General features: G+C 40.8%; 36 protein-coding genes, 1 tRNA gene, 1 other RNA gene and 2 pseudogenes. 17 read left to right on the forward strand and 23 right to left on the reverse strand.

What is annotated here, in order from left to right; translation table 11 throughout:
- Together VB654_RS13155 and VB654_RS13160 are read right to left on the reverse strand one after the other, a co-directional pair.
- A pseudogene (locus tag VB654_RS13155) lies at positions 1–336 on the reverse strand (ABC transporter); the annotation flags it as partial.
- Positions 337–479: 143 nt separating this feature from the next.
- Positions 480–1,688, reverse strand: coding sequence for an ABC exporter membrane fusion protein (locus VB654_RS13160; RefSeq protein WP_323214220.1), 1,209 nt, complete (start codon positions 1,686–1,688; stop codon positions 480–482).
- A 745-nt stretch (positions 1,689–2,433) separates the two neighbouring features.
- On the opposite strand from VB654_RS13160, the gene VB654_RS13165 reads away from it, so the two are divergent.
- From VB654_RS13165 to VB654_RS13200, 8 genes are all read left to right on the forward strand, one after another.
- Complete coding sequence (locus VB654_RS13165; RefSeq protein WP_323214221.1) at positions 2,434–3,762, forward strand: ParB N-terminal domain-containing protein; 1,329 nt, start codon at positions 2,434–2,436, stop codon at positions 3,760–3,762.
- Positions 3,763–4,567: 805 nt separating this feature from the next.
- Positions 4,568–4,846: a hypothetical protein gene (locus VB654_RS13170; RefSeq protein ID WP_323214222.1), complete on the forward strand. Its 279-nt coding sequence runs from the start codon at positions 4,568–4,570 to the stop codon at positions 4,844–4,846.
- A 382-nt stretch (positions 4,847–5,228) separates the two neighbouring features.
- The gene (locus VB654_RS13175) at positions 5,229–10,085 is read left to right on the forward strand and encodes a polyketide synthase (RefSeq protein ID WP_323214223.1); all 4,857 of its coding nucleotides are present in this window, start codon (positions 5,229–5,231) and stop codon (positions 10,083–10,085) included.
- A 158-nt stretch (positions 10,086–10,243) separates the two neighbouring features.
- Positions 10,244–11,962 carry an SDR family NAD(P)-dependent oxidoreductase gene (locus VB654_RS13180; protein ID WP_323214224.1) on the forward strand — a complete coding sequence of 573 codons (1,719 nt, stop codon included), beginning with the start codon at positions 10,244–10,246 and terminating at the stop codon, positions 11,960–11,962.
- Positions 11,963–12,122: 160 nt separating this feature from the next.
- Positions 12,123–16,766, forward strand: a complete 4,644-nt coding sequence (locus VB654_RS13185; protein WP_323214225.1) for a PfaB family protein — start codon at positions 12,123–12,125, stop codon at positions 16,764–16,766.
- A 393-nt stretch (positions 16,767–17,159) separates the two neighbouring features.
- Positions 17,160–18,833 carry a PfaD family polyunsaturated fatty acid/polyketide biosynthesis protein gene (locus VB654_RS13190; RefSeq protein WP_323214226.1) on the forward strand — a complete coding sequence of 558 codons (1,674 nt, stop codon included), beginning with the start codon at positions 17,160–17,162 and terminating at the stop codon, positions 18,831–18,833.
- Between the two features lie 2 nt (positions 18,834–18,835).
- The gene (locus VB654_RS13195) at positions 18,836–20,329 is read left to right on the forward strand and encodes a thioester reductase domain-containing protein (RefSeq protein WP_323214227.1); all 1,494 of its coding nucleotides are present in this window, start codon (positions 18,836–18,838) and stop codon (positions 20,327–20,329) included.
- 574 nt (positions 20,330–20,903) lie between these two features.
- A complete protein-coding gene (locus VB654_RS13200; protein WP_323214228.1) occupies positions 20,904–21,707 on the forward strand; it encodes an SDR family oxidoreductase in 804 nt (267 codons plus the stop codon).
- Positions 21,708–21,712: 5 nt separating this feature from the next.
- Here VB654_RS13200 and hetI read toward each other — a convergent pair whose 3' ends face one another.
- The 3 genes from hetI to yidD all read right to left on the reverse strand — a co-directional run bounded on the left by hetI (position 21,713) and on the right by yidD (position 24,193).
- The gene (gene hetI / locus VB654_RS13205) at positions 21,713–22,432 is read right to left on the reverse strand and encodes a 4'-phosphopantetheinyl transferase HetI (RefSeq protein WP_416235683.1); all 720 of its coding nucleotides are present in this window, start codon (positions 22,430–22,432) and stop codon (positions 21,713–21,715) included.
- 164 nt (positions 22,433–22,596) lie between these two features.
- Positions 22,597–23,613, reverse strand: a complete 1,017-nt coding sequence (locus VB654_RS13210; protein ID WP_323214229.1) for a sulfate/molybdate ABC transporter ATP-binding protein — start codon at positions 23,611–23,613, stop codon at positions 22,597–22,599.
- Between the two features lie 103 nt (positions 23,614–23,716).
- Positions 23,717–24,193, reverse strand: a complete 477-nt coding sequence (gene yidD / locus VB654_RS13215) for a membrane protein insertion efficiency factor YidD (protein ID WP_323214230.1) — start codon at positions 24,191–24,193, stop codon at positions 23,717–23,719.
- Positions 24,194–24,395: 202 nt separating this feature from the next.
- On the opposite strand from yidD, the gene chlP reads away from it, so the two are divergent.
- Positions 24,396–25,616 (forward strand): geranylgeranyl reductase, encoded by a 1,221-nt coding sequence (gene chlP / locus VB654_RS13220; protein ID WP_323214231.1) that lies wholly within the window; start codon positions 24,396–24,398, stop codon positions 25,614–25,616.
- A 470-nt stretch (positions 25,617–26,086) separates the two neighbouring features.
- Here the strand turns inward: chlP and VB654_RS13225 are convergent, their stop codons facing one another.
- Entirely contained in the window at positions 26,087–26,917 is an 831-nt protein-coding gene (locus tag VB654_RS13225; protein WP_323214232.1) for a PEP-CTERM sorting domain-containing protein, read from the reverse strand.
- A 442-nt stretch (positions 26,918–27,359) separates the two neighbouring features.
- Here VB654_RS13225 and VB654_RS25245 point away from each other — a divergent pair.
- Positions 27,360–27,452, forward strand: a pseudogene (locus VB654_RS25245) (IS982 family transposase); the annotation flags it as partial.
- A 132-nt stretch (positions 27,453–27,584) separates the two neighbouring features.
- Here the strand turns inward: VB654_RS25245 and VB654_RS13230 are convergent.
- Positions 27,585–28,262 carry an SDR family oxidoreductase gene (locus VB654_RS13230; RefSeq protein ID WP_323214233.1) on the reverse strand — a complete coding sequence of 226 codons (678 nt, stop codon included), beginning with the start codon at positions 28,260–28,262 and terminating at the stop codon, positions 27,585–27,587.
- Between the two features lie 34 nt (positions 28,263–28,296).
- Positions 28,297–30,507, reverse strand: a complete 2,211-nt coding sequence (locus VB654_RS13235) for a penicillin-binding protein 1A (RefSeq protein WP_323214234.1) — start codon at positions 30,505–30,507, stop codon at positions 28,297–28,299.
- Positions 30,508–30,825: 318 nt separating this feature from the next.
- On the opposite strand from VB654_RS13235, the gene folK reads away from it, so the two are divergent.
- Together folK and VB654_RS13245 are read left to right on the forward strand one after the other, a co-directional pair.
- Positions 30,826–31,359, forward strand: a complete 534-nt coding sequence (gene folK / locus VB654_RS13240) for a 2-amino-4-hydroxy-6-hydroxymethyldihydropteridine diphosphokinase (protein WP_323214235.1) — start codon at positions 30,826–30,828, stop codon at positions 31,357–31,359.
- Between the two features lie 81 nt (positions 31,360–31,440).
- On the forward strand, positions 31,441–31,989 hold the full coding sequence (locus VB654_RS13245; protein WP_323214236.1) for an NUDIX hydrolase: 549 nt from the start codon (positions 31,441–31,443) through the stop codon (positions 31,987–31,989).
- Positions 31,990–32,191: 202 nt separating this feature from the next.
- On the opposite strand, the gene VB654_RS13250 is transcribed toward VB654_RS13245, so the two are convergent.
- The 3 genes from VB654_RS13250 to VB654_RS13260 form a co-directional block, all read right to left on the reverse strand.
- Positions 32,192–32,845: an HAD family hydrolase gene (locus tag VB654_RS13250; RefSeq protein WP_323214237.1), complete on the reverse strand. Its 654-nt coding sequence runs from the start codon at positions 32,843–32,845 to the stop codon at positions 32,192–32,194.
- 56 nt (positions 32,846–32,901) lie between these two features.
- Positions 32,902–34,095, reverse strand: a complete 1,194-nt coding sequence (locus VB654_RS13255) for an NAD(P)/FAD-dependent oxidoreductase (RefSeq protein ID WP_323214238.1) — start codon at positions 34,093–34,095, stop codon at positions 32,902–32,904.
- Between the two features lie 64 nt (positions 34,096–34,159).
- Complete coding sequence (locus VB654_RS13260; protein ID WP_323214239.1) at positions 34,160–34,288, reverse strand: hypothetical protein; 129 nt, start codon at positions 34,286–34,288, stop codon at positions 34,160–34,162.
- Between VB654_RS13260 and VB654_RS13265 the strand changes: the two genes are divergently transcribed.
- Both VB654_RS13265 and VB654_RS13270 read left to right on the forward strand, forming a co-directional pair.
- A complete protein-coding gene (locus tag VB654_RS13265; RefSeq protein WP_323214240.1) occupies positions 34,287–34,472 on the forward strand; it encodes a hypothetical protein in 186 nt (61 codons plus the stop codon). The two genes, VB654_RS13260 and VB654_RS13265, sit on opposite strands and share 2 nt — an antisense overlap.
- A gap of 207 nt (positions 34,473–34,679) precedes the next feature.
- Complete coding sequence (locus VB654_RS13270) at positions 34,680–37,706, forward strand: type ISP restriction/modification enzyme (RefSeq protein WP_323214241.1); 3,027 nt, start codon at positions 34,680–34,682, stop codon at positions 37,704–37,706.
- 114 nt (positions 37,707–37,820) lie between these two features.
- On the opposite strand, the gene VB654_RS13275 is transcribed toward VB654_RS13270, so the two are convergent.
- Positions 37,821–37,892, reverse strand: a tRNA-Gly gene (locus VB654_RS13275).
- A 344-nt stretch (positions 37,893–38,236) separates the two neighbouring features.
- Here VB654_RS13275 and VB654_RS13280 point away from each other — a divergent pair.
- From VB654_RS13280 to VB654_RS13290, 3 genes are all read left to right on the forward strand, one after another.
- Positions 38,237–39,112, forward strand: coding sequence for an Npun_R2479 family HD domain-containing metalloprotein (locus tag VB654_RS13280; protein WP_323214242.1), 876 nt, complete (start codon positions 38,237–38,239; stop codon positions 39,110–39,112).
- Positions 39,113–39,284: 172 nt separating this feature from the next.
- The gene (locus VB654_RS13285; RefSeq protein ID WP_323214243.1) at positions 39,285–40,406 is read left to right on the forward strand and encodes an ABC transporter permease; all 1,122 of its coding nucleotides are present in this window, start codon (positions 39,285–39,287) and stop codon (positions 40,404–40,406) included.
- Positions 40,407–40,806: 400 nt separating this feature from the next.
- Positions 40,807–41,259 carry a cobalamin biosynthesis protein gene (locus VB654_RS13290; protein ID WP_323214244.1) on the forward strand — a complete coding sequence of 151 codons (453 nt, stop codon included), beginning with the start codon at positions 40,807–40,809 and terminating at the stop codon, positions 41,257–41,259.
- Here VB654_RS13290 and VB654_RS13295 read toward each other — a convergent pair.
- From VB654_RS13295 to trxB, 11 genes are all read right to left on the reverse strand, one after another.
- Positions 41,235–41,588, reverse strand: coding sequence for a phage holin family protein (locus VB654_RS13295; protein ID WP_323214245.1), 354 nt, complete (start codon positions 41,586–41,588; stop codon positions 41,235–41,237). The genes VB654_RS13290 and VB654_RS13295 overlap by 25 nt on opposite strands.
- An 18-nt stretch (positions 41,589–41,606) precedes the next feature.
- Positions 41,607–42,365 (reverse strand): peptidoglycan-binding protein, encoded by a 759-nt coding sequence (locus VB654_RS13300; protein ID WP_323214246.1) that lies wholly within the window; start codon positions 42,363–42,365, stop codon positions 41,607–41,609.
- A gap of 105 nt (positions 42,366–42,470) precedes the next feature.
- The gene (locus tag VB654_RS13305; RefSeq protein ID WP_323214247.1) at positions 42,471–43,751 is read right to left on the reverse strand and encodes a pitrilysin family protein; all 1,281 of its coding nucleotides are present in this window, start codon (positions 43,749–43,751) and stop codon (positions 42,471–42,473) included.
- A 76-nt stretch (positions 43,752–43,827) separates the two neighbouring features.
- Entirely contained in the window at positions 43,828–45,069 is a 1,242-nt protein-coding gene (locus tag VB654_RS13310) for a pitrilysin family protein (protein WP_323214270.1), read from the reverse strand.
- Between the two features lie 290 nt (positions 45,070–45,359).
- Positions 45,360–45,543: non-coding RNA, 6S RNA (ssrS, locus tag VB654_RS13315), on the reverse strand.
- Positions 45,544–45,605: 62 nt separating this feature from the next.
- Positions 45,606–46,760 (reverse strand): 5-(carboxyamino)imidazole ribonucleotide synthase, encoded by a 1,155-nt coding sequence (locus tag VB654_RS13320; protein ID WP_323214248.1) that lies wholly within the window; start codon positions 46,758–46,760, stop codon positions 45,606–45,608.
- Complete coding sequence (locus VB654_RS13325; protein WP_323214271.1) at positions 46,757–47,245, reverse strand: pentapeptide repeat-containing protein; 489 nt, start codon at positions 47,243–47,245, stop codon at positions 46,757–46,759. Before VB654_RS13325 ends, VB654_RS13320 begins: the two co-directional genes overlap by 4 nt.
- Positions 47,246–47,315: 70 nt before the next feature.
- On the reverse strand, positions 47,316–48,200 hold the full coding sequence (locus tag VB654_RS13330; RefSeq protein WP_323214249.1) for an ROK family protein: 885 nt from the start codon (positions 48,198–48,200) through the stop codon (positions 47,316–47,318).
- A 71-nt stretch (positions 48,201–48,271) separates the two neighbouring features.
- Positions 48,272–48,469: a hypothetical protein gene (locus VB654_RS13335; RefSeq protein WP_323214250.1), complete on the reverse strand. Its 198-nt coding sequence runs from the start codon at positions 48,467–48,469 to the stop codon at positions 48,272–48,274.
- A 117-nt stretch (positions 48,470–48,586) separates the two neighbouring features.
- Positions 48,587–49,483 (reverse strand): ABC transporter permease, encoded by an 897-nt coding sequence (locus VB654_RS13340; protein ID WP_323214251.1) that lies wholly within the window; start codon positions 49,481–49,483, stop codon positions 48,587–48,589.
- Positions 49,484–49,670: 187 nt separating this feature from the next.
- Positions 49,671–51,041, reverse strand: coding sequence for a thioredoxin-disulfide reductase (gene trxB / locus VB654_RS13345; protein ID WP_323214252.1), 1,371 nt, complete (start codon positions 51,039–51,041; stop codon positions 49,671–49,673).
- Between the last annotated feature and the right edge of the window lie 139 nt (positions 51,042–51,180).

The following is a 51,180-nucleotide window of genomic DNA, read 5'->3' on the forward strand; positions in this document are numbered from 1 at the left end:
TATGGAATATTTCTCTCCAGTTGCGGGATTTTTTAATTTCGCAAATTGCAAATATATGGGGCTAACTGACTCTACACCATCAAAACCCAAGGTTTGGTATAAACGGCTGCGGGAAAAACTTTGAGTTGCGGTTAAAGATTTATATTGTGAACTAACTAAAAATAGATCACCTTGGAGATTTTGATGCAGTGCGGTAGCACTAGAATAAAGCGCATCTTGAAAGCCTAGTTGAATGAAGGTGAGTAGCACAATAAAAGCAATCCCAGCTACAGCCACGAGAAACCTAACTTTTTGTTGGGCTAGCTGTAGCCATGCTAAAGGAATTTTAAAATTCATGGTTTAATACCATTTGGGATTTTGTTTTGTGGGGACGCAATTTATATGAGGAAAGTACCGCATTGGCGTTAGCCTCTCCCTTTGGGAGAAGGACGCAAAGGAAAGAAGGAAATTTAGCGCAACTATGGTTACGCTAGGTATATTTAGAGTTGAATGGCTACGTCTACTTGTAAGTTTGTTAATCGGGCTACCCGTTGGCTATCTGCGGGGTCGCTGATACTGATTTTTACTTCAACTATTCTGCGGTCTGTATCTGCTGCGGGATTAAGGCTGAAGATGCTTTGTCTGTCAATTTGCCAACCTATTTTGCTGACAGTTCCCTCTATTTTTCCGGAAAAGGCGTTGCTAGTAATGGTTGCTTTTTGGCCTATTTTTACTTTTTGAATGTCAGTTTGATACACTTCGGCAATTACATACATTTGAGATATTTTACCTATCTCAGCAAATCCGTTACTGCTAATTACTTCGCCTGTTTTGGCGTGAATTTTTAAAATTTGACCGTTTATAGGAGATTTGAGGTATGTTAATTCTTGGTCTGCTTGTGCTTGTTTGATAGCAGTTACAGCACTTTTGACTTCAGTTTGTGCCAATTCTACATCAACGGTACGGACTTCGCTAATACTGTTAAGTCTGGCTTTGGCTTCTTTGAGTTGGTCTTGAAGTGTGTTTCGAGTTCGGTTGAGACTGGCTTTGGCTTCTGCCAGCTGCTGTTGTACAGTCTTGAGTTGTAACGCCCTAGTATCTGCGACGGAGGCGGAAACAGCACCGTCTTTGTATAACTGCTGATATCGATTGTTTTCGCTTTGGGCGTTATCTACTTCAGCCTGGATACGATTGATTGTCGCTTGTTGAGCCGCAATGTCTCCTTTTAATTGTGACTCTAAACGGGCGATCGCAGCTCTTTGGGCGGCAATATCTCCGGGTTTAGCTCCAGACTGGACTTGTGCTAGTCTAGCCTTGGCAATTTCTAGTTGATCTAAAGCCTGTTGCAAGGCGGCTGTGGAGCGAGCATAATTTTCTAAATATGCCAATACTTGTCCAGCTTTAACTTCTTCTCCTTCCTTCACCAAGGTTTTTTCAACCCGCACACCGTTGACTGAATTGGGTGCAGACAAATTTGTCACTTCACCGTCAGGTTGCAAACGTCCCAAAGCTGTCACCGCAAGTTTAGCAGGGGTAGCAGTAGGCTGGGGCAAATTCGCTGGAGTAGTCTGAACTTGAGTGCTAAATCGATTTTGTGAAAGGCTGTAAAAAGTTACTAATCCAGTCGCTAAAGTGATAGAAGCTGCCAAAATTATCCGCCACCGACCGAGGGGTTTTGTGAGGAACTGGCGTTCTTTGTTTGCTGCCATATTTTTATTCCAATTGTGCTATGCCAGGGGACAACCTAAATGGCTATATCATTTGAATGCAATAGACTCATCTACAAATTAACCAAGAGCATTTTTCTCTGTAGTTTTATTTCAGTAAATTGAGAGGTCTAATTAGTTCTATATAAATTGTTGTACGCCTGTACAGCCGTCGTTATCAGTTATCAGCAGTCAAGAGACATTATTGGGTTGAGTTATTCCACCACAAGCCTTGTTCACTGTTCACTGATTTCATGGTGGTGTGACTGCAAATCTTTCTTAGTTTTATCCTAGTTTGACACCGAATCAAGTAGTGTAAAATACAATCTGACTAGGATGAAAAGCTAAATTTTAAGATAGTCGAAGCGCTGAGAAAGTTAACTATGAAAAATTCGAGTTAGCTTGTCTTTGAGTATTGCAAATATTGCTGTTTTTGTCAATCTGGTGTTGCTTGGTGTCAAAAGAGGCAGGGGAGCAGGGAGCAGGGAGCAAGGGGGAGTTAGAAATTACTTTAAACTTCCTTACTTACATCAGTTTTCATGTATTTGAACTACATTTGTCGTAGGGGCGCAAGGCCTTGCGCCCCTACCACGTGATCTATTTACCTAAAAATACCTGTAATAACCTGTTTTTTTCTCCCCTGCACCCTGCCCCTTGCCCCCCTGCCTCTTCTTTGACTCGCCATTGAGCATAGTGATGCAATATATTGAGATATTCCTTGGACTGACTGCCCTTAAAAATAGTAATTATGCCTATAGTGTCCATAGACCAAATTCGGATTGGTCGCAACCGCCGTCCGGTTAAGGGCGAAAAGGTGAATGAGTTGAAGGAGTCAATTCGGGCTAATGGTTTATTAAACCCGATTACGGTGGATCAAAAGCTGAATCTGATTGCGGGGCTACATCGTTTGACAGCTTGCAAACTTTTAGGGCTGGAGGCTGTTGAGTGCAATATTGTTAACTATGAAAATTCTGACCAATCCCGTTTAGCGGAAATTGATGAGAATTTGATTCGTAATGAGTTGGAACCTTTGGAGCGTTCGGAACTGTGGTTTGAGCGAGACGAAATCTTAGCACGGATGGGTTTAAGGGCAAAGGTTGGCGATAATCAATATACAGCCAAAGGTGGCGAAACGGTTTCACCACCGTTAAAGCGCACTGTGGAGTTAGCGAAAGAGGTTGGGTATTCTGAACGCACCTTTCAGCACGGTAAGCAGATTGCTAAAAGTATTCATGTAGAGGTGAAAGAAATAATTAAGGGTTCGCCCATTGCTGATAGCCCTACTGCACTACTCAAGGTGGCTAGGGCTGGGAGTAAAGAGCGGATTTTGGCAGAAGAGTCTCAAAAGGCTTGGGAATTAGCCGAGGCGAGAGGAGATGCGGCAGAATCGGCAAAGCAAGCTCAATTGATGCTGGAAGCTAGAGCGCAGCAAAAAGATTTACAGATTTTGGCATACAAAAGTGCTATGGCGCAACGGGAAGCTAAGTTGGCGCAAAAGAAAAGTCAACGTCAACCGGAACCACTCGTTAGTGATGAAATTAAAGTTAAAATTGGTGAAGAATGGATGCTGGGAAGGCATTTAGTGTATTGTGATCGTACTGCTAGTTCAGAATTTAGAAACCTGTTACCATCAAATGCAGCTTTAGCGATCGCTACCCTTTCTCAGACTTGGGAGCATAATTACTTAATAGATGAGGCGCGAGTTGTGGCGGTGTTGCGTTCTGAAGGTCATATTTATAATTTTTATCGCCATAACCAAATGCCTTTTCAATATGAATTAGTTCTAGGTAATCTGTATGTAGGAATTTTTTCTCATCAATCAATATCTCAGCCACAGACATCAATTAATGTTGACGGAGTAGAAGGTATTGTCAACTACTTAATTAATTTGTATACCCATCAGAATAATTTTGTAATTGCTCCCTTTATGGGAAATGGTGAAATTCTCATTGCTTGCGAAAGAATGGGGCGAATTTGTTTTATTGGCGATGAAAATCCCCAATTGGTGAACCGGGGAATCATGCGGTGGCAGAAATGGACTAGTAAACTACCCCATAAAATTGGCTTGGGGTCTTAGAGACTTCCAAATAAAAAAATATCCCGTCGTTTTGAGAGCAGGGGCAGGGAGCGGGGAGCAGGGGGAGTGAGAAATTACTTTAAACTTCCTTACTTAACTACCTTTCGTCTTCTTTGATTCACAAAGTTATTTCTAAATCTGTAACTGCTTTGTCAGACATTACTAGATGCGGTCAAAGTTTAGGCAATTCATCACAAATAGGATTTGTTTATTATGCACTATCTTCCAAATTAATATTTGCTTTATAAATTACCATTGGTTTATATAGGTAGTTTTATTTTAAAAGGGAATCATTTTTTTGGCTTTAATTATGATGTTCTTCTGAAAAATAAGTTTAAATGGCTTGGTATTTTGCAAAAGTGTTAATTAAACTATAACTGGTGACATAAGAGATACGTACTGAGATAAAAAAATGAGATTATGAAGGCAATTTAGCTAAATCATGAAAATAAAATCAAGTTAATTAAAATACTTGTATATCGTGTCTTTTACAAAATTGCTACCAGCAAGAATCTAGTTTATTTATAAAATTACCTTAAACAAATGATTTAGTTTCTGTGAATCATGCTATTGTTTTTATTAATTCAACCCTTTCAAAGCGGCAAGGAAAATTAGTTATTTTGTTCAAATTTGAAAAAGAAAAACTAAACCTGACTGCATTTGCATCACCCTATAAGTGTGTGAGTATTTCTTCAGAAAAATGCATGAATTCAGAATATCGAGGAATGTTTTTTCTGTAACGAAGTTGTCAACTTTTCTGGGTCAAATTGCTTAAAATAAATTATCTTGGAAGCTGAAACTGGCTATGGCATTTATCAAGATTCAGAACGTTGTCATTAACACCAGCTACGTTGCTGCGGTTAGGCTAGATACTCAAACTAGTTTGGGAGAAAAAGGCGTTTCTGTCCTAGTAGCTACTCCTCAGTTTTCCTTGATCCAGTGGGATACGCTCACTGAAAATCTCTATCATTACGAATGGATGGAATTCACTGGTCAAGCAGCTAACGTACTCCAAGACTATTTTTCCAGCTTCAACAACGTGATTGACCTATTGCCTCAATATCAAGAATCGAGTCCTGTATAAGATTATTTCACGAATGCTGGATTCCGAAATTGCCTGGAATTGCTCAAAGCAGCCATTAATTAGGGCGGAAAAACAGTATGTATCGTGTGTGGTTGATTTAGAAACAAGCAGTTTCAGTATATTTCCTCCAACTGAGGTACACAATGGCGGGCTTTCCTGCTGACTCCACAAGATTAATAAAATTAAAATGTGTACTTCGTTTCTTTGTCAGGTGCTATAAACTATACCAGTTCTGCCAAATCAGACTAAATCTGAGTTCTTAATTACGTTCGCGTAGCGTTCCGCAGGAAAGGGAGCATTACGAATTACGAATTAGGAATTACCGTAGCGATCGCCACACAAGCTATCACAATCCACAGAACTTAAGAACAGTATATGCCTTATGTCTGCTTATTCAATTGATACGGCTTTGGCAGAGTTAGAGAGCCTTATCAAAAGTGTTGAGAAAACTTTGATTAGGTCAATAGAGGACAAGAAGTTGAGCAAGGAAACACCAATGTCAGTTAACAAAATTAATAGGAAATTAGCACAAAATCCCATAGCTATTGTCGGGATGGCTTCTCTATTACCTCAAGCTAGAAATTTACGGGAATACTGGCAAAATATCGTTAACAAAATTGATTGTATTACTGATGTCCCGTCCACACATTGGAGCGTCGAAGATTATTACGACCCCAACCCCAGAACCCCTGAAGACAAAACCTACTGTAAAAGAGGTGGGTTTATTCCAGAGGTTGATTTTAACCCAATGGAATTTGGTATTCCTCCCAGCATCTTGGAAGTTACAGATATTTCCCAGCTATTAGGTTTGGTAATTGCTAAAGAAGCAATGGAAGATGCTGGTTATGGTGACTCCCGTGAATTTAGCCGTGAGAAGATTGGAGTCATCTTGGGGGTGGCTATGGCCAAGCAATTGGGAATGCCACTTTCAGCTCGGCTAGAGTATCCTGTTTGGGAAAAAGCACTCAAAAGCAGTGGTATTTCTGATGAAGATACTCAAAAAATTATCGAAAAAATTAAAAGCGCCTATATCAAATGGGATGAAAATGCTTTTCCTGGAATGTTGGCGAATGTGGTGGCGGGAAGAATTGCGAACCGCTTGAATTTTGGTGGGACAAATTGTGTCGTGGATGCGGCTTGCGCTAGTTCCTTTGGTGCTTTGAAAATGGCTATCAGCGAACTGGTGGAACATCGGGCTGATATGATGCTCACAGGTGGTGTTGATACTGACAACACTATCATGGCTTACATTTCTTTCAGCAAAACACCAGCCGTTTCTCCTAGCGAAAACACTAAACCTTTCGATGCTAAATCTGATGGGATGTTGCTGGGTGAAGGTGTTTGTATGTATGTCCTCAAGCGTCTGGAAGATGCGGAACGGGACAATGATAAAATTTATGCCGTAATTAAAGGTATTGGTACTTCTAGTGATGGTCGCTACAAGAGTATTTATGCTCCCCGCAAGGAAGGTCAAGTTAGAGCCTTGGAACGTGCTTATGATGATGCTGACTTTTCTCCGGCGACTGTAGGGTTAATGGAAGCCCACGGGACTGGAACAATGGCTGGCGACCCCACCGAGTTCAGTTCTTTAAGAGACTACTTTAGTCAGCATGATTCCCAAAAACAGCATATCGCTTTGGGGAGTGTAAAATCTCAAATTGGACATACCAAAGCGGCGGCTGGTGCTGCAAGTTTGATTAAAACAGCTTTGGCACTGCATCACAAAGTTTTACCCGCAACCATCAATATTACTGAACCAAATCCTAAGCTGGATATCAAAAATTCATCATTTTATTTGAATACCCAAACTAGACCTTGGATTCGGGCGGAAGGTGAAGCACCAAGACGGGCTGGGGTAAGTTCTTTCGGTTTTGGTGGAACAAATTATCACGTGGTTTTAGAAGAATACGAAACTGAAAAAAATCTTCCCTACCGTTTACACAGTACAGCTCGTGAGGTGTTGCTATTTGCGAATAGTCCCGCACAACTGTTGAGTAAATGTGAAGAAACTTTCAATCAGTTACAGTCAGCCGATGGTGAAGGACACTTTGCTGCATTAGTGAAAGAATGTCAATCAGTGGAGATTCCCCAGGTTGCAGCTAGAGTTGGGTTTGTGGCTGAGAATCTCCAAGAAGCTTGTAAGTTGATGCAGGTTAGTATTGACTGGCTGAAACACAAGGCTTCTGCAACATCTTGGGAACATCCTCAAGGTATTTATTATCGTTCCTCTGGGATGGAGTTGGGCGGAAAGGTTGTTTCTCTATTTTCTGGACAGGGTTCGCAATACCTGGAAATGGGGCGAGAATTGGTAATGAACTTTCCTACCATGCGCCGTTTGCATGGCTGTATGGATAGTTTGCTACTCAAAGATAATTTGCAACCAGTTTCAGAAATTGTCTTTCCCCATCCGGTGTTTGATGAGGCAGAAAAAAATGCCCAAATTGCTGCACTGCAACGCACAGAATACGCTCAACCTGCCATTGGGGTATTTAGCGCTGGTTTGTATTCTATATTGCAACAAGCGGGATTTAAATCTGATTTTGTGGCGGGACACAGCTTTGGCGAACTAACAGCTTTATGGGCTGCGGGGGTTTTGAGTGAAGCAGATTATTTGTTTCTAGTGAAGTCTAGAGGTCAAGCGATGGCTGCGCCAGAAGACCCAGACCATGATGCTGGGAGTATGTTGGCGGTGAAGGAAGAAATTAGTAAGGTTGCGGTGGTGTTGCGGAATTATCCCCAAGTTACCATTGCTAACTTTAATTCTCCCACACAAATTGTTTTGGCAGGGCCGACGGCAGAAATCGCTAAGGTGAGACAAGCTTTACAGGAACAAGGTTGTACTGCGGTGGTGTTACCTGTGTCTGCTGCTTTCCACACGCCGTTAATTGCTTTTGCTCAAAAATCCTTTGCGATCGCCACTAAATCTGTTAAATTCAATCAGCCTCAAATTCCTGTCTTCACCAACGTTACAGGTAAACCCTATCCCCAAGAAGCCCAAGCAATTCAGAAAATTCTGGAAACTCACCTGTCTAATTCGGTGATGTTTAAACAGGAAATTGAAAATATCTATGCTGCGGGTGGCTATTGCTTTGTGGAATTTGGTCCCCGGCGGATTTTGACCAACTTGGTAAAAGATATTTTAGGCGATCGCCCACATCTTACCATCTCATTGAACCCCAGCACTCAAAAGAACAGCGATCGTTCCTTGCGAGAAGCGGCTGTACAGTTGCGTGTAGTGGGCTTATCTTTGAAAAACCTCGATCCGTATCAAGTAGAACCTGCACTACCACCAGTGGAGAAGAAGAAGGCGATAAATGTGCGTTTAAACGGCATGAACTATGTGTCCGAAAAAACCAAGAATGCCTTTCCTGAAGCTTTGCGGAACGGACATCAAGTAAGTTTACCAATGACTTCCACACCGGACTTTTCGGAAGTTGTAGCCAGCACACCACCAGTTAAAGAACATACCACTAATGGACGTGTTGCCCATCCTATCGATAGTCTGCCCGAATTTTCACATAAATCTACTAATACTGCACCGCAGCCTCAAATGAATCCTGTGATTCTTCCGACTGCAATAGCCCAGGAGACAAAGATGCAACCAACACCAGAAAAACCTGTAAATTACCAACGGGCGTTAGAAAGTTTAGAATATCTGCTGACACAGTTCCAGCAAAATCAAACCGAAAATCTGCAAGTCCACGGGACTTATCTGCAACATCAGATGGAATACACCAAAGCGTTTTTCCAATTGATGCAGCAACAGAACGCTGTGTTTGCCAACAGCAAATCTAACGATGAATCAGCACAACTTCAGCTAGTTGTCAAAGAAAGTGTAGAACGGGGAATGATGCAGTTTCACAGCCAACAAGGTGAAACCCTACGCATCCATGAGCAATATCTTGTAGAACAGTTAGAATACGCCAAGAAGTTTTTCCAACTTATCCAACAAGAATATTCTCAAATCATTTCCACTCAGGTAACAACTCAGCCCACAGAGACACTAGCACCAGCGCCTGTAGCAGTAACACCAGCCCCTGTAGTTGAAACAGTACCTGAACCTGTAGCAGTAACACCAGCCCCTGTAGTTGAAACAGCACCTGAACCTGTAGCAGTAACACCAGCCCCTGTAGTTGAAACAGCACCAGCACCTGTAGCAGTAACACCAGCCCCTGTAGTTGAAACAGCACCTGAACCTATATCTGCACCTAAAATTGACTTAGCCGACTTAGGTAATAACTTATTAGCCATCACCAGTGATAAAACTGGCTATCCAGTTGAGATGCTGGAAATGGAAATGGATATGGAGGCTGATTTAGGAATTGACTCCATCAAACGGGTAGAAATATTGGGCGCGATGCAAGATAAGTACCCTAATTTACCCCAACCCAATATTGAAGAACTGGGAGACCTCCGCACCATTGGTCAAATAGTTGATTATCTCCAAAAGCTGGCTGCTGGAGGTGAAAAAAAAAAGTCTCAGCGGTCGTTTAGTTACCAGCCAGTCCAGGTAATAGAGGGTGTGACACGGCGACCAGCTAAACTGCAATTCCTCCCACCACCGGATAGTTTAGATTTTGCTTTACCAGAGGGACACGTGAGTGTAATTACTGACGATGGTTCCCTCACCACCTCCAAATTAGCTCAAACTTTAAGCGAACGAGGCGGGAAAGTGGTAATTTTAAGTTTCCCCCCATCTATCGTTCCTCAACAATCGTCTTTACCAGTCGGAGTGAATCGCGTAGTTCTCGCAGATATGACCGAAGAATTACTCCAACATAAATTATCTGCGATCGCGACTCACTTCGGCAACATTGGTGCATTCATTCATATTCATCCAGTATTTCAGAGAAATCAGACACCTGCTTACTTAGAACAAGAAAAAGCCATTGTCAAGCACGTGTTCTTCATAGCCAAACATCTCAAGCAAACTCTCAATGAAGTGGCGGGTTATGAACGCAGTTGTTTCTTAACTGTCAACCGTTTAGATGGTGCTTTTGGCTTAGAACATAACATCAACTTCGGAGTGATTGGTGCTGGATTATTTGGATTAACCAAATCTCTAAAGTGGGAATGGCCAAAAGTCTTTACTCGCGCCATTGACTTAAGTCCAGCTATCAATCCCCAACAGTCAGCAGAACATATTATCGCTGAACTGCACGACCCCAATAATTATATCAGCGAAGTTGCTTACGGTTCCCAAGGACGCGTAACCTTAGTTGCTTCTTTCGAGAAGTAACGTTAATGAGGGAGGTATAACCATATCTCCCTCTGCGTTTCAGGATTATTTTTTGTCTCACGCAAAGGCGCAAAGACGCAAAGAAGAAAGAACACTAAGTCTCATCTCTCTGTGTACTCTGCGTCTCTGTGGTTAGTTCCTCTTTAATCATAAAAAATATGACTACACAAACTCAAGTTCGCCCTTCATCAGTTTTTGTTGTCAGTGGTGGTGCAAAAGGGATTACAGCCCAATGTGCAATTAAAATGGCGCAGCACCAACCTTGTAAATTTATTCTCCTTGGTCGTTCCGAGCTTTTAGAAATTGAACCAGCATTTGCTCAAGATTGTATCGAAGAACCAGCCTTAAAGAAACGCATCATGGAAAATCTTCTGTCTCAAGGAGAAAAACCAACTCCTATGAGTGTACTGAAGATATATAACAAAATCGTTTCCAGTCGAGAAATTAAAAAAACCTTAGCAAGTATCCAAGAAACAGGCGCTCAAGCCGAATATATTAGTGTAGATGTCACAAATGTTGCAGATTTACAGCAAAAATTAGCGGCTGTAGGTGCAATCACTGGGATTATCCACGGGGCGGGAAATTTAGCTGATAAGCTGATTGAAAAGAAGACAGACCAGGATTTTGAAAAGGTTTACACAGCTAAGGTGCAGGGATTAGAAAATCTCTTGACTTGTGTGAACCTTGAGCAACTCCAGCATTTAGTATTGTTCTCCTCCGTAACTGGATTTTACGGCAATATTGGACAATCTGATTATGCGATCGCTAACGAAATTCTCAATAAATCTGCCCATTTAATTAAGCAAAATCATCCTCAGTGTCATGTAGTCGCCATTAACTGGGGTGCTTGGGATAGTGGGATGGTGTCACCAGAACTAAAAAAAGCGCTTGCAGAAAGGGGATTTGATATTATTCCTGTGGATGCGGGTACACAAATGTTAGTTAACGAATTGCACCCAGCCCATAATGACACTGCACAAGTTGTCATTGGTAGTCCATTGGTTCCCCCAACTATAGAATTAGATTCCCAACTCCGGACTCATCGCATCCGTCGCCAGATGAAACTGGAAGCGAATCCCTTTTTATATGACCATGCAATAGCAGGTTCTCCCGTATTACCTGCTACCTGTGCAATGACATGGATAATTAATTGCTGTGAGGAAATGTATCCCGGTTATCGATTATTCAATTACACAGATTTCAAAGTTTTAAAGGGAATTACCTTTAACCATAACTTAGCCAAAGAACATATTCTCGATATAGAAGAAGTTGAAAAAATCAACGCCGAAAAAATTGTCATTAAAGCTAAAATCTGGAGTAAAAACCCAGCCGGAAAAACCCATTATCATTTTAGCGCTCAACTCAACCTGCATAGAGTAATTCCTAACTCTCCTACTTATGCAGCTATCAATCTAAATTCAGATAACATCATTAGCACCACAGGCAAAGATTTCTATCAAAATGGTGGGGCGACATTATTTCACGGCCCTTCATTTCAAGAAGTGCAAAGAGTTTTAAATATTACCCCTGAAAAAATTACCACAGAATGTTTGTGGACAGAAATCAGTCCTCAAAAACAAGGACAATTCCCCGTTAAATGGGTGAATCCTTATACAACAGACTTAAGTATGCACGCCTTATGGATATGGACACAACACTTTCATCAAGAAGGTTGCTTACCAGGAAAAGTAGAGAAATTTGAACAATTTGCCCCTACTCCACACAATGAACCATTTTATGTTTCTTGTGAAATAAAAGCGAAGACTCCGAGTAGTGCGATCGCAGATTTTATTATACACGATAATCAGGGAAAAATATACTCTCAAATGCTAGGCGCTCATGCCATTATTTGGTCAATGAAACAACTGAGAAATTAATTGCACCAGACGCAGAGGCGCAGAGAGAGGAGGTTTATTCTCTTGGCGCTCTTGGCGTACTTGGCGGTTCGTATATTGCATTTCATTCACATTCTCAAATTTGGGGAACAGCGTAAATCCTGCCTTCTTTTAATACCCCAAAACTGTCGAGGATATAACAATGCAAAAAATAGCCATCATCGGATTATCCAGCCTATTTCCCGATGCTAAAAACCCTGACGAATTTTGGCAAAATCTTGTTTCCCAAAAAGATGCCACATCATCAGCAACCATCGCCGAAATTGGCGTAGATCCCACTATTTTTTACAACCCAGTTAAAGGCACACCAGATAAAACATATTCCCTCAAAGGTGGCTACATTCGAGACTTTGAATTTGATGCTTCTGAATACAACCTCCCCTCAGAATTAATTGCAGGTTTAGACGACAGCTTCAAATGGTCATTATATGCAGCCAAACAAGCCATTAAGAATAGTGGCTACTGGGGAAAGCAAAACCTCCTTGCTAAATGTGGTGTAATTCTGGGTAATCTTTCCTTCCCAACCAGACTTTCCCATCAATTATTCTCCCCTATTTATCAGCAAGCGATCGCACCTGCTGTTAAAGAACTTTTGCAGCATGAAAACTTTGATTTAGCTGGTTTACCCATAACAACCAAAGCATCTGTTTACAATGCGATGATTTCCGGCTTACCAGCATCAATAGTTGCTCAAGCCTTATCATTATCTAGAATTAACTTATGTCTAGATGCGGCTTGTTCATCTTCATTTTATGCGATCAAGTTAGCCTCTCATTACCTATCATCCCATAAAGCTGACATGATGTTAGCCGGAGCCATCAGTTGTGCAGACTCATTATTTGTGCGAATGCTCTTTTCTGGTGTCCAAGGCTTTGCAGAAGACGGTACAAGTCGCCCTCTAGATAAGACATCCAGAGGCTTGATTCCCGGTGATGGTGTAGGAATGGTAGTCCTAAAAAGATACACCGATGCTATCAGAGATAATGACAATATTCTCGCCACAATTTGCGGTAATGGACTCTCCAACGATGGTAAAGGTAAGCACTTACTTAGCCCCAATACCAAAGGACAAGTTCTCGCCTTTGAACGAGCTTATAACGAAGCTCAAATCAGTCCTCAAAGCATCGACTATTTAGAATGTCATGCTACCGGGACATTATTAGGCGATACCACCGAACTCAACTCCATAGCTACCTTTTTCGGACAACATCAAGCCTCACCTTTAGTCGGTTCTGCTAAAGCCAACGTCGGGCATTTATTAACTGCTGCTGGGATGGTAGGCTTGACAAAAGTAATTCTGAGTATGTCTCAGAACATCATTCCACCTACCATTAATGTTGATGTCCCCTTAGCCTCAGACAATAATGTTATTTCCAGTGATAATATTGTCAGAAAAGCTACGACTTGGCCTAACAACAATACACCCATTAAACGAGCAGCTATCAGTGCCTTTGGTTTTGGCGGTACTAATTCCCACTTAATTCTTGAACAAGGAAATACAGCCCCAGATATAAACTCAAATGCACCTGTAGAACAGGCTAAAGTCGCTATTGTCGGTATGGATGCCTTTTTCGGTGGTTGTAACGGATTAGATGCCTTTGAGCGCAGTATTTACGAAGGAAAACAGCATTTTATTCCTCTACCCCCTTCCAGATGGCAAGGTATAGACGAGCAAACAGACTTACTGCAAGAGTATGGTTTAGAGGATGGTAAACCACCAATTGGAGCATACATCCAAGACTTTGACATTGATACTTTAGCTTGTAAGGTTCCTCCCAATGAAGTTGAAAAACTCAATCCTCAACAACTATTACTATTAAAAGTTGCTAACCGTGCTGTTGAAGATGCAGGACTAAAAGAAGGTGGAAATGTCGCAGTAATTGTAGCGGCAGAAACCGAACTTTCTGTACATCAGCTACAACAACGATGGGATTTATCTTGGCAGGTAAAAGAAGGCTTATTAGAGGATAATATCTCTTTACCAGATGCAGAACTTTCCCAGCTAGAAAGCATAGTTAAAGATAGCATCCATCATCCTGTTGAAACCAGCGAGTATGTCAGTCACATCGCCAATATTATGGCAGGTAGAATTTCTGCTTTATGGAACTTCACAGGCCCCGCTTTCACAATGACGGCTGGTGAAAACTCTGCTCTTAAAGCCTTAGAAGTAGCACAAATGTTACTAGCATCTGGAGAAGTCGAGGCTGTAGTTTTAGGTGCAATTGATTTGGCTGGAGGTGTAGAAAATGTCTTATTACGCAGTCAATTAGCCAAAATCAATCAAGGCATCAATACCTTAAGTTTTGACGAAAATGCCGATGGTTGGATGGTCGGAGAAGGTGCTGGTGCAGTTGTCCTCAAGCGTCATGACACGGCTCAACAAGAAAACCACAAAATATATGCTGTACTGGATGCCGTCAGTTTTGCAGCAGCCACAAATAATGCTTGTCAGCAAGCTTTTGAAATCGCCAAAATTCAACCCCAAGAAGTTAACTATGTAGAGGTTTTTGGTAGTGGTATTCCTCAACAAGATGAAGCCGAAATCACCGGGTTATTACAGGCTTATCCTCAAACTGGAAATGGTCTGCAATGTGCCATTGGTAGCGTCAAGGCTAATATAGGTCATACATACACAGCATCAGGAATTGCCAGCTTAATCAAAACTGCTCTTTGTCTCTATTACAGATACATTCCCGCGACTCCTAAATGGTCTGGTGCAAAGACTCCACAAAAATGGTCAGGTAGTCCCTTCTATGTCGCTACAGAGTCTAGACCTTGGTTTGTCGATAAAGGTGGTACACGTCGTATAGCCGCTATCAATAGCATAGGTATAGACGAGACTTATGCTCACGTCATCTTATCCGAAGACCCAGACCAAGAAGAACGTGACAGTAGGTATTTACAGCAAATGCCTTTTCATCTGTTCCCCGTAGCAGCTGAAAGTCAAAACAATCTACAAGAGGTTTTAAATAATCTCGAAAAAACTATTGCAGATAGTTCTTGTTTATCAACTACAGCCAGTCAAACCTTTACAACTTTTCAAGAGCATTCTGAAAGTAAATATGCTCTCGCAATTACTGGACGTAACAAAAAAGAACTCCTCAAACAAATTGATGCTGCACGTAAAGGTGTAAATACAGCCTTTGAAAAAAGTACAGACTGGTTAACACCATTAGGTAGTTACTTTACAACCAAACCCCTGGGTAAAACCGCAAATGTTGCTTATGTTTATCCAGCCGCCGTTAATTCCTACATTGGTATTGGTCGGACAGTTTTCCGCTTATTTCCCAAAGTCTTTGAAGACTTAAAGAGTAATAACCTCTATAACCGTGCTGCTGATGTAGAGAAACTGGTTTATCCTCGCAGCTTCCCCAAACTCGCCACTAGACAACTAGAAACCCTCGAAAAAGAATTGTTAGATGATTCCTTGGGGATGTTTGAAAGTGAAATCGCCTTCGCCAGATACATGACAGCGATTTTCCGAGACGATTTTCAAGTTAAACCAAAATGCGTCTTTGGCTATAGCTTAGGTGAAACCAGCATGATGGTAGCCCAAGGAGTTTGGAGTGACTTTGAAGGCGGAAGTAATACCCTCAACTCATCACCTTTATTTGGCGATAAATTATCAGGCGCTAAAAATGCAGTGCGCCAGTATTGGGGCTTAACAAATAACACAGAATCACAAGATGATAACTTCTGGGCGACTTATGTCCTCATGGCGAAACCTTCCCAAGTAGAAGAATGTTTAAAACATGAGTCACAAGTTTATTTAACTCAAATCAACACACCAGAAGAAGTCTTAATTGCTGGAGAAAAAACAGCTTGTCAGAGAATTATTAAAACTTTAGGTTGTAATTCTTTTCCCGCACCCTTCGACCATGTAATTCATTGTGAAGCCATGCGGTCAGAATACGAAGAAATAGCCAAAGTTAATAGCTTACCTACTCAAGACTTACCAGACATCACATTTTACTCAGCCGCCGAGTACCAACCCATCAAACTTGATAGAGAGGTTATAGCTAACAGCATAGCCACCGGACTTTGCCAACAGCTAGATTTTCCCCAATTAGTCAACCGTGTCTATGACGATGGCGTAAAAATATTTGTTGAAGCTGGCGCGGGTGGAGTTTGTTCTCGATGGATTAGCAAAATTCTAGAAAACAAAGAACACATTACCGTATCTCTCAATCGTAGAGGTATGGATGACCACACATCAATGGTCAAAGCCTTAGCAAAACTTGTTAGTCATCGGGTGAAATTAGATTTATCACCTCTGTACAATCTCAGTACAGCCACAACCAAACAACACAAATTAACTCTCAGAACAATCACCTTGGGCGGTAAATCAATTGCAGGTGCAATTTTAAGCGAAGAAAATCGTGAATACTTCCAAAATATCGCCAGCAACCTCAACAATTATCGGGTAGAAAAACTGCATCAAAACATACCATTTACCAGCGAATTAGACAATATTAATTCTCCAATCCAGCCAGCCGAATACCCAACAAAAAATATCATGGGACACGGTTTTGAGTTTCCAGAAGAATTACAATCTTCTGAGTCAACAATTCTGGCATCTCCAGCTACAAATCATCAACTTGATAACACAATTAGAATGCTTGAATTGAACAAAACTCAGTACAAACAACTGAGCGATAACAATTACTTAATAACTCAAAATCACACTGCCTTCCTGCAAGCCAGAAAAGATTTTAGTAAACAGATGAGCGAAATCATTCAATTACAGCTAGTTTGTGCCGAAAACTTATTGAATGAAGAATCATAGATGGTCAGTATGAATTAGTTAAGTAGAGCAGCAGGAATAATTCAATGTTTGTAGTAAGGACTTTAGTCCTTATTTGAGGGCTGTAGCCCTCACTACGAAACAATCTCAATATTTTTACATTACTTAATGTACTTTGATTTATTCTCGCCTACTTACTTATCTCACGCAGAGGCGCAGAGGCGCAGAGAGTAAGAGATGAGAGTAACACTCTAATTCAGCAATGCCAAACATCACTAGCTAAATATACAAATCTCACTCATCACCTAAATTCTTCCTTTCTTCTTTCTTCCTTTGTGTCCTTTGCGTTCTTTGCGGTTCGTTAAAAAAAAAGACCTCTGACAACACAAACAGAATTACTACAACCCCCCATTAACAAACTGAGGTATAACCACCGTGATTCCTGTAGACACACTACCAGATCAACACAATAATAGCCTAAAATTCCCCATTAATTCCCACACTCAAAACCTCACTTGGAAAGGTGCATTAGATAGCATATCTTTCCAGGAATCAGTCATCAAAAACAAACTACTAACATTAGATAAACCCTGCTACATCCTTAAAATTGCCGGAAAAATCGGTGTTACAAACGAAGGCTATTTATGCCCTCCAGAAAATAACACCACAGTACAAACCGAACTTCTTACCTTTGTTCCTCCAATCAATCTACAACAATTAGGAGACTCAAACTTCCTAGCTGCACATGGCGTAAAATATGCCTATGTTACCGGTGCAATGGCTGGCGGAATAGCCTCCGAAGAAATGGTAATTGCATTAGGAAAAGCCAAAATTTTGAGTTCATTTGGTGCAGGTGGCTTACCTCCAGAACGTTTAGAAACAGCCATTAAAACCATTCAAGCAGCATTACCTCATGGCCCCTACGCCTTCAATTTAATTCACAGCCCTAACGACATGGCTATTGAACGCCGTGCTGTGAACTTATACCTCAAATATCAAGTAAGAACCGTAGAAGCTTCAGCATTTTTAGATTTAACCCCCAACATAGTTTATTACCGTGTTGCCGGACTAAGTTTAAATGATGCCAATCAAATTGAAATCAAAAACAAAGTCATTGCCAAAGTTTCGCGGCGAGAAGTAGCGAGTAAATTTCTCCAACCAGCACCAGCCAGAATCCTGAAAGAATTACTGGAACAAGGATTAATTACTGATTTACAAGCCAAACTTGCAACTAAAGTCCCGATGGCTGATGATATCACCGTCGAAGCTGATTCTGGCGGACATACAGATAATCGTCCTTTAGTCTGTTTATTGCCTTCTATTATTAGTTTGCGGAATGAAATTCAAGAACAATTTCGATATCAACAACCAATTAGAATTGGAGTAGCTGGCGGAATTGCTACGCCTCAATCAGCCTTAGCAGCTTTTATGATGGGTGCGGCTTACATCATGACTGGTTCAATTAATCAATCCTGCATTGAATCTGGAGCTTGTAATCATACTAAAAAATTATTAGCTCAAGCTGAAATGGCTGATATGATAATGGCTCCAGCCGCCGATATGTTTGAAATGGGCGTGAAACTGCAAGTCCTCAAACGCGGCACAATGTTTCCCATGCGGGCGCAAAAGTTGTATGAATTGTACCGTAACTATAACTCAATTGAAGAGATTCCCCAGGCAGAAAGAGAGAAATTAGAAAAGCAAATTTTTCGCAAAACTCTAGCCGAAGTCTGGGAAGGAACAGCCAGCTATTTATCCCAGAAAAATCCTGAGAAACTAGGCAAAGCAGTTAATAATCCGAAGCTGAAAATGGCGTTAATTTTTCGCTGGTATTTAGGATTATCTTCTCGTTGGTCTAGTTCGGGGGAAAAAGGTAGAGAAGTTGATTATCAAATTTGGTGTGGCCCCGCAATGGGTAGTTTTAATGATTGGGTGCGCGGTTCTTATTTAGCTGAACCAGATAATCGTCGAGTAGTTGATGTTGCTCATCACATCATGACTGGAGCAGCATTTTTATATCGCATTCAAAGCTTGACAATTCAAGGAATGCAAATACCCGATGATTACAGTCAGTATTGCCCAGATTATGCTCAATTATTGGAGATGTAAAAATGACTATTAAACAAGCTTATAGTGCCGCAGATATTCAAGCATGGTTGGTGAATAACCTAGCTGAGTTAATCGATGTAGAAATTGATGAAATAGACATCAACGAAAATTTAGAAACCTATGGTTTAGATTCCGCGCAAGCGATGACTTTAGTCAGCAAATTAGAAAACCTGTTAGGATTTCAACCAGCTCCGGTTCTATTATGGCACTACCCTAATATTGCATCTCTTTCTCAGCGTTTAGCTGAGGAATTACAAGAAGGTCTACAGGTTCAAGATGGTCAAATCAACTCTTCAGTTGTAAATTTGGCGGCTGAAGTTGTACTTGATGCTACTATTGATCCTAGTAATGCAGTTAGTATGTCTGTGGATGAACCTAAGCATATCTTTTTAACTGGAGGAACGGGTTTCTTAGGTGCTTTCATTATCAGAGAATTACTACAAGAAACCGATGCGGATATCTATTGCTTAGTCCGGGCTGCTAATGTAGAAGAAGGCAAAAGTAAACTACAAAAGAATTTAGAACAGTATGCAATTTGGGATGAGAAATTTAATTCTCGACTGATTGCTATCGTTGGTGATTTAGCCCAACCCCTTTTAGGTATTGATTCTGAACAATTCCAAATTTTAGCGAGCAATATTGATGTCATTTATCATAGTGCGGCTTTGCTAAATTATGTTTATCCCTATTCAGCCCTGAAAACAGCCAATGTTTTAGGAACTCAAGAGGTTTTAAGATTAGCTTGTCAGACCAAAGTTAAGCCTTTGCATTATGTTTCCAGTGTGGCTATTTTTGAATCAAGTGTTTATGCTGGTCATTTAGTGGAAGAACAGGATGATTTTAATCATTGGGAAGGGATTCATCTGGGTTATTCTCAGACTAAATGGGTGGCAGAAAAATTAGTTAAGGTTGCTCGTGATAGAGGCTTACCCGTAACTATTCACAGACCACCGTTAATTTCAGGAGATAGCAAAACAGGTATTTGTAATACCCATGATTTTATCAATTTGATGACTAAAGGCTGTTTACAAATGGGCAGCTTCCCTGATGTAGATTATATGTTGGATATGTCCCCTGTGGATTATGTCAGCAAATCTGTTGTTTACTTATCAAGACAGAAAGAATCCATTGGTAAGGCATTCCATTTACAACATCCGCAACCGATTTCTTTAAAAGATTTAGTTGAATGGGTGCGGTCTTTTGGTTATCCGGTAGAGATGATTCCCTACGAACAATGGCAATCAGAGTTAATCAATAATGTCTCTTCTGTAGAGAATCCTTTGTACACCCTGCGTCCTTTTTTACTAGAACGCTGGTCTGATGAACAAGTAACTATTCCTGATTTATATTTGCAAGCTAGAAGACCAACAATTAGCTGTCAGGCAACCCTGAAAGCCCTCTCAGGTAGTTCTATTGTTTGTCCACCAATTGATTCTAAATTATTGATGACTTACACTTCATACTTGGTTCAAACTGGTTTCTTGACTCTTGCTTAATTTGTTTTCTGGAAAAGAAACCTCAAATCTACCTGATACTATTTATTTCCTTCTTCATTCGTGTTCTGTGCGTATATTTACGTGATTTTGCATAAATAATGAACTAAAAGGAGGAAGTATATTTTGTAGAGACGTTTCATGAAACGTCTCTATTTTATTGTATCTATAAGGTAGTTGAATTGTTTAAATTTACTATACAATTATAGTAATTAGGTAAAATGGTGTTATTAATAAATACATCAATATAAATTAGTTATTAAAACTTAAATATAAACTTTTATTGATGTATAATAATAATTATTATGCATGAATATTTATTTTAAAAGCTACATAAATATAAAGTAGTTATTAAAATTTCAATATCAAGGAATCTCGGTGGTTGTCAATTTCTACAAATGCGTAAGACCTGGCTAAACCCTGTAATTTCTTGAAAAACTGATCATACAAGAATTTACAAGGGTAATAAACAACAAGAAGTTTAGTAGTTTCAACCGAAACTATCAAACGGTAAATTACGAAAAGCCACAATCAATGTCAGGCTGACCAAGTAAATTGATTTCACCAATCTTCTAAAATGAACACAACCAAACAAGTTCAGCACAAACAAACAGTTCTTATTACTGGGGCGGCGGGTGGTATTGGCTACGAACTAGCATCTATTTTCGCTGCTCATAATTACAATTTGGTGTTAGTAGACCGAATTGGGTTAAAATTAAAAGAAATTGCTATAAAATTTCAAGCAGAATTTGGCAATTCGGTGACAACTATTGTCAAGGATTTATCTATACCTTCATCTCCTCAAGAAATTTTTGCAGAGTTGCAAGCAGCAAATATTCATGTTGATGTATTGGTAAATAATGCCGGATTTGGAATTTATGGATTATTTAATGAAACAGACCTGACCTCTGAATTGGAAATGCTGCAACTAAATGTGGTGTGTCTTACCCATTTAACTAAGCTATTCCTCAAGGATATGGTCAAGGAAGGCTATGGCAAAATATTAAATGTTTCTTCAGCTGCGGCTTTTCAACCAGGCCCATTGATGGCGGTTTATTTTGCTACTAAGGCTTATATTTTATCATTTTCCGAGGCGATCGCTAACGAATTAGAAGGTACAGGTGTCACGGTGACGGTGCTTTGTCCAGGTTCAACTGAGTCGGCCTTTCATGAACGCACGGGAATGGCAGATTCTAAACTACTGAAGGGTAAAAGAATGATGGATGCTGCCACAGTCGCTAAAATCGGTTATGCTGCTTTAATGAAAGGCCAAACCATTGTGATTCCTGGTCTGATAAATCAAATCCTAGCAAAAAGCGTCAGCTTTACACCTAGAAAATTAGTAACAAAAATTGTCAGAAATATGCAAGAGGATAATTGACCTCATCAGTATTGCCAACACTGCAAATTATCAACAGCACCCGCCACAACTACGGCAGCAAGAGAATCTTGAGCAGGCCTTAGCTCGAAAAGACTCCAATTCTCAGATGTCTTTAACTGGGCGGGTTTTGTGGGATTGAGTAATATTTCAATTTGTTCTAACTGAGCTAGTCCTTCTCCAGTGGCCTTTAAATACGCTTCCTTGCAAGTCCAATAACGGAAAAATATTTCTTGCTGTTCGTGGCCAGATAGCGATCGCACTATCTCATATTCTCTGGGTAAAAAGAACCTTTTGGCCAGGGCTTCTACATCAGACATGGGGCGAATATACTCTAAATCTACGCCAATTTGACTGTGATAATTGACTGCACACAGCGCTAACCCTTGAGAATGAGACAAATTAAAACATAAACCACTCTTAGCTAAAGTATCCGCCAACACTGGTTTACCACGCTCTTCATAGTCAAATACTACTTGTTGTGACTCAATACCCAAGTAGTTACCCAATATATTTCGCAGGATACCGCGACCTGTGATAAAACGTTGCCGATGCTCCTGAAAATGGAATCGGTTCGCACGAGCGATCTCGTCATCCGAAAGGGTTGTGAGCAAATTTTGTCGCTGTACTTCTGAGACATCAAGGTGAATGCGCCAGAGATGAATATCATTTGATAACAAAGTCAAATTTTGCGGTACAGGTAGCCATAAATGATTAAGAGCCGTCATTGATTGCATAACTGACATTATTTTGGCATTTTGGCACACCTAATTTTAAAAGGATAGATACAATATTTACGTGGGATACATTTCATGTGCAAAGTACTAAAAATCGAAATCCCTCGACTAGTTACCGAGGGATTTTTTATTTTTTTAGAGTAATAAGTTTAAGGTTAAATTGAATAATGCAGGGGAAAAGACCTAGCGTCTTTTGGCTTGACATACACCCGATCTTGTGGTTCTAATTGTAACTCGTCAAAGCGATCGCGTGTTAAATGTGCAGCCACAACTTGCCCATCATCTAACGTTAATTCTATCTGAATTTCCCAACCTAAATTGATTAACCGGGTAACTGTAGCTGGTGCAGTCGTACCATTTGCCTGTCGTTCAATCTGGACATCTTGGGGACGTAAAAATACTTGGCTATTTGCAGCATCAAAGCCACTACTCTGGAAAATCTTGGAGGTATTGGATAAAACATTTACCGGGCCAATAAAGCTCATCACAAATGCCGTTGCGGGATTGTCGTAAATTTGGGCTGGTGTTCCCACCTGTTCTACCCTTCCTTTATTCATCACCACCACTTCGTCGGAAACTTCCATCGCTTCTTCTTGGTCGTGAGTGACGAAAACAGTGGTAACATGAACCTCATCATGGAGGCGGCGTAACCATGCCCGCAAATCTTTACGGACTTTAGCATCCAGTGCGCCAAATGGTTCATCTAGCAATAATACGTTAGGTTCTACAGCCAGCGCCCTAGCTAATGCTACCCTTTGTCTTTGACCACCAGACAGTTGAGATGGATAGCGATCGCCTAATCCACTTAATTGGACTAACTCTAGTAATTGCTCTACCCGGCCTTTAATTTTCTTCGCTGGTGCTTTGCGAATTTCTAAACCAAAACCAATATTCTGTCGAACATTCAGATGTTTAAACAGGGCATAGTGCTGAAACACAAATCCAATATTTCGCTCTTGGACACTTTGATATGTAGCATCCTTACCAGTCAGCAAAATTTTACCGCTATCTGGCATTTCCAAGCCCGCAATTAACCGTAGCAAAGTGGATTTACCAGATCCCGATGGTCCCAATAAAGCAACCAATGAACCACTTTTAATTTCGAGATTCACCTGCTCAACGGCTCGAAAATCCCCGAAATTCTTGGATACATTCTCAACTACTATGCCCACTGCTGCTGTACCTCTACAACTTAATCTACGGCTTATTGCTAGGATTACCGTGCTTTACATATACCATAGATAAGATCCTTTCGGTTAATTTGAATCAGACATTTTAGCTACAACTGCCACAATCGAGAAAGCTACAGTCAGCCCCACTGCAATCAAGCGCACTACAATCAGGACTAGTACAGTCAGCCCCACTACAATCAGGGCTAGTAATCAGAATTTCCACACAATGACCTCCACACTCAATACCAGTCAAATAGTCATTACAGTCACGATTGTTACTACCAGGTTTGTGCTGAGGTGATTGGGGTTTTTGTGGTTCTGGTTCTCGTTTCTCGGCTTGCGTGCGCAAAATGTAATTAGCTTGCTTACAGGCTTGAAATCGTTCACGAGACTGAGTTAATGCGGCGCGGAAACCGTCCTGAATAATCACCTGCTTAAAATACTGAGAGCAAGATTCACCCCCATATAACATTCGATGAGCGCAAGCAAAACCTTTATGGGGGGAAATGTGTTTTTGATATCCAGTAATGGCGATCACACCAACTTGTCTAGTCAGCGAGTTGAATGCAGAAATTTGCATAGAAGGAGGTAGATGCTAGGTAATAACTTATAGTTCCCATTGATAAGTCACGATTTCCGATTCCCCACCCCCTCTTTTTGTATCGAAATATTAAGGAATATTGCATTTCAGTCAAAATCTGAAGCAAGACAGGGAAATCCAGCAAAACTCCGTGATAGGATGCTTGGGTTAAACGTTTTTATCAACTATTGGGAGAAGACCTTTGACACTACGGGTTGCTGTTGTTGGGTCGGGTCCTGCTGGTTCATCTGCCGCTGAAACGCTGGCGAAAGCAGGAATTGAAACTTACTTATTTGAGCGTAAACTAGATAATGCCAAGCCCTGCGGGGGGGCAATTCCCCTGTGTATGGTTGGTGAATTTGACCTACCACCAGAGATTATTGACCGCCGTGTGCGGAAGATGAAAATGATTTCACCTTCCAATCGTGAGGTTAATATCAATATAGTAAAAGAAGACGAATATATAGGAATGTGCCGCCGGGAAGTACTGGATGGTTTCCTGCGTGACCGGGCGGCAAAACTAGGGGCAAATTTAATTAACGCCACTGTTCATAAACTTGATATACCCACAAATAACACCAGTCCTTATACAATTCACTACGTTGACCATACAGAAGGTGGTTCACAAGGTATTACTAAAACCCTAAAAGTAGACTTAGTGATTGGGGCGGATGGCGCTAATTCTCGCATTGCCAAAGAAATGGATGCTGGGGATTATAACTATGCGATCGCTTTCCAAGAGCGCATCCGCTTACCCCAGGATAAAATGGACTACTATAACGACTTAGCCGAAATGTATGTGGGCAATGACGTTTCCACAGACTTCTACGCCTGGGTTTTCCCCAAATACGACCACGTAGCCGTCGGTACCGGCACAATGCAAGTTAATAAAGCCAGCATCAAACAATTACAAGCAGGTATCCGCGCCCGTGCTTCCGAAAAATTAGCAGGCGGTAAAATCATTAAAGTCGAAGCTCACCCCATCCCAGAACATCCCCGTCCCCGTCGTGTAGTCGGTCGGATTGCGTTGGTAGGAGATGCGGCTGGTTATGTTACCAAATCCTCTGGTGAAGGTATTTACTTTGCAGCTAAGTCTGGGCGGATGTGTGCCGAAACCATTGTAGAAATGTCTAACAGTGGTGCCAGTATTCCCACAGAAAAAGACCTCAAGGTTTACTTGAAGCGCTGGGATAAGAAATACGGACTCACCTACAAAGTCCTAGACATTCTGCAAACAGTGTTCTACCGTTCCGACGCTACCCGCGAAGCCTTTGTAGAAATGTGCGATGATCTGGATGTGCAGAAGCTCACATTTGATAGCTATTTGTATAAAACAGTTGTCCCAGCTAACCCCTTCACCCAACTCAAAATTACTGCCAAAACTCTTGGTAGTCTGATTCGCGGTAATGCTTTGGCTCCTTAATCAAAAAATTAATTGAGCTAAATATTCCATCAAAGAATAAAATTTTTGTCCAGGATGTAATTTATCCGTATATTCTGGACAAAATAGACAAATACTTCATCCAATTCTCCGCAATTGGCACAGCATAACATTAAAACTTCAAAATAGAACCTAGCTACTGTATAATCAGGTGCGTATTTTTATAGCTATGTAAAAAGGAATGTCAACAATTAAAGGTATAGGGTGCGTTATCCTACGTCATAACACACCCTACAAATAATTTACATTTTTTCATGCTTTTGTCAGCCAAAAATCCCATAAAAAAATTAAACTTGCACATTTGGGATGCTCTCTAAATTTATGGGGCTTTGGATGAATTTTTCAAAAGCAAATGGATATATTAATTAATATTTAATTGAAAGATAGAGAAAACTCAATATTTGGTGAAGTCACCTTTATTTTGTATTTTCCCTCCCCTATCTCACATCAAGTTACTTCACTGTCCCTTGCTGTTTGCGTTTGCGAAAAGAAGTAACTCCAAAAGCACCTAAGCCTAAGATACCCATAAGAGAAGTAGGTTCAGGAACACTAGCTAAATCTTCTCCTCTGCTTCCATCAACAGGAACACTACCAAAGATTTCTTCTGCCGTTCCTTCAATCCCTACTGTGAACCCATTCCACAATTCACTGCTGAGGCTGCTCCAACTGATGGTACGAAATGCCCCAGCAAATCGGATAGTTCCATGTGGCTCATCTGTACCTAACAGTCGGTATTCAAAGTCTCCATTACCAAGGTCAATGACTTCTTTAAACGAAGTACCACAACCCCAGTAGCCACAGCTATTTCCGTCGCTAGAATTACCAAAACTCAATATTTCAAAATCTTGAGTGAATGAGTAACCGTTACCATTGAGACTTATATAAGAAAACACCAGATTGGCAACGTTTTCCGAAAATGTTAGTGTTTGCTCTCCAGCCCATCTTAAGGCAATTATGTCTGTTCCCGTGGGAATATTATCAACGGATTCACTTGTGTAGGGTGATGTTGCTTCATTTCTTCCACTCCTCTCATTTTGCCAGTAATCTATGCCGCCATTGGGTTGAAAGAAATCGATATTTTGTGGGTTATTGTAAGTAACATCGATTGTTGATGTTGGGGTTGTAATCGTCCCATTGCCAGTGAAACCATTGGTGTTAGTACCACTAATCCAATCAGTCCAGTATATTGTAGCTGCCGAGGCCATATTTCCTGTTCCCAGGGCAATTACTGCTGCTCCGGCTGTAGCTATTGATAACTTAGTCAATAGATTTACACTTGACATAGTGTTACTTTATTTTATATTTGTGATTTTTGTTTGCTCAATGTAGGTAATAATAACACCTGTTTTTCCGGATTGGTAAGCTTTTTTTAGTTTATTTACATAAAAATTATAGATAAATGAAGCTGCTAGTATTATTAACACTAAACATAAGGTATTTTTACTGAAATTAAAAATATATTAAATACATACATGAATATACATTTAACTTGTACTTAAACAAACAATGAAGTTAGTAAAAATACTATAGAGGTACATAAAAGCTGCCACATAAGGGCAGAGATATCTCATGTTTGAACAAACATTAATATAACGTGAGTTTGACGGAGAGGAAAGCCTGAAAAGCTTGCTAGGTAATAATTTAAAGAAGTAGGATGCCAAAGAATGAAGCAAATAGAAGGGGAATAGTTGAAAAAAAGACAAAAAATGCCGAGACTAAAAATATCTATGTTGCTTTTTACATACACGCACAGGAGAAATTACTGGGATTAGCTTTATCGATTCCACACCCATCAATGTTTGTCACCCTTTAAGGTCGAGCGCATAACTTTTTGGTGAATTTGATGGCTGGTTTAGCTGCTTATACCTATTTACCTAAAAAAACTTCCATTGACATTTACCCAAAAGATTTGCCTGCTCTACCTCCTGGCCTTTTTTAGTTCCGTCGAACTCAGGTTAAACTAAATTCTACAAACTCTGGTTCCCCAGCCAACATATTTTTGTCCACTGCGGACAAAGTTTTATTGTGGGAACGTTGAGAATTTAGACACTTACAAACCAATTGGGCGACATCTGGACGATGAATAGTACCAACAATCCGGGGATCTTCAGTTAAAATTCCATTACCTGTGGCTGGTTCTGATTTTAAACCACCAGGACGAATAATTGTATAAATTAATCCACTAGCAATTAAGTGTTGTTCAGCCTTATCCTTTTCCACCAACACAGGCCCCAGAGTTGCTAAAGCTTGCGGAGGTAAAGCACTGGCGCTATTACCAGTACCAATAGAAGAAACTAAAATAAACCTTTGGACACCAGCTTTTACTGCGGCATCAATGAGATTTTTGTTACCAAGAAAATCAGCCCTTTCACCTTCTGAGGGTAAGCCGCCAATGGTACTAATAACTGTGTGGATCGGTTCATTTGCCAGTATTGCACCTTCAATATCGCTGACATTTAAAGCATCTCCCATTACAGATTGAATTCCTATTGCTTCTAGTTCAGCAACAGCCGACTCATTTCTCAGGAGTGCTTTTACTTGAAGATTTTGGGCGGTTAAGCATTTGGCAATTTCTCGACCAACACCACGGCTTGCCCCTGCGAGAAAAATATAAGATGCACTTGTCATATTAATTATTTATGGAATGGCGATCGCAAAGTGATTAATCAGAAGCAGAAGAGCTGGGTCTGAGTCTTTCTCTCCAAGAAGGCTGTGGGGATGAAGAACCAGAACTACTATTAGGACGTTGAGGTTTAGTGGGTGGTGCAGCATCTGCTTCTACTCTTCTACGCTGTCTGGTAGGGGAAGCTACACTCGCAGATGGATTGGTAGTTTGTGGCTGTGAAGGTCTTCTGGTACTTCTAGATGATCTAGCAACGTTAGTATTGGGGGGACTGGGCTGATTTGCAACAGTGGACAGAGAACGATGCTGTATTGATTTCGGTTTGATGGGTTGCGCTTTTATGCTACCTACTCGACCTTGAAGCTTGGGTCTTTCAGGAAACTTTTCTATCGGCATTCCCTCTACTGCTTTTTCCATAAATTCCCTCCAAGTGTAAGCAGCACTACCACTGTCTCCCGAAGTCGGGCGGTTATTATCATTACCTAACCAAACGCCTGTGACTATTTGGGGAATGTATCCAATAAACCACAAATCACGGGCTTTATCAGAGGTTCCTGTTTTCCCCGCCACAGGCCTATTCTTTAACTGGGCAGGGCCGCCAGTACCAGCTTCAACGACGTTGCGTAACATCCAGGTCATAATCCCGGCAGTTGTGGGGTCAAGCACTCGCTGATGCTGGAAATTATGTGACCAAACTACCTCTCCTTGACGGTTAAGGATGCGGCGAATGCCATGAGCTTCTATATATAATCCTTGGGTGGCAAAGCTACCATAAGCGTTGGTTAATTCCAGTAAATTTACTTCATGGGAACCAAGAGCTAAAGAATAGGTTGGCTGAAGTTCTGATTTGATCCCTAAATTACGGGCAGTATTAATAATTGGCTCAAATCCTACATCTAGCAATACTTTTACCGCAATGGTATTAGTGGAACGGGTGAGAGCATCTCGGATAGTCATAGAGCCACGAAAGTTTTTGCCAAAGTTTTGTGGTTCGTAGTCATCAATGACAATAGGTGCATCTAGATAGCTGTCATTTGGGCTTTTACCGGTGGCTATGGCTGCTGCATAGACAAATCCCTTAAATGTCGATCCTGGCTGACGTTGTGCCTGAGTAGCTCGATTAAATTGATTTTTACTAAAGTCTTTACCGCCTACCATAGCCTTAATTTCGCCATTACGGGGGTCTATGGCTACCAAAGATCCTTGAGTAAAATTCTGCCAACGGCCTCGATTTTTTAAGGTTTTGCTAACTGCTGCTTCTGCGGCCTGCTGCCAAGTGGGATTTAGGGTTGTTTCCACTACTAAACCCCCTTGTGTTAAGACTTCGGGGGAAACATATTTAGGTAATTCTTGGAGGATGTGACTAGTAAAGTAGGGCGATTTTACTTGTAGCCGCTTGGGAAAACTGCTGTTGAGGTTGAGTGATTCCTGTGCAGATGCCTGTCTTTGGGCGGCTGTAATTAATTCATTTTCATACATCCGTTGCAATACTATATTTCGTCTTTGTATCGCAGCTGTAGGATTTTGCTTTGGGGAGTATAAACTGGGAGCGGGAGCTAATCCGGCAATCATGGCTGCTTCGCCCAGGGTGAGTTGATCTACTGTTTTACTGAAGTATACCCAGGCGGCATCTGCGACACCATAAGCTCCAGATCCTAAATATACCAAATTGAGGTAACGTTCTAAAATTTGGTTTTTGCTCAACTCTTGTTCCATTTTCTGAGCTAGGCGCACTTCTTTGAGTTTGCGCCAAATTGTTTGCTCTTGTTTGAGGAAAAGAATTCTTGCTAGTTGTTGGGTAATTGTGCTTGCACCTTCTACCACAGCTTGCGATCGCAAGTTCTTTAAAGCTGCTCTGACAATTCCTTGAGGGTCAATACCACGATGACTTTCAAATCTTCTATCTTCTGAAGCAATAAAAGCTTGTTGGAGTTGATCTGGTATTTGTTCTAGCCTGAGCCGTTCTCTGGTGGCTTCACCTTGTTGTTGGAGTATAGTGCCGTCAACAGCTTTAATGGTTAGGGTTTGCGCTCGGCTGCTAACTTTCAGTTCCGCTTGATCTGGCAAACTCTGATCAATTGTGCCAATTAAGTAGTGCAAGCCGATGATTGTACCACCTATGCTACTACCTATACCCAAACTTGCCCAAAACCAGAACCGCCGATAAAACGGTCTATCTTGGCTACTAAATATACCAGTGATCCCAGAGGAGACACTATTGATTTGATTCCAGAATTGCCTTGTCCTCATAAACCTTGTGGGTGGTAAGCTCTCTTTTGTAGCTTCCTCGTTCTCGTAATGATTACCAGGGGTCAATCGCGTTTCCTCCTTGTCAGAGTCGCTTAAATTGGTTGATCTTTGCTTGAACTAGGAGGTGAGCTTTCCCACATCAGTTCTTTCTTAAAGTACCTGAAACCTGCCAATTATGTAAAATTATTGGGGTTAGCGCACCACGTTTGTGTTAGTATAATAGCTCATAAATAATTAATTGAATTCAGTAATACATAAAAATAATTTTTCGGGGGATCGTTAATTTGTTTGTGAATATTCATACCCAGATTTAACTAATTGTTCAAACCAGCAAATTCATTCAAGGTATCTACCAAAGGTGCAATATGTCGGGCTAGTGCGATCGCTCTGGGTGGTAATATTGGCGATTCACATCAGATTTTAGCAGCAGCTATCGAGACATTAGCCCAAACCCCAGGCATAAAGCTGCAAGCTAAATCCAGTTGGTATAGAACTAAAGCCGTAGGCCCACCACAGCCAGATTATTTAAATGGCTGCGCCATTTTGCAAGTAGAAATGCCACCACATTTATTATTAGAGACTTTATTAGCCACGGAACAGCAGTTTGGGCGAGTGCGTCATGAGCGTTGGGGTGCGCGATCGCTGGATTTAGATTTGTTACTATATGATGACTTCATTCTAGATACCCTCAACCTCCAAATTCCTCACCCCCGAATGAGAGAACGGGCTTTTGTCTTAGTACCATTGGCAGAAATTGCCCCAGATTGGGTAGAACCAGTTTCTGGACGTGTAATTAAAGATTTAGTAAACGAGGTAGACTGTTCTGATGTACATTTGTTAAAGAGCAATTAAAGTTACCAACCATAAACGTCAAGAATACTGTTTTTACGGAAGAGTGTTTGTAGATGTATGTAGATATAACAGAAATTTACTATGCCATTAGGTAGAGAATTACCACAGTTACTGAAACAATGCCTGTTTTATAAAGGTCGGAAGTTTAATTTTGAAGTCAATCGCCTACGTTTACCGAATAAAGCCGAAGGGGATTGGGAATGTATCCGTCACCCTGGTGGAGCCTTAGCAGTGCCTGTGACGGCAGAAGGTAAACTTGTACTGGTGCGCCAGTATCGTTTCGCAATTCAGGGCAGGATATTAGAATTTCCCGCCGGGACTCTCGAACTCAATGAAGATCCCCTAGAGACAATACAGAGGGAAATTGAGGAGGAAACCGGTTATACTTCTCAAAAATGGGACAAATTAGGTGAGTTTTTCCTCGCCCCTGGCTATTCTGATGAAATTATTTATGCTTTTTTGGCCAGAGATTTGGAAAAGCTGGAAAACCCACCCCAGCAAGATGCAGATGAGGATATCGAAACTGTGTTGATGACTCCTGAAGAATTTGAGCAAGCGATTCTCCAAGGCGAAGCAGTAGACGCTAAATCGATTTCTAGTTTTATGCTGGCGCGTCCGTTTCTGGTTTAATTTTAGAGATATCCCAGACAAAAAATGTAGAGATGTTGAATGCAACGTCTCTACAAGGTTCATATAGCCCTACGCATACACGTTAGGACATTGTTGATTGCTGAAAGTCTGGATGTAGGGGCGGGTATGGCTACGCCACGCAAGCTATGACAGAACTCAGCACTTGGCACTCAGCACTCAGCACTCAGCACTTGGCTATATTTCAAGAATTTTGCTCTCGATTAATCCAAATACCCCTCAACCCCGCAGCTTTAGCACCTTGATAGTCCTCTACGATGCTGTCACCAATGTGCCATGCTGCTGACGGTGGACATTTATGTTTTGCTAAAGCGATCGCAAAAATTTGGGGATCAGGTTTCGCCGCACCAGCTTGAGTAGAAATTGTCACAGAGGTAAAATAACTATTCAGTCCTAAACTTTGCAATACTGAAAAAATGCGAGAATCAAAATTGGATAATATTCCTAATTCAATGTCCTGTTTTCGCCAGTCTTTCAAAGATGACAAGACATCAGGATAAACGAACCAAGGTTCAGCTGTCCCAAAGTGGATATAGAGTTCACTAAAAAAACCAGAAAAATCCTCAAATTGTGACAAAACACCTGCACTTTCAAAAGTATTGAGGGTGATCTTCCGCCACCATTCAAATTCGTGTTGGGGAAGATCATGTAATTCTGCATTGGGAAACACCGGTGCTGTTGCTGCTTTAAAGCTTTGCAGAAAGGTTGTATTTAAAATTTCTGCTTCAACTTCAACATCAAATTCCTTGGCTATTTGACTATAAACTTCGCCCACACTGCCTTTTACGCCGAAGAGTGTGCCGACAGCATCTAAAAGAATAACTTTCGGTCGTTCCATCAAACCTTAATATAATTGTAAATGTGGGGTTTTAGATTTAGTAAGGATACCAGATCCTACTCAGAAAGTGTCTCTATAATAGGACGAACTAGCCAATTAAAACCAACTTTAAGTTGATGATCTAAAGTTGGCATCCGGTAGAGATAAGCTAGACGACGGGCAATATATGCCAAGGAACCATCTAATTTCACACCTAAACCTGTGAGAGTGGCGTTGTCTTTGCCTAATGCCATCATTTCACCTAAAGGCTGGTAACGGAATGGTAGTAAGGGGCGATCGCTCAGTGATGCCCAGATATTCCAAGCAGTATAATCAGCTTGTTGAAAAGCAACTTGGGCTGTAGCTGGGACTTGTTGACCTTCAGCATCACAACAGTCGGCTAAATCACCCAAAGCAAAGATTTCTGGATGTTCTAATACTTGTAAGGTGGGTGTAGTCGTAATTTGACCACGCTGATTTTGTTTGAAAGCCAGTGTTTTGACCACAGGTGCAACTTTGGTTCCTACAGTCCAAATGACTAAATCTACAGGAATTGTATCAACCTGATTTTTGTAGTCTAGGGAAATGGTATCCTGCCCGATGGATTCAACTTTGGTTTCTAAGTCTAGAAATACACCCTTGGCTTCTAACGCTTTTTTTGCAGCTTCGCGGTTAAATTCTGGGGAAGTGCGTAAAATTTGATCACCGATTTCAATTAGGCGGAAACGTCCCTTTTCTCCTAGTCTATCTGCTAACTTACAGGCTAATTCCACACCACTGTAACCAGCGCCCACAATTGCTACCCGAATTTTGTCTGCATTTGATTCTTCTAGAACTCGCAGACGTTCTTCTAAACGATAAGCATCTGTAATATTGCGGAAGGGGTAAGCGTGGGAGGTAGCACCGGGAACCATATCTAATGGTGTTTCTCCACCCAAAGCCAAGACTAAGCGATTGTATGTGATTTCTAGCCCGTCTTGTAAATGTACTCGTTGCTGTTCGGTGTCAATTCCCGAAACAATAGCTTGACAAAAGCGCACACCTGTGTTTTGCAGCAGTTCTTCAAAAGGTGGGGCGATTTCCCAGGTTTGTAGTTCCCCGGTGAGTAATTCGTAGAGTAAAGGTGCAAAAATAAAGCGATCGCTTTGATCAACTAAGACAATTTCGGGCTTTTGGTCATTTTCCCAAGGTAACTGGCTTAAACGCAGGGCGGTATATAGACCACCAAAACCTCCGCCAAGGATACATATTCTAGGAGTTTGTTCAGTCATCGATTTTATAGGAAAGTCAATCCCAGCATGGCAACTACCTCCAGTGTAATGAATTTCTTTAGCTCTATTGCCATGAGTTGATAATCTCTAGATGTATTTTAAGTGGTTGCGGTGCGATCGCATCTTCTTTGCGTCTTTGCTTGTTTGCGCCTAATGTATAAAGAATTTTTACAACAAGTAGGAGAAATATCATGAGTAACTTAAACGTACAAATTCCCGAATCCTTATATAAGCAAATTGAAACCTTAGCAGAAAAAGCCAAACGCGGTAGTTGGGATAAATTCCAACAAGTTTTAGTTAAAGTCCCTGATGTACAACCAGAAGATGATGACAAATTATCATGGAAAGTGTCGTTTGCCAAATTAAATGTCCAGTAGACAATTTAATAAATTCACTGCGTATAGCGTATCCACTTCATTAAGTACATCATAGCCCTCTCCTCGCTTGCGGGGGTTGGGGGTGGGGTTCTTCTATCTCACTTAACTGATAACCCCTATAAATGCTGTATCAAATAGCCTATAATTAAATTATTACCGTCAAACCAAAATTGATTTTTTCCCCATCTTATATCAGTTGGTTTATTTATGTCTAGGCTTTTAGTTAGTCAATACCAAGCGGAAGTACAGAAAATTATCCAGTTTGGTGGTTCACGGAAGGAAACTTCTATTCGTGTCGCTTTTCAAAATCTCTTAAATGAATATTGCAAACCGAGAGATTTTTTACTGATTCCTGAGTTGGATTATAAATTACCCAACGGCAAATTTGTTTATCCTGATGGTACAGTTAAAGATGCTTTGCGTTTAGATTGGGGTTACTGGGAAAGTAAGGATCAATATGATAATTTAGATCAAGAAATCGAAAAGAAATTAAACAAGGGTTATCCTGATAGTAATATTTTATTTGAAGATTCCCAAACTGCCGTTTTAATTCAAGCTGGTACAGAAAATCAGCGCGTCTCTATGGGAGATGCTGAGGCGTTAGATGGCATTATTACCAATTTTATTAATTATGTCAGACCGGAAGTAAAAGATTTTCGGTCAGCTATAGAAACTTTTAAGCAAGATTTACCCACTGTTTTAGATTCTCTCAGAGATTTGATTGATAGTCAAGGGAAAAATAACATTTCTTTTGAAGCAGCAAGAAATAAGTTTTGGGATATTTGCAAAGAATCAATTAACCCGGAAATCAGTTTATTTGATATTCGGGAAATGATGATTCAGCATATTCTCAATGAAGATATTTTTCTAAATATTTTTAACGAGTCGCAGTTTCACAGAGAAAATAATGTGGCGCGGGAGTTACAAGGAGTAATTTCTACCTTTTTTACCGGAAATCTCAAGCGCAACACTCTAGGAACCATTGATAGATATTATGCAGTTATTAGACGGACTGCGGCAAATATTTATAATCACCAAGAAAAGCAGAAGTTTCTCAAGGCGTTATACGAAAACTTTTATAAAGCATATAATCCCAAAGCTGCGGACAGGTTGGGAATAGTCTATACTCCTAATGAAATTGTCCGGTTTATGATTGAAAGTGTAGATTTTTTAGTACATCAGCATTTTGGTAAGTTGTTAGCTGATAAAGATGTAGAAATTTTAGATCCTGCGACGGGTACGGGGACTTTTATTACAGAATTGATTGATTATTTACCCCAGCACAGTTTGGAGTATAAGTATAAACATGAAATTCATTGTAATGAGGTGGCGATTTTACCTTATTATATTGCGAATTTGAATATTGAGTATACCTATAAGCAGAAAATGGGGGTGTATGAGGAGTTTGAAAATATTTGTTTTGTGGATACTTTAGATCATACATCTTTTGCGGGTAAGCAAATGAATTTGTTTGCTATGAGTGTGGAGAATACCGCCAGGATTAAACGCCAGAATGATCGAAGTATTTCGGTGATTATTGGTAATCCTCCTTATAATGCCAAGCAGGAAAACTTTAATGATAATAATGCTAATCGTACTTATGGGGCAATAGATAAGTTAATTAAGGAAAGTTACGTTAAATATAGCAAGGCTCAGAATAATATTGTACTTTATGATATGTACACTCGGTTTATTCGCTGGGCTTCTGATAGACTGGGTAAAAATGGCATTATTGCATTTATTTGTAATAGTTCTTTTATTGATAGTATAACCTTTGATGGTTTTAGGAAAGCCGTAAGTGATGATTTTAATTATATTTACATTATAGATTTACATGGGGATGTCAGGAAAAATCCCAAACTTTCAGGAACTAGACATAATGTTTTTGGTATTCAAACTGGTGTAGCTATTATGTTTATGGTCAAAAAACAGAATAGTGATTTTAATGGAGGTCAAATATTTTATATTCGTCGTCCAGATTGTGATACAGCAGAGGAGAAGTTAAGATTTTTATCTCATAACAAATTTAGTCAAATTCCTTTTGAACATATTAAACCAGATAAAAACGGTAACTGGATAAATCAAGCTGATAATGATTTTGACAGTCTTTTACCTTTGGTTGACAAGGATGTGAAAGCAGGTAAGGGAGAAGAAGCTGTATTTAAGTTGTTTTCTTCAGGTGTAAAAACACAAAGAGATGAATGGGTTTATGATTTTTCGCACAATGCGCTAGAAGAGAAAGTAAATTTTTTAGTTGGAACTTATCAAAAAACACTGAAGGATTCAAACTATACCAACAAAAATCAAATTAAATGGGATAGGGAATTAACTAAATATTTAGATAAAAGAATTAATAAGAATTTTCAGCCTCAACAAATTATTAAAAGTTTATACCGTCCATATAATCAACAGTATCTTTATTTTGATAAGCATTTTAACGGGATGACTTATCAATGGTTTAATATCTATAATAATGGTGACTTAGAAAATAAATATATTGCTTTGTCAGGTATTGGTTCAAGCAAGTATTTTCACTGTCTTAGCTCTAATTTATTAATTGGGTTAGATACAATTGAAAAAACTCAATGTCTACCCCTATACCGCTACGACAAAGAAGGAAAACGCATTGATAATATTACCGACTGGGGACTAAAACAAATTCAAAGCCATTACCAAGATAAAACAATTACAAAAATAGATATCTTCCATTATACCTACGCAGTGTTACATAACCCAGAGTACCGGAAAAAATACGAACTCAACCTGAAACGCGACTTTCCCCGTTTACCGTTTTATGAAAACTTCGCGCAATGGGTTAACTGGGGAAAACAACTCATGGAATTACATATTAATTATGAAACAGTCGCACCTTATAAACTCACCCGTGTTGATATTCCGCTAAAAGATACCCCTTCGACTTCGCTCAGGGAACGCCAAAAAACACCCAAACCCAAATTAAAAGCCGATAAAACCAAAGGAAATATTATTTTAGATGATGTCACCACATTACAAAGTATTCCTAGTCAAGCTTGGGAATATATGCTCGGTAATCGCAGCGCCTTAGAATGGATATTAGATCAATATAAAGAGAAAAAACCCAAAGATCCCACCATTGCAGAAAAATTTAACACTTACCGATTTGCAGATTACAAAGAACAGGTGATAGATTTATTAAAGCGGGTGTGTACCGTCAGCGTGGAAACTATGAAAATTATTAATCTTATGTCTAAGTAAGTGGGCGAGAATAAAGCTAACTATGTCAAGTCATATACAAATATTGTAATTTAGCTCGTAGTAAGGGCTTTAGCCCTTAATTCAGGACTTTAGTCCTGACTACAAACCTTAAAAAGCGGGTGATGGGACTCGAACCCACGACGTTCACCATGGGAAGATGACATTCTACCACTGAATTACACCCGCAAATAATGGTTAACTTAACCAAGCTGTCTACTATAATAGCATTATATTAGTAATCTCTAGTAGCTAATTATCATAACCTCCGGGATGAGTTAGCCCTTGAGGACAGGTATAAATCCCTCAATATACGCCTGTTGAGTGCCTTTATGGCCATTTGTAACCTGCTAACTCTATAAATTGAGAAATTATGGCTTATGATTGTGAGCAAGGCACAAAGGTGCGTAAAAACCACACGGATGCCTCAGCTACAAGGATAAATCTGCACCTCCTATTTAAGCAATAGCAAAATTGACGGTGCAATTCTGGCGATATTAACATAAAAATTTTTATCTCTCTGAGCGACTAATATGTTCAATGCCACTGAAATTTTAATTGATGCCTTTGTTCTCGAAATTCGAGAAGGCTACCGTCGCACATACGGCTGCTTAAAACATGATTATCAAGATATTATTGCTTGGGCGGGTAATATGGCATTGGAAAATATTGCCAATAGCGATGCCCTGTATCACAACGTTGAACACTCTGTTTTAGTGACTCTTGTGGGGCAAGAAATCTTACGTGGTAAACACATTCGGGAGGGTGGCGTTTCTAGTGAAGACTGGCTACATTTTATCATTTCCTTGCTGTGTCATGATATTGGCTATGTTAAAGGAGTTTGCCGGCAAGACAAAGAAACAATAGGTTTATATGCCACCGGTCAAAAAGGCAAAATGATTACTCTGCAACCTGGGACTTCTGATGCTACTCTCACACCCTATCATGTTGATAGAGCTAAACTCTTCATTGATGAGCGTTTTGGTGGTCACACTTTAATTGATTCTGAAGCCATTAAAAGTAATATTGAGTTAACTCGGTTTCCAGTGCCAGTAGCAGAAGACCATCAAGATACAACTAGCTATGCTGGTTTAGTACGTGCGGCTGATTTGATTGGACAGTTAAGTGACCCACGTTACTTAAGAAAAATTACTTCTTTATTCTACGAGTTTCAAGAAACTGGGATGAATGACATTCTAGGTTACAAAACACCAGCCGATTTACGCAAAAATTACGCTAAGTTCTACTGGAATGGAGTTTATCCTTATATTAAAGATGGGCTGCATTACTTATCTCTGACTCAACAGGGCAAACAAATTATAGCTAATCTCTACTCAAATGTTTTTGTGGTAGAACATGAAAAAATACCAGAAGATGATTTATATTTAGTAGAACCAGAAAATAGTTAGATACACAAGGGTGGGCATATTTGCCCACCCCCACAATATTTACAGTATTAATATGTGGATTTCATTTACTAGCAAAGTGCTGTATAAATCATTAAATATCTGGTGGGAAAAAATGTAGAGGCGTGATATGTCACCTCTCTACAAGGGATACTCATGACAAAGGACAAATAAAATGAATTGGTGGCAAAGACTTCAGAAAAATCCTTTGGCGCGATTTGGGGCAATTGTCCTGTTAATTTTCTATGTGGCGGTAATTGCGGCTGATTTCGTTGCTCCTTATAACCCTCTCGCCTCACAGTCAAATGGTTCACTGTTACCACCAACTCGGATTTATTGGTTTTCTCAATCAGAACCAGGGAAATTTATTGGGCCTCATATATATCCTACAACTCAGGGAGATACTGACTTAGAAACAGGCGATCGCCAATTAATTGTAGACTTAGAAAAGCCTACACCTCTACATCTGTTCGTCTCCGGGGCTGAATATCGGCTATTACAGTTAAGATTACCACTACCGCCTACATGGGACGAAGTAACTATTTCCCCTGGTATTCCTGTGGATTGGCATTTGTTTGGCACAACAGGTGAAGCCTATATTAATATCTTGGGTACTGACGACCAAGGACGCGACCAATTCAGCCGTTTATTACATGGTGGTCGCATTAGTATGTTTATTGGCATTATCGGAGTGCTGATTACCTTTCCCCTGGGTCTGATAATTGGCGGTATTTCTGGCTATTTCGGTGGTTGGACTGACAGTGTAATTATGCGGTTTGCCGAAGTGCTAATGACATTCCCTGGAATTTATCTATTGGTGACTTTGGGTGCAGTCTTACCACCAGGTTTAACCAGTACCCAGCGTTTTTTACTGATTGTAGTAATTACTTCAGTAATTAGTTGGGCGGGGTTAGCACGGGTAATTAGGGGACAGGTATTATCGATAAAAGAGCGAGAATTTGTCCAAGCTGCAAAAGCAATGGGTGGTAAGCCAATTTACATTATTATTCGCCACATTCTGCCCCAAACGGCCACCTATGTAATTATTTCGGCAACATTGGCAGTTCCTGGCTTTATAGGTGCAGAAGCTGTCTTAAGTCTCATTGGTTTGGGAATCCAACAACCTGATCCTTCTTGGGGGAATATGCTATCTTTAGCCACTAATGCTTCCATTGTGGTGCTGCAACCTTGGTTAATTTGGCCGCCAGCTGCGTTAATTATCCTCACAGTGCTGTCTTTTAATTTACTGGGTGATGGGCTAAGAGATGCTCTAGATCCCCGCAGTTTGCGAAGATAGGATGTGAAAAATCAAAAAATAAGTGTATTGAATGGATAAGCATCTTGATATTGACGACCCTAAATTTATTACATACTAAGGAGGGATAAAGTTAGCTTATCCAAAAATTAAGAAAACAAAACTCCGTCGCAACTGTTATGAGCTTGCTGCGTCGGAGTCAGGAAGAATTGAAACACTAAAGTATCACAGGCAAAATGTTTCTACTTCAGCATTTCCTACTGTGCTATATCAACTAAATATATAAGGTTTAATTGTGTTTAACAGTATTATAAAGAGCAGTTTTCAGGTATCATAATTGGCGACTGATAGAAAACACTGAATTTAGTTATAAGTTGACAATAAATCTCTGGCAATATCGTGGTTTAATTTCAAATTTAATAAAATCTTTGAGATTTTTGGGGTGAATATATATAGCAATCATTTATGGGTGGGAATTGGTTGTCAAAAGGGTACTTCATGGCAATTGATGTCAAAGGCAATACAGAAAGTATTCCAAGAAAACCAACTCAAAGAAAATGCGATCGCAGGTCTTGCTACTATTGATACGAAAGCCTTAGAAGTGGGTTTAATAGAACTTTGCCGTTTACGCAGTTTTATCTTAAAAATCTTTCCTGCCGATATTTTGTCTACTGTTTGCGTCCCCAACCCTGCCAAAATTGCCGAAACAACAGTGGGAACTCCCAGCGTCGCTGAAGCTGCTGCTATTCTCGCTGCCTCTGACATTACCCCATCTTTAACTAGCAAGCAAGAGTTAGAAATCAGGTTATTAGTTCCTAAACGCATTTTTCGCTTACAGGGAGAACCAGGGGCAGTGACAATAGCTGTTGCCTACAAAACTGTTCTCAAAAAATAGTTAATTAGACTAGAAACAATTGTCAGCACAATTGAACCTACAAAAGCAGGTAAGAATCCTTGAATTTCAAAACCGTAACCAGGAGTCAGATTACTTGCTAACCAAAGGGTTAACGCATTAATCACGAATGTAAATAAACCAAAGGTGATTAAGGTAATTGGAAACGCTAAAATGCTGAAGATTGGGCGAATAAAAGCATTTACCAAACCAATAATTGCTACAGCCACTAAAGCTGCTACAAAATCCCTGACAAAGAAGCCAGGAACAACGTTAGCGGTAATGAGCAAAGCCACCGCAGTACCTAGCCAAGTTAGCAAAAAGTGTTTCATAAGTTCGCCTCAATTATTCTATCGTCGCAATAGTGCTTCCCAGGTAGCACCACCAACTACACCATCAGCCTCTAGACCAAAGCGTTGTTGTGCAGCTTTTACGGCTGCTTCAGTGTTCACGCCAAAATCTCCATCTACAGCGCCAGCCAGAAAACCAAGCTGTTTGAGTCGTTCTTGCAGCTTCCTAACTTCTGAATTACGCATTCCGAAACGTAAAATTGGCAATCCTTGGGACGTATATTGAACACCAGGGATTTGTCTAGGAGGTGAGGTAGGTCTTGGCTGAGGTTGAGGATTCGGAACTCTTGCAGGTGGATTTATCTGGGTGGGAACAGGAAATGACTGGTTAGGTGAAGGGATGGTTGATGTAATTATTGGTTCTGTGGGGAATAGTCGTTGCCAAGTTATAGCATCAACAATGCCATCTGGATTCAAATTAACTGCTCGCTTAAACTGAGAAACAGCGCTGGCTGTGTTCTCTTTGTATATACCATCCACTACACCTGAGTAAAAGCCCAAAAGTCTTAAAGCTGCTTGCAGTTCTGATACCCATTGTCCTTGACTACCAAGTTTGAGGGTAGGACGGCTAATACTAGCTCTAGGAGTTATTTGAGCAATTCGTTGGGGCGCTACAATTGCTACCACTGCATCTGAGGTCATGAGTAACAACGTAGATGAAAACAGAAGTAACCAATAAAATTTATCTGTTTTCCAGCAACAATATGCTTTTAGTGACTTAAAGTAGTGAAATATACTTGTTGTCAGGCTAACTGGCATCGATTTATTCCCAGAATCTTCTGTTGCTTATCTTACCGCCGCTTGAGTTCAAAAAACAGCTGATGCGATCGCTACACTTACCATAAAAGGGGTAGAGTTTGGAGTCTAAGCAGCATTGGGAAATGCATTATTAATTGCTGTCTCTTGACCAACCAAAGATACATAAGGTTCCTGTAAATACTTACAGGCGGCAGTTATGGCATCTTGAACAGTTACAGATGCAATCAGTTCTTGAAACTGCTGGTCAAAATCAAGTCCTAAGCCCAAAGTTTCATACCAGCCGTATATTTGAGCAATTTGTCCGTTAGTTTGCTTACCTAAAGCGTACTGCCCCAAAATTTTGTTTTTAGCTGCTTGTAGGGCGGTTTCTGATACTTCTGTCGTACAGAGTAAATCCACTTCTTTACGTAGCCCTTGCAAAGCGATATTTGTATTTTCTGGTGCTGTACCCATGTACACCACAAATGCTCCAGGATACAGCCTTGTAGGATAAAATGCCGATACTTCGTAAGCTAAACCCCGCTTTTCCCGTAATTCCACAAACAAGCGGCTAGAAAGCCCATTACCCAAGTAGGTAGACAGCAATTTTAATGGGGCGTAGTCTGGACAATTGACAGATGAACCCAAATAACCCAACATCAGAATCGATTGCTGTGTTTGTAGAGGCTGTAGGCGATGCTGTGGTTCTGCTTGAATTTCTGGTAAATTAACTAATGGCAATGGTTGTGCTGGAATTTGCCAATCACCAAAGACTTGTTCTACTAGTGCTACTGCATCTTCTAAGGTGACTCGCCCAGCAATACTAATTACAAGATTATCTGGACGAAAATAAGTTTGGTGAAACTGCACTAAGTCAGCACGTGATAAGCCGCTCATTGTGGTTTCATCTCCTAGTATTGACATAGCATAGGGATGATTTTGGTAGATTACCTGCCGCATTTGGCTAAAGGCAATGGTAAACGGCTGTTCTTTTTGAGAGCGAATACTTTGTAGTGCTAAACGCTTTTCTAGTTCTACTTGAGCTTCGGGAAATGTAGGCGATCGCAATATTCGCCCAGCCAATGTTAAAATCTCTGAGAAGTCAGATGTGACTGTTTTTAAAGACAATAAAAAATAATCAGTGGCAGCATCCGCACTTAAACTTGCACCCACAGATTCTACTTGTTCTGCTAATTCCCAGCTGGAAAGTCCGTCGCATCCTTTCGTCATCACAGCTGACAGCAAATGAGCTAACCCCGCTTGCTCTCGCGTTTCGTAACAACTACCAGCCCGGACAAACATCCGCGCCGCTACAATATCCGCCACCGGATTTTCTGCCACTAGCACTACAATGCCATTACTTAATACAGTGCGATGAATAGGAGAAGAAGATAAGGAAAGTTTCACAATTATTAGTAATAAATTATTAATTATTATTGCTGGTTAGTTGCTTAAAGTAATTCTAAACAACCAACCACTGACATTAACAGGGTTTCAGTATAGTAACCGCATAATTGAGCGGTGAAAGAAACTTTTGGGCTAATTGTTGCAGTTCTTGGGTATTAAACGATTGTATCTGCTGAGGATATGCTACTGCTAATTCAGCTTGGGCAATCGTGTTGTAATATCCATAAAGTCCGGTTAACTGATTTGGTGTTTCCGTAGAAAAAGCATACTCATTAGAAACAAGTCTCCTTGTCCGGGCGAGTTCCTGCTCAGTAATTCCTGTGGTTTGCAAATCATTTAAATGACTGAGAATCAAATTTTCCACTTCGTTGAGGTTTTCTGGCTCTAACCAAGCAGTAATTGTAAATAAACTCGATTCTCGTTGTAGAGAAAAATTACTATAAATTCCCTGTACTAATTGCAATTCTTCGCGCAAGTCACGCACCAGTCGGGAAGTTCGTCCTTCTGACAATAATACCGCCAACAAATCTAAACCATAGGCGGTGTGTAGTTGCTCTACACCTGGAACAACCCACGCCATCATTAAACGTGCTTGTTCTAGACGTGGTAAACAAATTTCTTGGCGGTGAATTCCCGTGATTACTGGCTCGATGATTTTTTCAGACTGCGGACAGTCTAATGGTGCTGCAAAATCAGCAAATGAATTATTTACCAGTTCCCAGGCTGATTCTTGAGCAATTCCCCCCACAACCACTACTGTCATGTTTTCTGGTTGGTAGTGGGCGCGATGAAAACAACGCATGGCGGCTGGTGAATGCTGCATTAATTCTCGCTCAGTCCCTAGCACAGAACGCCCGTAAGGATGGTTCTGATAGACGCTTTGATTCAGGGCTTGAAATCCTATCCAATCGGGGTCATCATTGCAGGAGCGAATTTCTTCTAACACCACATCCCGCTCGCGGATAAATTCATCCTCTGGAATTGCAGCATTAATTAGCAAATCTCCCAAGTGGGGTAGGGTATCTGCTAGGTAAGGGGCGGCTGTAGTTAGGGTGTAATGAGCATAATCATAACTCGTAGCTGCATTACTCACACCGCCTCTGGTTTCAATGTTGTGATCAAACATTCCAGGGGCGAGTGTCGCCGTTCCTTTAAAAATCATGTGTTCTAAAAAATGAGCCATCCCAAACCACGGTTTTGGCTCAAGGGTTGCTCCGGCTCGCACCCAAACATCAGCCACCACTACAGGGGTAGTGGCAATTTCTTGATGGATAAGTGTTAAACCATTATCTAGTCGGAGAACCGAAGCAGGAAACACGGTATGCTCTAGTTGTTGTTGTGACAAGTTTTAGTAGCTTTAACCACAATTTAAGACAATTTTTGTTATTCTAACTCTCAACGATCACTAAATTAGAATCAACGTATACAGATTTTGTGTTCCTCAGTCAATAAATTGCCCCATTTCATCAAACCCTATTTGTTCTTTATCCCCCCTGCTCCCTGCTCCCTGCTCCCCTGCCTACCTCAGCAATGGAATGTTTTTTTAATTGGATGTCCCTATAATTAAAGCCCCCAAGTTTTTGCTAACTTTGGGAGCTAATAATTTTTAAGTTCACCGCAACGCCGTTTTACCTAAGTTTATGACCTGGTTAAACCAGGTGGGTGCCGACTTTCTTCGTTTTAAGTTTCCGGGTGCTTGCCCGGTTTACTGCCACGAGACTTGTTAGCTTCCCTTTTCTTTAAAGACATAGATCAAAAAACTTGATGGCAGTCACCAACGTCGTAGTGCAACTAAAACTTATTATAGCCTTCTAAAACAGGTTGTGTGTTCAGTATTAGAATTCTCTAGTGAATTTAAATGGGATACCAAATAGATTCTATAGTTTGGGCTATGGTACTGATGGCATCTCGGTTTTGATGCTCTAGTAATACGGTGACGTGTCCCAGTTTGCGCCCAGGACGTGATTCTGATTTCCCGTACCAATGAACGAAAGCCTGGGGAATTTCGGCTAATTTTTGGCGTTGGTGTTGGTAGCTGCTGCTCGAAATTTCATACCCTAAAAGGTTAACCATGACAGCAATAGCACAATGTAAAGCGGGATTTCCCAAAGGTAAGCCACAAACGGCTCGCAAGTGCTGTTCAAACTGAGATGTTTCACAAGCGTCTAAGGAAAAATGCCCAGAATTATGGGTACGAGGGGCTATTTCATTGACCAAAACTTTCCCGTCAGGGGTGAGAAATAGTTCTATGCCAAAAACGCCCACGACTTGCAGGTTATTTAAGAGGGTATGAGCGATCGCTTCTATTGCTGCGGCTTGATTGGGTGTAATATCAGCTGGTGCAATCACTCGCCGACATACCTGTTCTTCTTGTTGAGTTTCTACCACTGGGTAAGTTACAACCTCACCCTCTACTGAACGAGCTGCTATGATTGCTAATTCTCGTTCAAAGGGGACAAATTCTTCTATTAAAAATAGAGATTGACTTACAGCATTATTTGTGATGTGTAAATTTAGCTTTTGCTGCAAATCTGCTAAATTTTGCATAATGAAAGTCCCTTGACCATCATAACCGTGCCGTCGGGATTTTAGCACCAGAGGAAAACCCAGTTCTTCGATTTGAGAGGCGATATTTTCTGGCTGTGACAGGGCGAAAAATTTGGGAACGGGTAATGCTAATTTTTGTAAATAGCAGCGCTGATCATATTTATCTAAAAGTGGAGTTAAAGCTGCTAACCTTGGTCGAAAGCAAACACCTTGATTTTCTATAAAAGATAAAGATTCTAAATTAACAAATTCATTTTCAAAGGTGATGACATCAGTTTTTTGTGCTAAAATCTCTGTGGAGATAGCATCATCAACTTTAGCCAAGACAGTATCCTGAGCGATCGCTACAGCAGGATCATCTAAACTAGGAGTTTGTACCACTAATTCTACACCTAACTTTTTAGCTGCATCCCCCATCATCCAGGCCAGTTGACCACCACCAATTACACCAACACGCTTCATCGACATCCCAGAGAATAACGAGTTTCTACGCCAGTTTTAGAATTTACACCACTGGCTTTGTTACACAGTTCTTTAATTTGCACTCCATCCAAAATTGCATCTGTGAAATCTGCACTGTCTATATTCACATCAGTAAAAGTGGAGCGTAGCAAAAGAGCTTCTTTGAAAACGGCATCGCTCAAATCAGCCCCGGCGAACTTGACCTGATCTACCATAGCATTAGTTAAATCCGCCCCGTGCAGATTCGCTTGGGTCATTACGGAAGCACTCATGACGGCTCCCCGTAAGTCAGCATCTGCAAAGTTAGCTAATTCCATATTGGCGTTAGAAAACTCAGCCGCTTGTAAACTTTGTCCCGAAAAATCACGTCTGGCTAATTCTGCATTACTAAATGACATTGGATGAGTCCAATCTGCCCAAGCTGGGGAAGCTAGGAACCATACAGTCATCCCTAGAATAAGTGCTAATCCTTGCTGCCAAAATATCATGAAGTAGCTCATTTGGTATCTAATTATGATCTTCAGCTTACCGCATTCTCCATCTGGGCTGACACTCTCATAAAAATGATGCCAATTTTGCTGCGCCCACCATTCCTGCCGCATTGCCTAATTCTGCTGGTAAAATTTGTAAACCAATGCGAGAAGTAGGCATAACTCGGCTTTCAATTTCTGCTTTGACTGCGGGGGAAAAAAACTCAAAACTAGCACTGACACCACCACCCAGAATAATTGCTTCTGGTGTTAAGACGTAAATCAAACTAGCTAAACCAATACCCAAATTCTGACCATATTCTTGCCAAAAACTCAATGCTTCTTGATCTCCATCTGCGGCTAGTGCGCCTAATTCGGCGGGTTCCTTACCTGTGCGGCGACGAATTGCGGTAATTGAAGCATATTGTTCTAAAGAACCTGGATTGCCACTATTACATTTATGTCCATCGGGGTTCAAGGTAATTAAACCAAGTTCGCCGGCTGCGCCTTGATGTCCTACAAAGAGTTTGTCATTTAAAATAATCGCACCACCAACCCCAGTCCCCAAAGTTAACAAAATCAGGTTGTGAAAGTGGCGACCAGCACCCAACCAAGATTCTGCTATTCCGGCACAGTTGGCATCGTTAGCAATTACGGTGGGTTTATCTGTTTTTTCTTCTAACCAGTCCGCTAAAGGCACATTTTGCCATCCTGGTAGATTGATGGCGATTTGGGCAATGCGTCCAGTTTGATCAGCAGGGCCAGGAGTACCCACGCCAATGGCTACAGTTTGATTATACGGGTCTACTTGCGCGATCGCATCTACCATGACAGCAAGAACAGCTTCTGGTGTCGATGGTTGGGGTGTTGCTACAGTTAAGGATTGTAAGCAAGTGCCATCAGGGTAGAACCTTCCCAACTTAATCGCTGTTCCCCCCACATCAATACCAATTACTTGTGAATTAACCACCTGAAAAAATATAAAACAGACCTAAGCTGTGTAGTACAGACCACGATGTAGAAACTTTGTATACAACGTCTCTACAGGTTTTTGTTACCCAAAAGTTCTGATTTTTCTGTTTCTTTGACAACAATCTGTGAACTCGTCGCCATTGCAGAATGAACACTAAATGGTAATTGCCAAGCTGTCATAGGAGTACCTCGTAACAAGCCGGACAAAGCAACCGATAACATAAACCCGCCAGTAGCAGCCGCAATTAAAGAAATATTATCTTTCACTCTACTCTCTCTGTAATAACTTCAAAAATATTTAGACGCAGAAACAGCCATTTAGATGCAATGAATGGCAAGTCTCTATCACCCACCATACACCTTGATAACTGATTTAAACGTTGACTATTTCCGCATTCTATTTTCGCGCCGTAATCGCGGATTGACAAACTCATTTAGCCCCTCACCCAGTAGTGATAACCCTACTACCATCAATGTCATTGCTAAACCAGGGAAGAGAGTAGTCCACCAAATGCCTGTGGGTAGGGCTTCTAGGGCTTGTCGGAGGTCGTGTCCCCATTCTGGGACTTCTTCGGGAAGTCCTAACCCCAAAAAGCCTAAACCGCCTAATACTAAAATGGCATCGGCAGCGTTGAGGGTAAATAGTACGGGTACGCTTTGAATAACGTTAAAAAATAGATAGCGAGATAGGATAACCCAAGTAGAAGCACCCATCGCTTGAGCAGCTTCAATGAATACCTCTGTTTTAACACTTATAGTATGATTACGGACAACGCGATAATATTGGGGAACGTAGGCTATGCTAATGGCGATCGCAGCATTGAGAATTCCCCGACCGACCACAAAAGCCAGTGTCACAGAAAGCAGTAGCCCTGGTAAGGTGTAGATGCTATCCATGAAAAACAGTAAAATCTGATCTAATTTACCACCCAGGTAGCCACTGAGCATCCCTAACGGCACACCAATAAACATACTCAAAGCTGTAGCTAAAATCACTACTTGTAGTGCAGCTTGAACTCCGAACAATGTGCGAGAAAATACATCATGTCCCAGGCGACTTGTACCAAACCAATATTTAGCTGATGGTGGTTCTTGAATGGGGTTAGATAAGAACTCTCTGGGGTCTTGTAACCATCCCCAAGCTTGTAATACAGGAGCGAAGAATGCCAAGAAGAGGAAAAATAGAGTAATGACTATCCCAATCAGCATTAATTTTTGGGAGAGGTTAGAATTTTGGGCAAAGCGTAAAAAAGTTGGCAACTGACGTTTAGTAATAGCCATGAGCGATCGCCTGCATAAAGCAAGATACTATTTTACTGCCCTGGCGACTAGAAGTCGCGGCTATACAAACAAAACCCGCCTCCGTGGGTTAAAAGCCTTAATTCTTTATTAGTCCACGAAGGTGGACTTCGTTTGTGTAGTAGCGATTTCTAATCGCCCCATACTTTTAAAGCTTTTAAAACATCATCTAAAGATAGCTTTCAATTATCTGGCGATATTCGCTCTTTTGTTTTACGCCTTTGACTTCTTTTAATAATTCCTGATTTTTAAAGAATTGTATCGTTGGTGTTCCTGTGACATTGGCATTTTCGGCAATATCTCGGTCTTGGTCGATGTCAATTTCAACAAAGTGGATTTTACCCTCAAACTCATCTACCACTTTATTTAATATCGGTTTCAGGGTATGACAAGGGCCGCAACCAGGGGAAATGTATTTGACTATGATGAGGCGATCGCTTTCATGGAATAATTTTCTTAAGGCGTAACCCCCCTCATGGCGAGTCACCTGCAAATTAAATCCAGCTGCCGCTTCCGCTTCTGTTTTCTTCGCTGCTTGGGGTGCTAATTCATTCACTGCTGTGGCTGACTGATGATGAAATTCTGTAATCAAACCCTTCGACGACAACCAACGTTCTGCTAACATCGCCGCCATACAGCCAGTACCCGCAGCTGTAATTGCTTGCCGAAATTCATGGTCTTGCACGTCGCCAGCTGCAAACACACCTTCTACACTAGTTTCTACAGAATTGTTTTTGGTGACAACATAACCCACCTCATCCAGTTCTAATTGTCCTTTAAATAATACAGTATTGGGAGTATGACCAATGGCGTAAAATAAACCCTTAGCGTGAATCTCACTTTCTGCACCAGTTTGATTATTCCGCACCTTCACCCCGTCCATGTTACCATCACCGAAGATATCCACCGCTTCAGTATGCCAATGCACTTGGATTTTAGGGTTACTTAAAACCCGGTCTTGCATAGCTTTAGAGGCGCGCATTTTATCCGAACGCACCAGCAAATTGACCTTAGAACCGTATTTAGTCAGATAAATAGACTCTTCCGCCGCCGAATCACCAGCCCCAATGACAGCCAATTCTGTACCATGAAAAATTGGGGTCGCACCATCGCAAATTGCACAAGCAGAAATACCCCGACTCCAGAATTGATGTTCGCTGGGTAAACCCAAACGCTTGGCGGTTGCACCAGTGGCTATAACTATACTATGGGTTTTGATTTCCCTTTCTTGGGAACGGACAATAAAAGGACGCTGACTCAAATCAACAGAAGTCACATCCTCAGTATATAACTCTGCCCCCCAGCGTTGGGCTTGCGCCTTCATGTTATCCATCAGTTCCGGCCCCGTAATACCTTGGGGGAACCCCGGAAAATTTTCGACTTCCGTCGTAGTCATCAGTTGTCCACCGGGTAAACCGCCCATTTCAAAGCCTTCAAAGACCACAGGTTTTAAATTCGCTCTTCCTGCATAGATAGCGGCTGTATATCCTGCTGGCCCAGAACCAATAATTACTAAGTTTTCTACTGTGGGGTTAGGCATGATATTTAAGCATACTCATAACGACTATGGTTAATATAACATAGCCAACGCGATCGTGTACACAGAAGTCCTACCCATCTAAGTTTGAGCTAGTTCCCCCCCTTAAATCCCCCAAACTTGGGGAACATTGAAAATTCTC

Source organism: Nodularia sp. UHCC 0506 (genome assembly GCF_034931045.1).
In the GTDB taxonomy this organism is placed as follows: domain Bacteria; phylum Cyanobacteriota; class Cyanobacteriia; order Cyanobacteriales; family Nostocaceae; genus Nodularia.

What these genes read in the sequence shown, in the direction of transcription:
- VB654_RS13185 (WP_323214225.1), top strand. Translation starts at nt 12,123, where the DNA reads ATGCAAAAAATAGCCATCATCGGATTATCCAGCCTATTTCCCGATGCT.
- VB654_RS13245 (WP_323214236.1), top strand. Translation starts at nt 31,441, where the DNA reads ATGCCATTAGGTAGAGAATTACCACAGTTACTGAAACAATGCCTGTTT.
- VB654_RS13255 (WP_323214238.1), bottom strand. Translation starts at nt 34,095, where the DNA reads ATGACTGAACAAACTCCTAGAATATGTATCCTTGGCGGAGGTTTTGGT.
- trxB (WP_323214252.1), bottom strand. Translation starts at nt 51,041, where the DNA reads ATGCCTAACCCCACAGTAGAAAACTTAGTAATTATTGGTTCTGGGCCA.
- VB654_RS13250 (WP_323214237.1), bottom strand. Translation starts at nt 32,845, where the DNA reads ATGGAACGACCGAAAGTTATTCTTTTAGATGCTGTCGGCACACTCTTC.
- VB654_RS13285 (WP_323214243.1), top strand. Translation starts at nt 39,285, where the DNA reads ATGAATTGGTGGCAAAGACTTCAGAAAAATCCTTTGGCGCGATTTGGG.
- VB654_RS13180 (WP_323214224.1), top strand. Translation starts at nt 10,244, where the DNA reads ATGACTACACAAACTCAAGTTCGCCCTTCATCAGTTTTTGTTGTCAGT.
- VB654_RS13320 (WP_323214248.1), bottom strand. Translation starts at nt 46,760, where the DNA reads ATGAAGCGTGTTGGTGTAATTGGTGGTGGTCAACTGGCCTGGATGATG.
- VB654_RS13225 (WP_323214232.1), bottom strand. Translation starts at nt 26,917, where the DNA reads ATGTCAAGTGTAAATCTATTGACTAAGTTATCAATAGCTACAGCCGGA.
- VB654_RS13270 (WP_323214241.1), top strand. Translation starts at nt 34,680, where the DNA reads ATGTCTAGGCTTTTAGTTAGTCAATACCAAGCGGAAGTACAGAAAATT.
- VB654_RS13260 (WP_323214239.1), bottom strand. Translation starts at nt 34,288, where the DNA reads ATGATATTTCTCCTACTTGTTGTAAAAATTCTTTATACATTAGGCGCA.
- VB654_RS13265 (WP_323214240.1), top strand. Translation starts at nt 34,287, where the DNA reads ATGAGTAACTTAAACGTACAAATTCCCGAATCCTTATATAAGCAAATT.
- hetI (WP_416235683.1), bottom strand. Translation starts at nt 22,432, where the DNA reads ATGACGGCTCTTAATCATTTATGGCTACCTGTACCGCAAAATTTGACT.
- VB654_RS13300 (WP_323214246.1), bottom strand. Translation starts at nt 42,365, where the DNA reads ATGCCAGTTAGCCTGACAACAAGTATATTTCACTACTTTAAGTCACTA.
- VB654_RS13280 (WP_323214242.1), top strand. Translation starts at nt 38,237, where the DNA reads ATGTTCAATGCCACTGAAATTTTAATTGATGCCTTTGTTCTCGAAATT.
- VB654_RS13230 (WP_323214233.1), bottom strand. Translation starts at nt 28,262, where the DNA reads ATGACAAGTGCATCTTATATTTTTCTCGCAGGGGCAAGCCGTGGTGTT.
- VB654_RS13175 (WP_323214223.1), top strand. Translation starts at nt 5,229, where the DNA reads ATGTCTGCTTATTCAATTGATACGGCTTTGGCAGAGTTAGAGAGCCTT.
- VB654_RS13340 (WP_323214251.1), bottom strand. Translation starts at nt 49,483, where the DNA reads ATGGCTATTACTAAACGTCAGTTGCCAACTTTTTTACGCTTTGCCCAA.
- VB654_RS13165 (WP_323214221.1), top strand. Translation starts at nt 2,434, where the DNA reads ATGCCTATAGTGTCCATAGACCAAATTCGGATTGGTCGCAACCGCCGT.
- VB654_RS13160 (WP_323214220.1), bottom strand. Translation starts at nt 1,688, where the DNA reads ATGGCAGCAAACAAAGAACGCCAGTTCCTCACAAAACCCCTCGGTCGG.
- VB654_RS13235 (WP_323214234.1), bottom strand. Translation starts at nt 30,507, where the DNA reads ATGAGGACAAGGCAATTCTGGAATCAAATCAATAGTGTCTCCTCTGGG.
- yidD (WP_323214230.1), bottom strand. Translation starts at nt 24,193, where the DNA reads ATGCAAATTTCTGCATTCAACTCGCTGACTAGACAAGTTGGTGTGATC.
- VB654_RS13170 (WP_323214222.1), top strand. Translation starts at nt 4,568, where the DNA reads ATGGCATTTATCAAGATTCAGAACGTTGTCATTAACACCAGCTACGTT.
- VB654_RS13195 (WP_323214227.1), top strand. Translation starts at nt 18,836, where the DNA reads ATGACTATTAAACAAGCTTATAGTGCCGCAGATATTCAAGCATGGTTG.
- VB654_RS13295 (WP_323214245.1), bottom strand. Translation starts at nt 41,588, where the DNA reads ATGAAACACTTTTTGCTAACTTGGCTAGGTACTGCGGTGGCTTTGCTC.
- VB654_RS13200 (WP_323214228.1), top strand. Translation starts at nt 20,904, where the DNA reads ATGAACACAACCAAACAAGTTCAGCACAAACAAACAGTTCTTATTACT.